The sequence below is a fragment of the Mesonia aestuariivivens genome, assembly GCF_019311235.1.
In the GTDB taxonomy this organism is placed as follows: domain Bacteria; phylum Bacteroidota; class Bacteroidia; order Flavobacteriales; family Flavobacteriaceae; genus Mesonia; species Mesonia aestuariivivens.
The window spans coordinates 1-57,671 of the sequence record NZ_JAHWDF010000007.1 but is presented as its reverse complement, the minus strand read 5'-3'; the positions used below and the strand labels follow the sequence as shown (position 1 = coordinate 57,671).

51 protein-coding genes (1 of these 51 running past the window's edge) are annotated in these 57,671 nt (G+C 31.7%); 23 read left to right on the top strand and 28 right to left on the bottom strand.

Annotation, left to right across the window (positions count from 1 at the left end):
- Positions 1-1,949: the 5' portion of an ATP-dependent zinc metalloprotease FtsH gene (gene ftsH / locus KW502_RS08035; RefSeq protein ID WP_219040034.1), read on the bottom strand. 94 nt of this gene lie to the left of the window's left edge; 1,949 of the gene's 2,043 nt are visible here — the first part of the coding sequence; it begins with the start codon at positions 1,947-1,949; the stop codon falls past the left edge of the window.
- Positions 1,950-1,972: 23 nt separating this feature from the next.
- The gene (gene rsfS, locus KW502_RS08030; protein ID WP_219040033.1) at positions 1,973-2,344 is read right to left on the bottom strand and encodes a ribosome silencing factor; all 372 of its coding nucleotides are present in this window, start codon (positions 2,342-2,344) and stop codon (positions 1,973-1,975) included.
- Between the two features lie 93 nt (positions 2,345-2,437).
- On the opposite strand from rsfS, the gene KW502_RS08025 reads away from it, so the two are divergent.
- Entirely contained in the window at positions 2,438-3,169 is a 732-nt protein-coding gene (locus tag KW502_RS08025) for a biotin--[acetyl-CoA-carboxylase] ligase (RefSeq protein WP_219040032.1), read from the top strand.
- On the opposite strand, the gene KW502_RS08020 is transcribed toward KW502_RS08025, so the two are convergent.
- Both KW502_RS08020 and pyrE read right to left on the bottom strand, forming a co-directional pair.
- Positions 3,166-3,558 carry an SRPBCC family protein gene (locus KW502_RS08020; protein ID WP_219040031.1) on the bottom strand — a complete coding sequence of 131 codons (393 nt, stop codon included), beginning with the start codon at positions 3,556-3,558 and terminating at the stop codon, positions 3,166-3,168. The genes KW502_RS08025 and KW502_RS08020 overlap by 4 nt on opposite strands.
- A 6-nt stretch (positions 3,559-3,564) precedes the next feature.
- Positions 3,565-4,209, bottom strand: coding sequence for an orotate phosphoribosyltransferase (gene pyrE / locus KW502_RS08015; RefSeq protein ID WP_219040030.1), 645 nt, complete (start codon positions 4,207-4,209; stop codon positions 3,565-3,567).
- 8 nt (positions 4,210-4,217) lie between these two features.
- On the opposite strand from pyrE, the gene KW502_RS08010 reads away from it, so the two are divergent.
- Entirely contained in the window at positions 4,218-4,841 is a 624-nt protein-coding gene (locus tag KW502_RS08010; RefSeq protein WP_219040029.1) for an NUDIX hydrolase, read from the top strand.
- Here the strand turns inward: KW502_RS08010 and KW502_RS08005 are convergent.
- The 8 genes from KW502_RS08005 to KW502_RS07970 all read right to left on the bottom strand — a co-directional run bounded on the left by KW502_RS08005 (position 4,809) and on the right by KW502_RS07970 (position 18,356).
- Positions 4,809-6,557 carry a M14 family metallopeptidase gene (locus KW502_RS08005; protein WP_219040028.1) on the bottom strand — a complete coding sequence of 583 codons (1,749 nt, stop codon included), beginning with the start codon at positions 6,555-6,557 and terminating at the stop codon, positions 4,809-4,811. The genes KW502_RS08010 and KW502_RS08005 overlap by 33 nt on opposite strands.
- 237 nt (positions 6,558-6,794) lie before the next feature.
- Complete coding sequence (locus KW502_RS08000) at positions 6,795-7,418, bottom strand: M48 family metalloprotease (protein ID WP_219040027.1); 624 nt, start codon at positions 7,416-7,418, stop codon at positions 6,795-6,797.
- A 129-nt stretch (positions 7,419-7,547) separates the two neighbouring features.
- The gene (locus tag KW502_RS07995) at positions 7,548-8,546 is read right to left on the bottom strand and encodes an SGBP N-terminal domain-containing protein (protein WP_219040026.1); all 999 of its coding nucleotides are present in this window, start codon (positions 8,544-8,546) and stop codon (positions 7,548-7,550) included.
- Between the two features lie 135 nt (positions 8,547-8,681).
- Positions 8,682-9,998 (bottom strand): RagB/SusD family nutrient uptake outer membrane protein, encoded by a 1,317-nt coding sequence (locus KW502_RS07990; RefSeq protein WP_219040025.1) that lies wholly within the window; start codon positions 9,996-9,998, stop codon positions 8,682-8,684.
- A 9-nt stretch (positions 9,999-10,007) separates the two neighbouring features.
- Entirely contained in the window at positions 10,008-13,304 is a 3,297-nt protein-coding gene (locus KW502_RS07985) for a SusC/RagA family TonB-linked outer membrane protein (protein WP_219040024.1), read from the bottom strand.
- Between the two features lie 5 nt (positions 13,305-13,309).
- Entirely contained in the window at positions 13,310-15,871 is a 2,562-nt protein-coding gene (locus tag KW502_RS07980; protein ID WP_219040023.1) for a zinc-dependent metalloprotease, read from the bottom strand.
- A gap of 96 nt (positions 15,872-15,967) precedes the next feature.
- Positions 15,968-17,575 (bottom strand): sensor histidine kinase, encoded by a 1,608-nt coding sequence (locus KW502_RS07975; protein WP_219040022.1) that lies wholly within the window; start codon positions 17,573-17,575, stop codon positions 15,968-15,970.
- A 1-nt stretch (position 17,576) separates the two neighbouring features.
- On the bottom strand, positions 17,577-18,356 hold the full coding sequence (locus KW502_RS07970) for a LytR/AlgR family response regulator transcription factor (protein ID WP_219040021.1): 780 nt from the start codon (positions 18,354-18,356) through the stop codon (positions 17,577-17,579).
- A 207-nt stretch (positions 18,357-18,563) separates the two neighbouring features.
- Between KW502_RS07970 and KW502_RS07965 the strand changes: the two genes are divergently transcribed.
- Positions 18,564-19,859 carry a PQQ-dependent sugar dehydrogenase gene (locus tag KW502_RS07965; RefSeq protein ID WP_439651396.1) on the top strand — a complete coding sequence of 432 codons (1,296 nt, stop codon included), beginning with the start codon at positions 18,564-18,566 and terminating at the stop codon, positions 19,857-19,859.
- 24 nt (positions 19,860-19,883) lie between these two features.
- A complete protein-coding gene (locus KW502_RS07960; RefSeq protein WP_219040019.1) occupies positions 19,884-21,980 on the top strand; it encodes a TonB-dependent receptor family protein in 2,097 nt (698 codons plus the stop codon).
- A 397-nt stretch (positions 21,981-22,377) separates the two neighbouring features.
- Here the strand turns inward: KW502_RS07960 and KW502_RS07955 are convergent, their stop codons facing one another.
- Positions 22,378-23,028, bottom strand: a complete 651-nt coding sequence (locus KW502_RS07955; protein ID WP_219040018.1) for a DUF2459 domain-containing protein — start codon at positions 23,026-23,028, stop codon at positions 22,378-22,380.
- 289 nt (positions 23,029-23,317) lie between these two features.
- Here KW502_RS07955 and KW502_RS07950 point away from each other — a divergent pair, with 289 nt between their 5' ends.
- The 3 genes from KW502_RS07950 to KW502_RS07940 all read left to right on the top strand — a co-directional run bounded on the left by KW502_RS07950 (position 23,318) and on the right by KW502_RS07940 (position 25,048).
- Positions 23,318-23,833, top strand: coding sequence for a hypothetical protein (locus tag KW502_RS07950; protein ID WP_219040017.1), 516 nt, complete (start codon positions 23,318-23,320; stop codon positions 23,831-23,833).
- A 68-nt stretch (positions 23,834-23,901) separates the two neighbouring features.
- The gene (locus KW502_RS07945) at positions 23,902-24,516 is read left to right on the top strand and encodes a hypothetical protein (protein WP_219040016.1); all 615 of its coding nucleotides are present in this window, start codon (positions 23,902-23,904) and stop codon (positions 24,514-24,516) included.
- Between the two features lie 13 nt (positions 24,517-24,529).
- Positions 24,530-25,048: a hypothetical protein gene (locus KW502_RS07940; RefSeq protein WP_219040015.1), complete on the top strand. Its 519-nt coding sequence runs from the start codon at positions 24,530-24,532 to the stop codon at positions 25,046-25,048.
- 221 nt (positions 25,049-25,269) lie between these two features.
- Here KW502_RS07940 and coaD read toward each other — a convergent pair whose 3' ends face one another.
- Both coaD and KW502_RS07930 read right to left on the bottom strand, forming a co-directional pair.
- Complete coding sequence (gene coaD / locus KW502_RS07935; RefSeq protein WP_219040014.1) at positions 25,270-25,722, bottom strand: pantetheine-phosphate adenylyltransferase; 453 nt, start codon at positions 25,720-25,722, stop codon at positions 25,270-25,272.
- 54 nt (positions 25,723-25,776) lie between these two features.
- Complete coding sequence (locus tag KW502_RS07930) at positions 25,777-26,754, bottom strand: D-alanine--D-alanine ligase (protein ID WP_219040013.1); 978 nt, start codon at positions 26,752-26,754, stop codon at positions 25,777-25,779.
- Positions 26,755-26,859: 105 nt separating this feature from the next.
- On the opposite strand from KW502_RS07930, the gene KW502_RS07925 reads away from it, so the two are divergent.
- From KW502_RS07925 to yaaA, 3 genes are all read left to right on the top strand, one after another.
- Positions 26,860-27,429 (top strand): PASTA domain-containing protein, encoded by a 570-nt coding sequence (locus tag KW502_RS07925; protein ID WP_219040012.1) that lies wholly within the window; start codon positions 26,860-26,862, stop codon positions 27,427-27,429.
- Between the two features lie 9 nt (positions 27,430-27,438).
- Entirely contained in the window at positions 27,439-28,485 is a 1,047-nt protein-coding gene (locus KW502_RS07920; RefSeq protein WP_219040134.1) for an RluA family pseudouridine synthase, read from the top strand.
- A gap of 154 nt (positions 28,486-28,639) precedes the next feature.
- Complete coding sequence (gene yaaA / locus KW502_RS07915; protein WP_219040011.1) at positions 28,640-29,401, top strand: peroxide stress protein YaaA; 762 nt, start codon at positions 28,640-28,642, stop codon at positions 29,399-29,401.
- Between the two features lie 74 nt (positions 29,402-29,475).
- Here yaaA and KW502_RS07910 read toward each other — a convergent pair whose 3' ends face one another.
- The gene (locus tag KW502_RS07910) at positions 29,476-31,119 is read right to left on the bottom strand and encodes an acyl-CoA carboxylase subunit beta (protein ID WP_219040010.1); all 1,644 of its coding nucleotides are present in this window, start codon (positions 31,117-31,119) and stop codon (positions 29,476-29,478) included.
- Positions 31,120-31,425: 306 nt separating this feature from the next.
- Here KW502_RS07910 and KW502_RS07905 point away from each other — a divergent pair, with 306 nt between their 5' ends.
- The 8 genes from KW502_RS07905 (at position 31,426) to KW502_RS07870 (ending at position 41,851) form a co-directional block, all read left to right on the top strand.
- Positions 31,426-31,602, top strand: coding sequence for a CAL67264 family membrane protein (locus KW502_RS07905; protein WP_219040009.1), 177 nt, complete (start codon positions 31,426-31,428; stop codon positions 31,600-31,602).
- A 45-nt stretch (positions 31,603-31,647) separates the two neighbouring features.
- Positions 31,648-32,109 (top strand): DinB family protein, encoded by a 462-nt coding sequence (locus KW502_RS07900; RefSeq protein WP_219040008.1) that lies wholly within the window; start codon positions 31,648-31,650, stop codon positions 32,107-32,109.
- Positions 32,110-32,259: 150 nt separating this feature from the next.
- Positions 32,260-33,951 carry an energy-dependent translational throttle protein EttA gene (gene ettA / locus KW502_RS07895; RefSeq protein WP_219040007.1) on the top strand — a complete coding sequence of 564 codons (1,692 nt, stop codon included), beginning with the start codon at positions 32,260-32,262 and terminating at the stop codon, positions 33,949-33,951.
- A 168-nt stretch (positions 33,952-34,119) separates the two neighbouring features.
- A complete protein-coding gene (locus KW502_RS07890; protein WP_219040006.1) occupies positions 34,120-36,051 on the top strand; it encodes a peptidylprolyl isomerase in 1,932 nt (643 codons plus the stop codon).
- Positions 36,044-36,904: a peptidyl-prolyl cis-trans isomerase gene (locus KW502_RS07885; protein WP_219040005.1), complete on the top strand. Its 861-nt coding sequence runs from the start codon at positions 36,044-36,046 to the stop codon at positions 36,902-36,904. Before KW502_RS07890 ends, KW502_RS07885 begins: the two co-directional genes overlap by 8 nt.
- Positions 36,888-38,330: a peptidylprolyl isomerase gene (locus KW502_RS07880; RefSeq protein WP_369412519.1), complete on the top strand. Its 1,443-nt coding sequence runs from the start codon at positions 36,888-36,890 to the stop codon at positions 38,328-38,330. Before KW502_RS07885 ends, KW502_RS07880 begins: the two co-directional genes overlap by 17 nt.
- A 16-nt stretch (positions 38,331-38,346) precedes the next feature.
- Positions 38,347-39,300: an AAA family ATPase gene (locus tag KW502_RS07875; protein WP_219040003.1), complete on the top strand. Its 954-nt coding sequence runs from the start codon at positions 38,347-38,349 to the stop codon at positions 39,298-39,300.
- 286 nt (positions 39,301-39,586) lie between these two features.
- Complete coding sequence (locus KW502_RS07870) at positions 39,587-41,851, top strand: aconitate hydratase (protein ID WP_219040002.1); 2,265 nt, start codon at positions 39,587-39,589, stop codon at positions 41,849-41,851.
- 53 nt (positions 41,852-41,904) lie between these two features.
- Here the strand turns inward: KW502_RS07870 and KW502_RS07865 are convergent, their stop codons facing one another.
- The 5 genes from KW502_RS07865 to KW502_RS07845 all read right to left on the bottom strand — a co-directional run bounded on the left by KW502_RS07865 (position 41,905) and on the right by KW502_RS07845 (position 45,220).
- The gene (locus tag KW502_RS07865) at positions 41,905-42,744 is read right to left on the bottom strand and encodes a hypothetical protein (RefSeq protein WP_219040001.1); all 840 of its coding nucleotides are present in this window, start codon (positions 42,742-42,744) and stop codon (positions 41,905-41,907) included.
- An 11-nt stretch (positions 42,745-42,755) separates the two neighbouring features.
- Positions 42,756-43,055 carry a hypothetical protein gene (locus KW502_RS07860; protein ID WP_219040000.1) on the bottom strand — a complete coding sequence of 100 codons (300 nt, stop codon included), beginning with the start codon at positions 43,053-43,055 and terminating at the stop codon, positions 42,756-42,758.
- Positions 43,056-43,061: 6 nt separating this feature from the next.
- Positions 43,062-43,199, bottom strand: coding sequence for a hypothetical protein (locus tag KW502_RS07855; RefSeq protein WP_219039999.1), 138 nt, complete (start codon positions 43,197-43,199; stop codon positions 43,062-43,064).
- Between the two features lie 81 nt (positions 43,200-43,280).
- A complete protein-coding gene (locus tag KW502_RS07850) occupies positions 43,281-44,546 on the bottom strand; it encodes a sensor histidine kinase (RefSeq protein ID WP_219039998.1) in 1,266 nt (421 codons plus the stop codon).
- Positions 44,543-45,220: a response regulator transcription factor gene (locus tag KW502_RS07845; RefSeq protein WP_219039997.1), complete on the bottom strand. Its 678-nt coding sequence runs from the start codon at positions 45,218-45,220 to the stop codon at positions 44,543-44,545. The genes KW502_RS07850 and KW502_RS07845 overlap by 4 nt, the downstream gene beginning before the upstream one ends.
- Before the next feature lie 130 nt (positions 45,221-45,350).
- On the opposite strand from KW502_RS07845, the gene KW502_RS07840 reads away from it, so the two are divergent.
- Entirely contained in the window at positions 45,351-45,785 is a 435-nt protein-coding gene (locus tag KW502_RS07840) for a PepSY-like domain-containing protein (protein ID WP_219039996.1), read from the top strand.
- A 58-nt stretch (positions 45,786-45,843) separates the two neighbouring features.
- Here the strand turns inward: KW502_RS07840 and KW502_RS07835 are convergent, their stop codons facing one another.
- A complete protein-coding gene (locus KW502_RS07835; protein WP_219039995.1) occupies positions 45,844-46,689 on the bottom strand; it encodes an aldo/keto reductase in 846 nt (281 codons plus the stop codon).
- A gap of 116 nt (positions 46,690-46,805) precedes the next feature.
- On the opposite strand from KW502_RS07835, the gene KW502_RS07830 reads away from it, so the two are divergent.
- Positions 46,806-47,366 carry a TlpA family protein disulfide reductase gene (locus KW502_RS07830; protein WP_219039994.1) on the top strand — a complete coding sequence of 187 codons (561 nt, stop codon included), beginning with the start codon at positions 46,806-46,808 and terminating at the stop codon, positions 47,364-47,366.
- On the opposite strand, the gene KW502_RS07825 is transcribed toward KW502_RS07830, so the two are convergent.
- The 5 genes from KW502_RS07825 to KW502_RS07805 form a co-directional block, all read right to left on the bottom strand.
- Entirely contained in the window at positions 47,367-48,509 is a 1,143-nt protein-coding gene (locus KW502_RS07825) for a lycopene cyclase family protein (protein ID WP_219039993.1), read from the bottom strand.
- Positions 48,510-48,615: 106 nt separating this feature from the next.
- Entirely contained in the window at positions 48,616-49,065 is a 450-nt protein-coding gene (locus tag KW502_RS07820; RefSeq protein ID WP_219039992.1) for a sterol desaturase family protein, read from the bottom strand.
- A 1-nt stretch (position 49,066) separates the two neighbouring features.
- A complete protein-coding gene (locus KW502_RS07815) occupies positions 49,067-49,906 on the bottom strand; it encodes a phytoene/squalene synthase family protein (protein ID WP_219039991.1) in 840 nt (279 codons plus the stop codon).
- Between the two features lie 4 nt (positions 49,907-49,910).
- Positions 49,911-51,368: a bifunctional phytoene desaturase/3,4-desaturase gene (crtID, locus tag KW502_RS07810; protein ID WP_219039990.1), complete on the bottom strand. Its 1,458-nt coding sequence runs from the start codon at positions 51,366-51,368 to the stop codon at positions 49,911-49,913.
- Complete coding sequence (locus KW502_RS07805; protein WP_219039989.1) at positions 51,369-52,259, bottom strand: MerR family transcriptional regulator; 891 nt, start codon at positions 52,257-52,259, stop codon at positions 51,369-51,371.
- 242 nt (positions 52,260-52,501) lie between these two features.
- On the opposite strand from KW502_RS07805, the gene KW502_RS07800 reads away from it, so the two are divergent.
- Positions 52,502-52,762: a hypothetical protein gene (locus tag KW502_RS07800; protein WP_219039988.1), complete on the top strand. Its 261-nt coding sequence runs from the start codon at positions 52,502-52,504 to the stop codon at positions 52,760-52,762.
- 241 nt (positions 52,763-53,003) lie between these two features.
- Here KW502_RS07800 and KW502_RS07795 read toward each other — a convergent pair whose 3' ends face one another.
- Complete coding sequence (locus KW502_RS07795) at positions 53,004-53,249, bottom strand: YqcI/YcgG family protein (RefSeq protein ID WP_219039987.1); 246 nt, start codon at positions 53,247-53,249, stop codon at positions 53,004-53,006.
- Between the two features lie 553 nt (positions 53,250-53,802).
- Between KW502_RS07795 and KW502_RS07785 the strand changes: the two genes are divergently transcribed.
- Both KW502_RS07785 and KW502_RS07780 read left to right on the top strand, forming a co-directional pair.
- The gene (locus tag KW502_RS07785; RefSeq protein WP_219039986.1) at positions 53,803-54,879 is read left to right on the top strand and encodes an AI-2E family transporter; all 1,077 of its coding nucleotides are present in this window, start codon (positions 53,803-53,805) and stop codon (positions 54,877-54,879) included.
- Between the two features lie 230 nt (positions 54,880-55,109).
- Complete coding sequence (locus KW502_RS07780; protein WP_219039985.1) at positions 55,110-57,254, top strand: catalase; 2,145 nt, start codon at positions 55,110-55,112, stop codon at positions 57,252-57,254.
- Positions 57,255-57,671: the final 417 nt, after the last annotated feature.

Below are 57,671 nucleotides of genomic sequence, written 5' to 3'. Positions count from 1 at the left end.
TCTGTTAATTTTTTTTCTGGAGCATTTCGATTAGCATAAGGGCGATCTCCAAAAATACGTTGTAAATCATCTTTAAAAATAACTTCCTTATCTAAAAGAATTTCTGCTAATTCTGTTAGCTTATCTTTATGCTTCGTAAGCAATTCTATAGCTCTTTGGTATTGAGCTTCAATAATGCTAGAGATTTCTTTATCTATTAGTTCTGCAGTAGATTCACTGTATGGTTTTGCAAAACTATATTCGTTTTGTCCGCTAGAATCATAATAGGTTATATTACCAATCTTCTCGTTAAGACCGTAAATGGTTACCATAGCTTTTGCTTGCTTGGTTACTTTTTCTAAATCACTTAAGGCTCCGGTAGAAATTTTATTAAAAATAATTTTTTCTGCTGCACGACCACCCATGGTTGCACACATTTCATCTAACATTTGTTCAGTGCGAACAATTAAGCGTTCTTCTGGTAAATACCAAGCCGCTCCTAAAGATTGCCCACGCGGTACGATGGTAACTTTTACTAATGGTGCTGCGTGTTCTAACATCCAGCTAACTGTAGCATGCCCAGCTTCGTGAAAAGCAATTGCTTTTTTCTCGTCTGGAGTAATAATTTTATTTTTCTTTTCAAGACCGCCTACAATTCTATCTACCGCATCTAAGAAATCTTGTTTTCCAACAGCTTTATTTCCTTTACGTGCAGCAATTAATGCAGCTTCGTTACATACATTAGCTATATCTGCTCCAGAGAAACCAGGAGTTTGTTTAGCTAGAAATTCAGTATCTAATTCTTCAGCAACTTTTTTAAGTGGACGTAAGTGTACTTCAAAAATTTCTTGACGTTCTCTAACATCAGGTAAATCTACGTAAATCTGACGGTCAAAACGTCCTGCACGCATTAGCGCTTTATCTAACACATCTGCACGGTTGGTAGCAGCTAATACAATTACGTTTGTATTTGTACCAAAACCATCCATTTCTGTTAGCAGTTGGTTTAATGTGTTTTCTCTTTCATCATTAGAACCAGACATATTGTTTTTGCCCCTTGCTCTACCAATAGCATCGATTTCATCAATAAAAATAATGGCAGGAGATTTTTCTTTAGCTTGTTTAAATAAGTCTCTTACACGAGAAGCACCAACACCTACAAACATCTCCACAAAATCTGAACCAGATAAAGAGAAAAAAGGCACTTTAGCTTCACCAGCAACAGCTTTCGCTAACAAGGTTTTACCTGTACCTGGAGGGCCTACTAGTAAGGCACCTTTTGGTATTTTACCACCTAGAGAAGTATATTTTTCTGGATGTTTTAAAAAGTCGACAATTTCCTGTACTTCTTCTTTAGCGCCTTCTAATCCTGCAACATCTTTAAATGATGTTTTTACATCGGTATTTTGATCGAATAGCTTTGCTTTAGATTTACCTATATTAAAAATCTGACCACCTGCGCCACCACCGGCACCGCCGCTCATTCTTTTCATAATGAAAATCCAGATTCCTAATAAAAGAATAAATGGAAGTAAAGTGAGTAAGATATCACTCCACATATTGGTGTGCGTTTCAAACTCTAAATTAGCGGCAAGATTATTCTCTTTTTTTATTTCTTTAAAATTGTTTTGAAAATTTTGAAGATCTCCAATTTCAAAACTATAATCAGGTTGGTCTCCTGAAGGAAGAAATTCTTTTTCTTGAGTTTTCTTATGTTCTTCTTTAGCTTCCGCAGCTTCAGTTAAATAAACATTGGCCGTTCTATCATTAATTACAATAACTTTTTTAACATCACCTTGTTTTAAGTATTGTTCAAATTCAGAAATGTTACTTTTAGAAGGTTCGTTGAAACCCATACCTCCAAAAAAGTTAAGTCCTAAAAATATAAGAACTATTCCAATATAAATCCAATATGAGTTAAACTTAGGTTTATTGCTACCCGGTTTTTTTTTGTTTTGCTCTTTAGCCATCTGTATACTTTCTAATAGAAATTTTAGTAATTGGTTTCAATAGTAGTGGTTTTTGCGTCTCCCCACAAACTTTCAATGTCATAATATTCCCTAATGTGCTTTTGGAAGACGTGAACTACTATATTTACGTAGTCTATAAGTACCCATTCAGAATTTTCGGTACCTTCAACGTGCCAAGGTTTATCTTTAATACCTTTGCTCACGATTTTTTGAACAGAATTTACAATAGCGTTTACTTGTGTGTTAGAGGTGCCATTACAAATTACAAAATAGTCACAAACCGTATTCTCTATTTCTCTCAAGTCTAAGATTTGAATGTCTTGTCCTTTAACCTCTTCAATCCCCTTCAGTATATATGTTATAAGCTGGTCTGCGTTATTTTCTTTTTTTATCATTAAATTTTAATTATTTTCCGCAAAGTTATTATTTTTTACGTTTTTTACGCTGTTAGTTAAACAATATTTTAAGCGGTCTTATTTTAAATTTATATGCGAAGTATCAAAGTCCTTGCCACCGATTCAACCAACTTGTTTTTAAGAGAACTTTTTAGAGAACAAACTTTAATAGAAAACTGCTATGTCGTTACCGAAGAGCAAACAAACGGGAAAGGACAAATGGGGGCAAAATGGGAAACCAAAAGAGGAGAAAATCTAACGTTTAGTGTGCTTTTAAATCATTTAAATTTACAGATTGATGAGCAGTTTAAGCTCAGTGCAATTGTAGCATGTAGTATTGTCGAGGTGCTTAAAAAACACCAAATACCTAAATTAAAAATTAAATGGCCAAACGACATTTTGGCAGATAGTTTTAAAGTTTGTGGAGTTTTAATTGAAAATATTCTAATAAATGGCAAGATTGGTAGTACTATTATTGGAGTGGGACTTAATGTTAACCAAACAGATTTTGGAAGTTTATGGCAAGCCTCTTCTTTAAAAAAACTTACAGGAATTCATTTTGATCTTAATCACTTGCTTGAACAGTTAGTTGAAACCATAGAAAAGAATATTTATCTAAAAAAAGAATGGAGTTTAGAGGTTATATTAAATGAATATTACGAGTACTTATTTAGAATAGAAAAACCCTCTACATTCGAGTTTCCTAATGGAGAAAGAAAAATAGGTATTATACAAAAAGTCTCCAAACAAGGACGATTAGTGGTCTTGTTTGAAGACAATGTTTTAAAAGAATTTGATATTAAAGAGGTGAAACTTTTATATTAAAGTTTTCCTAGGTTTTCGCTTAACGTATTAATGAATTTTTTTAGCGGAGATTTCACCATCATTGCCATCATTGCATTTAATTCTCCATCAAAAACTAACTGTACTTTACTGTTATTGGCGTCTACTTCTTGAATGTCTGCTTTTAACGTAAAAGGAAATTTGTCACTCATAGAACCTAAAACTACGGTTTGATAAGGTAATTTCTCTTGTATTTTTAGACCAATTACAGGCATACCTTTCAGTTGAAAAAGAAAACTTTCTTCACTTTTAATTTCAAATTTTTCAATGCTTTCAGGCATTATTTTTTCGTAATTGTTTACATCTGCTAAAAATTCAAAACTTTCTTGCTGACTTTTATTTACGATAGTTGTATCGCTTTCTAAATGCATAATTTTCTATTTAGGTGACCAATTAGCAGGATCTTGTCTCCAGCTTCTTAAAGTAGTTGCTTCTTCTTTGTTTAGATAATTAGTTTCAAGCGCCTGATCTATTAAATGCTCATAATTACTCAAAACGTTTAATTGAATATGTTCTGTCTTAAAATTTTCTTCGGCGACATTAAAACCATAAGAGAAAATAGCTATCATTCCTTTTACATTTACATGGGCTTCTTTTAAAGCTTTTACCGCATTTAAACTACTTTTTCCTGTACTAATTAAATCTTCAATTACCACTACATTTTGACCGCTTTCTAGGTGACCTTCAATTTGATTTTGTCGTCCATGCTTCTTGGCTTCTGGTCTTACATAAACAAATGGTAAGCCTAGAAATTCTGCAACAAGCATACCTATGCCAATAGCGCCAGTTGCAACACCGGCAATTACATCAGGTTTGCCATAAATTTCTTCTACTTGCTTGGCAATGTTTTCTCTAATGTAATTTCTAATAGGAGGGTAAGAGAGTACAATTCTGTTATCACAGTAAATTGGAGACTTCCATCCGCTTGCCCAAGTAAAAGGTTCTTGCGGGTTTAATTTAATTGCTTTAATTTGCAATAAAAGTTCGGCTGTTTTTTTGGCTGTTTCTTTTTCTAAAATCATACTTACAAATGTATAAAGTTTTTGTGAATGATGTGCCAATAATTCTTTCTACAAAAAAAGATATTGGAGCTCAATATACATCTATCCCCATTAAAAAGGTGAAGATAAAAAAGTTAATTAAAAAAGTAGCTAAAGGTGAATTACTTTATGTGAATTTATACCACAAGAAGGAAGAGAAGCTTTTAAAGCACTTAAAAAAGAAGCTAAAAACTATTGTTGCTGGCGGCGGCTTAGTTTACAATGCGAAAGGTGAAATTTTATTTATTTACCGTAACGATCGGTGGGATCTGCCTAAAGGAAAAGCAGAGAAAAACGAAACCATAGAAGAAACCTCTATTCGTGAGGTGGAAGAAGAAACGATGGTAGAAAATTTAAAAATCAATCAGTTTCTAAAAACCACTTATCATATTTTAAAAAGAAAAGGAAAATATAAGTTGAAGGAGACTTTTTGGTTTGAAATGACTACAGATTTTGACGGAGAGTTAATTCCGCAAGAAAAAGAAGGTATTACCCAAGTAGAGTGGAAAAATTTTGAAAAAAGTCAAGAAGCTTTAAAGCAGTCTTATGAAAATATAAAACTTTTGTTTCCTAAAGAATATTTAATTCAACATCCTGAAAATAGGGTATCTTAAATGTGATTTTTCATAATGCTTAGAATGTTTATGAATCCAATCTAATTGCGTGTACCAGTTTTTTCTAAATTGACGATCTTTTTGTTTTAAAGCATCAAATTCTTGCTTTAAAATTGAATCATTTTCTAAAATTTGAAGTGCTTTTTCTTCAAAAACGTAAGGAGAGAAATGTTCTTTTTGCTGAAGTACGGTATCAAAGAAATTCCAGTTAAAAAAAGAATCGTTAGCAATAGGCTCTAAGGTTTCTAATAAATACCGAATGCCATCTTGTTGAGTAGTAATTATATAATCGTCTTTTCTTAATTTAATTTTTTCTTGGTAAGCTTTTACTTTGGTATTAAAATGAGGATAATGACCTTCATAAGCTTCTTGGCGTGTTTTATAATCTTCAATATGATAAGCTTCTACTGTCATAAGGCTGTCTTTTTCGAGTTGCTTCATTTCAATATGATTTAGCTTTAATAAATTCACAACATTCCACCAACCTTGCGGAATAATATAGGCTTTCGGGATAGTTACCGTATCTTTAGGTTTAAAATAATTATAATAATTTACTTCTTTAGTATAAGGTTTTTTTCGATTATATCTTAAACGATCTAAGCCGGTTACTTTGCTTTTTATAATTGTATCTTCATATCCTTTAAATTGAAGTTTAGAAGTTTTAGAACTATCTACTTCATAATTAAGGTAATATTCTTCGGCTTTAACAAAATAAGAGTTGTTTTTAATTCTAGCTTCTTTAATTTTGATCGAATTTTTATCGATGATATTTAAAGTGGTGCGCATAAACTCATAAGTGCCTTTTACTCTTTGCGAATAAGGTTTTAACATATGTGTTTCTAGCATCATTCCTAATGTATTAAACATAGTTGTATACCCTGTAGAATATCTTGGAGAATCATTAAATTGAGCAAAGCCCACTTCTGGACTCTCATTAAAAACATTTACATAAGGAGTAATTGGCCAATCTTTTTTAGCTAAACTATCTGCTAATGCTGGCATAAATTCTTGATGAAGGTAGTTGCCAAGTTCTCCTCCTAATTTATTATGCTGAGTTAATAAATGAGTAAGCGTGTATTGATAATCAGCTCCGTTACTTACATGGTTATCAATAAAAACATCGGGTTTTAACTCATGAAAAATCTGGTAAAAGACCTTGGTGTTTTTCGTGTCTGCTTTTATAAAATCACGATTTAGGTCATAATTTCTGGCATTGCCTCTAAAACCGTAAGATTTAGGTCCGTTTTGGTTAGTTCTAGTTGAAGTATTTCTATTAAGAGCACCGCCAATATTGTAAATAGGAATTGTGGCAACGATTGTGTTTTTTGGTATTTGAATAGAGTCTTTTGCCAAATCTCTTAGCAAAAGCATGGTTGCATCTATGCCGTCACTTTCTCCAGGATGTATGCCATTATTAATGAGTAAAACTTGTTTTTCTTTTGATAAATTTTTTAAATCAAAAATTCCATCAGGATCAAAAACGGCAAGATGAAGAGGTTTCCCACTATCTGTTTTTCCATATTCAATAAAAGAAATAGTAGAAAAATTGTTATCTAAGTCTTGGTAAAACTTAATAACATCAGCGTAGGTGGCTGTTTCTTTTCCTTTAGATTTTTCGAAGATTGTAGGGAAATCATTCTTTTTGACAAGTTTGTACTTCGATAAATCACAACTAAAAAAAGTTAATATTAAAATACAAAAGAGTAAATACCTCATACAGGCTACAAGTTTTTTTTGAATTTCAAAAATACAAAGATTGTATAGTTTAATTGAAAATTAATTAAATGCTAAATTAAGCAAAAATTAGTAAGTGCATCTTATAGGTAACGGAACAGTCTTAAATAAAATTTATTCATAGAAATAGATAATTCAAAAAACCTCTTTACTTTCTGAATTAGTAATACTATAAAAAGATCAAAATATATTTGTTCTTAAAACATATTGAGTTTTCATTTAATTCATTGTCCAAATTTCTTTAAACCTATTTGAAAAAGATTTTTTTCTATTAGTAATATCAATACCGTCAATGTATTTTTTTAACGATTTAATTCTATTACTTCCAGATGGATGTGTAAAACTTCCATATCCCAAAAACTCATCTAAAGAATCTAAGTTTTTGTTTAATTGCCCATACACTTCAGTTAGTTTTTTTGAGATTAAATGAAAAGCAATTAAATCAGCTAAATATTCTGCTTTTTTGTAATCATTGGTTTGAGATCCTGAAGGTATTCCTCCTTTTAACTGCAATTCTTTAGCTTGTGGAATTGTTGCAATATGTGCGAGCTCATGAGCAAGAGCAAAGACCTGCATTGTTTTGTCTTCTAGTTCTACAAGACCTCTACTTACTTCAAGATAGCCGAAAGCTGCACCTGCATTTATACCAAGATCTTTTTCATCAATATGAATTTCATTTGGAAGATTTAAATTGTCATACTCATCAAATAGAGGAATTACTTTAGCGGTATATAACTGGTTTAGATATTCTTCTTTAGTTAGTGTTTCTTTGTTTTCTTCTGAAGTATTACTATTGCATGCATTAGCGATAATAATAAATAAAATTAAAAGTGTATTCTTCATTAATGAACAGTGATTTTTTAAGTTGAGTCTTTTGCTGAGTTGAAATTTTTTTTATATCACTAATAAAAAGAGGCTGTCTTAATTTATAGACAGCCTCATTGGCTTAAAATTTATAAAAGTATACTAAACTTATTCTGCGTAGTATGTAAAAGTTTTTTTGAAGGTAACAACTCCATCAGGGTCTGAATATGAGGATGATACAGGGTATTCGTCTAAATTATATTCATAGTTTACTTCTTCATTAGCTTCAGTTCTTGTTATTGGATTGTTTGTATTTACTTCGTCAATTCCTGAAACTCTAATTGCCGAAAAAGCTTCTGGGTAAATACCTTTAAATGGATTATTTTTATTATCGTAAGTAGCTTCTATAGTGTTAGACTGTGTAGTCCCTCTAGTGAATTCTATGATGTTTCCTTTATTATCATAGGTGTAGGTTCTAATATCATATAGAGAAGGTTCTTGTTCTTCGTAATCAGTTTGCTCTTCTTTTATTAGTAAATTATCTTCGTTATAGGTATAACTAGAGCTAAATGTTTTTTCACCATCTTCATATTCTTCAGCTGTAGTTATTTTACCATCTTCATAAATATAAACGGTTCTTTTTCCTTCGGATGTCTTTTCCGTAACTTGGTTTTTCTCATCGTAAACCAGTGTATATTCTGTGGTTTCTCCTTCTTCAGTTATCGAATATTTGTTTACAAAACCAGAGTTTTCATTATATTCATAATTAGTAGTTTTTTCTACCACAAAAAAATCATAATCTTCAATGTACGTGTAGCTCTTTAACTTAGAACCGCTACCTACTTCTCCACGAACGTTCACGGTTACCATATATTCTTGTGTAGAGCCGTCTTCAGCGGTTACAGTAAAAGTTTTAGCTTGCCCGTCTTCAAAAGTAATGGCTTCGCCTGATGCTGGAGAAACAGTTGCATTTTCTGACACGGTAATTGTTGGTATTACAGCAGTTAATGAAGTACCGTAAGGCACGCTTACTTCAATAGAATTTCCAAAATCATAATTAATATCATCTTCATTTAGTTCATCAAAATTGAGAGCGAAATCAGTGATTTCAGCAAGTGATGATAGAGTTATTGAATCATCATCACTAGAACATGAAACTGTAGTCATAGCAACTACTATTAGGCTTAAAATAAAATAATACGTTTTTTTCATACTTTTCATAAGGTAATAATTTATAGGGTTATGTTTATCTTTTTTATACAAAGACAGCCGCAAGATAGCAACGGCATGTCTAGTAAGTTTTTAGAGTTTTGGATTGTTTATTATAGCATCATTAGGAAGAGGAATTACATACCTTTCATCATTCTTTTCTAAGGTGAAGCTTTGTTCTTTATAAGTTTTGGTAATTTCTGGTTGATTGGTGCGTCTTAAATCGTACCAGCGATGTCCTTCTATAGCAAATTCTTTTCTACGTTCTTTTAAAATTTCTGCTAGTAAATCATCTGTATTTAATCCTGCGATTTTAAGGTTAAATTGTTCGAATCCTTCAGGAGTATACCTATTTATTGCCAATGCTAATAGAGATGTTTTAGCAGCTTCGCTTTGTTGTAATCTAGCAAAAGCTTCTGCTTTAATTAAAAACAATTCTGAAGTTCGATAACTTACTTTAAATTTGTTGTTTGCACTTTTTTTACTTTGAAATCTTCCTGCTGGAGTTTCCTTAAAATAGAGATTAAATCTTAAATCTGATGACTGATCGTATATTTCGATTAAATCATCTGAAATAGTAGCATTATTAGAAATATCAAATGAAGCGACTGTTGCCAAAGCTAAAATAGATTCTACTGAATTGTATTCTGAAGGCATGATGCTTGTATCTTCATTTAAATCTTGCAAGTCTGAATGAATAGCTAGTGCTGCATCTGCATTGTTAATCGCTTGCTGCCATTCATTTTTATACAAATAAACACGGGCTTTAAATGCTTTTACAGCCACTTTCGAAAATCTATAGTTAAGGCCTGTATTTTGCTGATTTAAAGTAATTAACTCTTCTGCGCTATCTAAATCATCAAGAATTAAGTCATAAACTTCTTGTAATGAGTTTGCAGGATAATCTACATTGGTTTGATAGCTGGTTACAATTGGTACTGCAGCATCTTCTCCAGCGGTAGTATTGCTATAAGGTTTGGCGTACAAATTAATTAAATCAAAATACTGTAATGCTCTTAGCGCATAAGCTTCACCCACCAACTCATTAATCTCATTGTCATCACCTTCCATATCGTTTTTATTATCGATAACATGGTTACAATAAAAAATGATATTGTAGAAAATGGCATAAGGATAACTTCTGGTTAATGGGCTCGGGTTTTCATCATTCCAGGTATAAACGTCTTCGTATTGTTCAATCCCTTGACTGCTTGGGTTTATTTGTAACTCATCGCTTCTATAAGAGGTTAAAACCTTACTAAGATTTGTTATACCATAAGCGCTAGTTAAGAAGCTTCTATAATCTTCAACAGTTGTTGGGATTACTTGTCCCACTGGTTTTATATCTAGATAATCGTCACAAGAGACACATAATAGCAGTGTTATAGATATGTATAGTAGTTTTTTCATAATAGCAAATTAAAATGTCAAATTAAATCCAGCAGAAATAACTTTAGGAATGGGTTGTGCATATAGACTTCCATAGGTTTCAGGATCAAAATACCCATCGTAATCTGTTCCGAATACCAACAGATTTCGACCTTCAATATTAAAATTGAGTCCTGATATATTTAATTTCTCTAATTTTTTATTAGGTACAGCATAGCTTAATCTTATACTGCTAATACGTATGTAAGAAATATCTTTTACCCAAATATCGAGATCGTCGTAAGTTCTTCCTGCATCAAACGAATTATACCAGCTGTAGACTAGATCTGTATTGAAGCCTGGCGAATTAGCTCCAATAAGTGCTGGTAAATTACCAGTACCTGCATCTAAAATCTCAGTACTATAATTATTACCAGGTTGTGCTAATGTAGGGTAGTAACTTGGTGCTGCTTGAACTGTTTGTTTGAAGATGAAACTGGTAAGCACTCTTAATCCAAATTGTTTGTATTGAAAGTTATTTCTAAAACCACCAGTAAATTTTGGGGTTCCGTCACCAACATAAGAGTACAAGTTTCTATGTTCTTGTCGGGTTAATTGTGTACCATCTGTACCTTCTTTTAAATTGTAAAATTCTACAGCTGAAACTTTTTTGTCATCTTTCCAAAATAAAGGAAGACCATTACTGTCTATGCCTGCAGTTTTAATGGCGAAAATAGCATTGACACTATGGCCTTTTAAAGATGGCTTAAAACTATTTTCTTTTATTTCTATATCTTCTACAATACTTTTGTTGTGCGAAAGATTTAAACCACTAGTCCATTTAAAATGGGAGCCGTTAATATTGGTAGTATTAATCGCTAGCTCATAACCTTTGTTACTAACCGTACCCCAATTGGTGTTTATAAAGTTGTAGCCACTCTCAAGAGGTACCGACTTTAATCCAATTAAATCGGTGCTTTTCCGATTATAGTAGTCTGCTGTAACATTAATTCTATTATTAAAAAGACCCAAATTAAGCCCTAGATTAGAAGTTGTGGTTTTTTCCCATCTTAAATCTGGATTAGGTGCGCCTAAAGCATTAATAGCTTCTTCATTCATTCCCGGTAGTATTGAAATATTATTATAGGTTCCCAATACAAAAGGGGAGGTGTTTTTATCAATGTTTCCTTGAATACCGTATGAAGCTCTCAATTTTAAATTGCTGATGAATTCGAGATCATCCATAAAATTTTCTTTATCTACATTCCATGACCCTGCGACAGACCAGATGGGGAGGTACCTATATTTTGGGTTAACACCAAATAAATTGGAACCATCGTACCTTAAACTAGAAAAAACAGTGTATCTACGATCATAAGTATAAGATGCAGTACCAAAAAATGAAGAAAATGAATTTTCAGAAATTTGCTTTTTATAGGGGGTAAATAATGAGTTTTTTAATGCTAATTCGTTGGTGATAGGAATTGTCGTAAGGGTATTGGGGTTAAACCCAAAGCCTTTTGTTTGTATTTGATTTGTTTTATTTCGTCTAAATTCTGTTCCTAACATTACATCCAATTCATGAATATTATTAAATGTAGTGTTATAATTTACCATGGTTTTCCAGTTATATTGAAAAACATCGGAAATCAAATCTTGTGTTATTCCACCTTCTGGCATATAATAGGCATATCCATTGGTAGTGGTATATTGTGATTTTTGCTCGTATTTACGCGTATAATAGCTGTTTTTATCACTGAATTTTTCAGTCTTATTAAAATCAAATTGTAAACCTAGCTGTGTAGAGAAATGAAGATCATCTAGTATGTCGTAATCTATATTGAAGATAGATTTTAATGAATTTGCGGTTAACTCGTGATTGGTGTTTTTACGCTCTTCTAGTACGTTATAATTTAAATTAAGATCAGAACGTTCAACTAAATCAGGATCATAAACATAATTTCCTTGATCGTCTGTTAGTGTAAGATAGGGATTAGCATTTCTCGCATAATTAGCAGGATTGGTATAAGCATCAGCTCCCGTAATGTAAGAAAAAGTCTTATTTTGACTACCAAATAAAGCTATGCCTACTTTAAGTTTATCGTTCAGGTTAAAATTATCTTTTACGGTAATGTTATAACGCTTTTGACCTGTGCCAATAGTTCCTCCTTTTTCATCAAAAATTCCTGCAGAGAAATAATAGTTATTTTTTTCGCCGCCACCAGAAATACTCAAGCTGTACTGCTGGTTTACTGCCATTTGATACAATTCATCTCCCCAATTGGTATGTGTGTTTTTTAGTTTATTAATAGCATTTTGTGCTTCAGTAGGAATTGCCGAAAACCCGCTATTTTGAAACGTATCGTAGGCATTATAACTATTTAAGATTCTAGCGACACTACCTCTGTTTTCTTGATAATTAAGATCTTCTCGACTTGCCAAATAAAGCTCAAAGTCAACTTTTTGGGAAGAATTCATTAGATTTAATTTACTATAGTTAGGTTTTTGGGTAATAAATGCATTGGCTGTTGCATTAATACGCATACTCCCTTTTTTACCTGACTTACTGGTAATAACGATTACACCATTTGCAGCACGTGCACCATAAATAGAAGTTGCTGCGGCATCTTTCAAGACAGTGATACTTTCAATGTCATCTGGGTTTAAGCCAGCTATTGGGTAAGACCCTAGGTTATCTATATTGTCTTTATCTCGGAAATCTTTAGGAATATCTTCTCCTTGAAGCGGTATACCATCTAAAACCCATAACGGATCTGAAGATCCATTTAAAGTGGCAGTACCTCTTATCGAAATTTTTGATGGAGCACCAGGCGCACCGCTTGTTGGCTGAACTTGCACTCCTGCTAGTTGCCCCGTAAGCATTTGATCTACTGTAGAAACTCCCGCTTGTTTAATTTCTGAAACATTAATTGAAGAGTATGCTGAGGTAGTTTTTCGTTTTTCTATTTCTTGGTAACCGGTAATTACAACTTCATCTAAATTTTCTGTATTTTCTTGTAGTACAATTGTTAAATTAGTGGCAGCCCCTGAAACATCTATCGTTTTTGTTTTAAATCCCATATAAGAAACCAATAAGGATTTAATATCTTCGGGAATGCTAAATTCAAAATGCCCATCAAAATCGGTAGTTGTACCTAGCATAGCGCTATCTAATACTCCTTCTTCTTTAGCTTTGCTCCCTATCATTGATGAAGAGACATAAACAGATGCGCCGGGTATAGGGATGTTCATAGCTGCGTCAGTAACTGTTCCGCTTACCAGTTTCTGCTTCTGTTGAGCTATCGAAAGAAACGGTAAGAAAAATAACAAATATATTAATTTCTTCATTTGCTCTAGTTATTTAAATTATATTCTATTCTCGAAATAAGATCTTGGTAATGTGCTTTGGTTGCGCGATTACCTTTATTTTTCTTCTTTTTTAATATTTTCAAAATATCTGTAAGTGCTGCTCTTTTATTCGTACCTGCGTCTGAAACTCTTGGTAAGTAAGAGAAATGGATATTCTTAAATTTTTTAGAAGTTTCAGATACCGTATTTTCTTTTGTTTTTTCTAGTAGTTTGTTTCGGTCTACTGTTAACACATCTACATAATTTTTTTGTGTTATCCTGTCAAACATATCTAAAGATTTTCCTTTTTTGGTTTTTTCAAAAATGGCATCAAATAATTGATCAAATAAATATTGTTCTGTAAAGACTTCACTATGGTTTTTTGCGAGTACTTGATTTTCAGTTATACGCATAATTCTGTCTGTATCTATTAATTTGTAGATTACATTGGTCTGGTAAATACGCAGCATAGAAACTGGAGAATAATAACGTTCTCCATCTGGAGCATCACGTACAGCGAAAACTTTATTGATAATTTCTGGAGTAAATAACCATTTTTGAGGTTTTATTGCGTTCTTTATTAGGTAGTCTAAAGCATCTTTTTGTAGTTCAGCTGGGACTGGTTGGTAAGTATCTTTACCATCGCCATAAATCGTATTGTTTAAATATACACCTCCGATATTTGCCATAACATGACTGTTGTAAAGTACCCATTGGTCAATAACTGCTTTATATAATTTTGAAGCTTTATAATAGTCTTCGCCCTCTTCATTAGTCCATTTAATAAGGTTAGGGATAATGCGTTTTAAGTTTTTCAATCCATATTCGCTAGCTTTCATAGAATTATCACCCAAATCTTCACTTTGTGATCTAGGGTCTATCACTTCGGCTTGTTGAGCACCGTAGAAATAAAGTGGGTCGTTTTCATGTTTTCTAATCCATTGATTTAGGATAGGAAGTTCTTCGTGAGCTGATTTATTTTGTATCCATCTATAACCCCAAGAAATCGCATATTTATCATAAACTCCTATTTCTGGAGTAATATCAACAACATCATCTTCGGGTTGTGCTACGTAATTGAATCTGGCATAGTCCATTATAGATGGTGCCGTGCCACCCATTCTTGAGGTGAAAGTTTTAGATCTTAAAGAATCTACGGGGTAACTATGAGAGGCTCCCATATTATGTTTTAGGCCAAAGGTGTGACCTACTTCATGAGAAGAAACAAAGCGAATGGCTTCTCCCATTAATTTAGTTGAAAGTTTATTGGTTCTCGCATCAGGATCAATAGGTCCGGTTTGAACTCGTATCCAAGAATGTAAGCCTTTCATTAGGTTGTGCCACCAAATAATGTCAGATTCTAAAATTTGTCCGCTTCTTGGGTCTACAACCGAAGGTCCCATAGCGTTTTGTTTTTCTGAAGCTGCATAGGTAATCACAGAATATCTTACATCATCTACATCAAAATCTTTGTCGTCTTTTGAGGGTATTTTAACTCTAACTGTATTTTTAAATCCAGCTTCTTCAAAGGCTTCATTCCATTCTAGTACACCTTTTTCTATATAAGGTACCCATTGAGGAGGAGTAGCAGGGTCTATGTAGTATACAATTGGTTCTTTGGGTTCTACTAATATTCCTTGATTATATTTTTCTATATCTTCTTTTTTAGGTTCTAGTTTCCAACGTGTAATTAATTCTCTAGTTTCTACCTCTTGCTGTGTGTCTGAGAAATAATCCATCGGTTTTCCAAAGTAACCTACACGTTTATCTGCAAATCTAGGTTTCATAACTTCGGTTGGTAATAGTACAATATTTGTAGTTACCCCAATTGATAGCGGTAATGCTGGACCTCCTCCTTCACTTACAGCAGTAGAAATAAGAGATTTCACTACAATATTTTCGGGAAAAGATTTTACTTCTTCTAGAATAGATAGATTGGTTTTAATGCTTCCGCCAAGACCTGTATTTGCAAGAACGTCACTAAAACTTTTCTCTTTTCCGTTGAAAATTTTATTTACTTTTATAAAAACTGAAGTTGAGTCTGTGTTTTGAGCTTTTATATCAAACTCTTCTATAATTGATTCTCCAAAATTGTCTTTTACCGATCTTGTAATGGCATCTGAGGTTGGAGATTGCACCCTAGGGTTAATTGTTTTTACCCAAACTTTATGAAGTATGGTATCTTTGTGAAATCTAATCAGTTTTGTTTCAAAAGCCATTCCTTTATTTAATCCATGGCCATTTAAAGCGTAAGGTACACTCGAAATTTTATTCACAACCAGTAGATCTCTTGTTATTAGAGAATCAGGAATTTCAAAATAATAATCGCCTTCTAAATTGTAAACATTAAATAAACCTTTTTTAACGTCCCCTTTTTTTAGAAATTGCTGATAAGATAATTCTTTATCTGCTTCGGCTAAAGAATCTATTACTTTCTTTATGTCTTCAGTTTTCTCCTTATCATTGCTTTTTTTTGTTTGTTGGCCGTAATGAATATTACTTATAAAAAATGTAAAAATAATGATAGTTCGGTGTGTTAAGCTGCGATTCCATAAAGTATTTCTCATAGATTTAGATTATTTTATTGCTAAATCTCCGTTATTTAAAAAGTTTAAAAAAAATAAATGGAGTGAACTCAATAATTTATGGAGTGAAATCGCATTTTAAGCTAATAAGGGTAGAAAACATATATAGTGGTTTTTTGATATTTCTGTCTTAAATCCTTCTAAATTGTAATATCTATAAGTGTTCTTTAAATAATTAAGCCCTATTTTATGACTATCTGCCTTTTTATTTTTGTGAGGTGTGTAATTATTTATAACCTCAATATGTTTTTGATGTATAGTAATTTCAATTTGTAGTGGGTTTTTTTTAGTGAATTCGTTGTGCTTAATGGCGTTTTCAACGACTGTTTCTAAAGCAAGAAAAGGAATTTTTTTATAATAGATAAACTCATCTTCACTCGCATTATTTATAGTTACTTTTAAACGATTGCTAAAGCGAATTTTATGAAGAAAAAAATACTGTTTTAAAAATGTGATCTCTTTTTTTAGAGTTATTAAATCTCCTTCTTTATTTTCAAGAAAATACCTATAAACATCAGCTAGTTTTAGGACAAATTCTTGAGATAATTTTGGTTTTGATTCTATGAGTATGTGCAAAGAATTTAAACTATTAAAAAGAAAATGAGGATTCATCTTCTTTTTTAACTGGTTGAGTTGTAATAGGGCGTTTTCTTTTTGATACTTTTCGTTTATAGTGATTAATTGCTCTTTTTCTTCAACTACTTTAAGGTTTTCTGTAAATTCTTTTTTAAGTTGATATCTAGAAACTAGTAGCAAAAGCATAAATATGGTAAATGCTAGTAGGCATATCCAAAGAAAATATTGATTGATTTGCTGCGTTTTTTCTTTTAAAATAATATCAAGAGGAAAACTTTCAATAATAATAAGTGAAGTGCTTCCTACTTTTATTTTTTCAAAATAACGACGGACATCTAATTTTAAGTATTCCGATGTAGCTTCATCTTTTAAAATTGCTGAATTAGTATCTTTGATCAATATGTCTTGAGGCGAAATGCTTGTAAAGTACGTGTCTAGCTTTTTTCCAATATATTTTATTTCTGGGTGTAATAAGCAAATCCCTTTTTCATTAGTCACTACCGTGTAGCCCATACGACCTACATTATTTTCTGAAATGTATTTCCAGAATGCTAATAAATCGATATCATACCCTACAATTAGTGTGGTGTCTTTATCCTGTTTATGTATATATGTTTTTCGATAATTTACGTTACCTTTTGCTGTTAAGATGGTATCGAGAAACTTTGATTTAGCTTGGGTTTTATATCTAAGCGGCAAGCTTTCTATATTAGATTTTTTTTCATTTTCATAGAGAGAATAAATATTTTTTAAGCCTGCTGAAGTACTTAAATAAATAAAGCTGTTTGAAATTAGACTTGATGATCGAGCTAAATCTGAAGTAAACTTTAATTTATCTTCTAGTTCTTGAAAAGAGATTTTATTAGAATCTTTAATTAAGTTTTTAGAATAAGTAAGAAAACTATTTAAATTATTAAACTCAAAAGCTATATTATTCTTTTTTGAATTAAGATTTTCTAAAATCACATTTTCTAGCAAATTTTCTGCTACAGATGTAATTTTTGGGATTATAAAAGAACTAACCACGAAAAAGAGAACGATGAGCGTTATGCTTGTATAGAAATACTTTTGACGTTTTTTAAAGTCTTGCAGAAAATTACCTGAGTCCATTCTAATTATTTAACCACTCCTTGAAGGATTGTATGTTTTTAGCGCTAATTAATATAGAAGCATTAAAATTAGGCGCAGGCTGAAGTTCTATCTTTAAACGACTTTGGCTGTATTTTATAATTGATTTAATAGCATTATGTCTCACTATAAATTTTCTATTTACTTTGAAGAAATCTTTAGGCGATAGCTTATTTTCTAGATTATAGAGGGTATCATCATATAGAAAAACCTCTCCTTTACGCGTAAAAAGAAATAGCGATTTATCTTCAGCCATGAAATAAGCAGTTTCTTCACTTTTAATAGATAGTAATTCTTCACCTTTAGAAATTAAAAATCGTGTTTGATAAGAACTCACTTCAGACATATTACTTAAACGACTAATTAAATTGTCTAAATTTTGTTGGTTAGGGTAAAACTGAATTTTATGCTTTTGAGTATTTATATATTTCTCTAAAGCTTTATTAAGTTTAATTTGATTATAGGGTTTTAATAAGTAATCTACGGCGTGAAATTGAAAAGATTGAATGGCATAATGATCAAAAGCCGTGGTAAAGATAATAGGTGTATCAATATTTAAAGCTTCAAAAATCTCAAAGCTTTCACCATCTCCTAGACTTACATCACTAAAGATAAGGTCACAATTATTTTGTTTAAACCATTCAATAGCCTCTGATACACTCTCTAATCTTTTTTTTATGTTAAGATTATAAGGTGTCTTCAATAATAATTTTTTTAGAGAATCAGCCGCAAGGTCTTCATCTTCAATTATGACTACCTCCATATTTTTATTAAGAATAGGTTATAAATTTAGAGAATTTATTGAATGTGAAATGCAAAAGTATAATTTAAAAAAATACGTACTATCTATTATTTCTAAAATTTAAACTGCTAAATTAAGCAAAAATTAGTAAGGATGTTAAAGATGTATTAATGTGATTTCTATATTTTATGATAACACTTAATTCGACTACATTAGGCAAAAATAATTATGATGAAAAATATCAACTTATTCAGTCTTAGTTTTATAGTGTGTTCTTTTTTACTCATATCTTGTAAAGGAGAGCGTAAATTATCTAATGAGACTAAAAATAAGATAGCAAAAGATAGCAGTTATACAACTGTAACTACGGCAATAGGAGCGTTAAGCCTGCCACCCGCATTTAATACAGAATCTGTGAGAATGCAAAGTAAAATTATAAATTGGAAAGAAGGAGAAACGCCTTCAGCACCAAAAGGTTTTACGGTAGAGCGTTTTGCTGACAGTTTAGAGCACCCTCGTTGGACTTATATTGCAGATAATGGTGATTATTTTGTTGTAGAAAGTAATGATGCCAAGAGAAGTGCTAACCGAATAACCTTATTTAGAGATGAAAATAAAAATGGTTTGCCAGATGAAAAATTCACTTTTTTAGAAAATTTAAATCAACCCTTCGGAATGTTGATTATCGATAGTTATTTCTATGTAGCTAATGTAGATGGTTTAGTGAGATTTCCCTACCAAGAAGGTCAAACTAAAATTATAGCTTCACCAGAAAAAGTAATAGATCTTCCAGCAGGTGGTTACAATCATCATTGGACGCGAAATATTATTACAAATAAAGACAAGTCTAAAATTTATATTACGGTAGGTTCTTCAAGTAATGTGGGAGAACACGGTATGGAGAAAGAAGAGCGTAGAGCCAATGTGTTAGAAATTAATTTAGATGGAAGTGGCGAGCGTGTGTATGCTGCAGGTTTAAGAAACCCTGTCGGGATAGATTGGAATCCAATTACTGGTGAACTTTGGGCAGCTGTAAATGAGAGAGATAAATTAGGAGATCATTTAGTTCCAGATTATGCTACGAGCGTTAAAGAAAATGGTTGGTATGGATGGCCTTATTCATATTATGGTCAAATTAAAGATCCGCGTTGGAAAGATGAACCTCATCAAGAATTAGTAAATCAAGCAATAATTCCCGACGTTCCATTAGGTTCACACACGGCTTCATTAGGACTTGAATTTTATACTTCTAATAAATTTCCAGAGAAATATAAAAACGGAGCTTTTATTGGTCAGCATGGTTCTTGGAATAGATCTAAGCTAGCGGGCTATAAAGTGGTTTTTATCCCTTTTGATGAAGAAGGAAGTCCAAAAACACCCGAAGATTTTTTAACAGGTTTTATAGCAAATGAAAATGGTACAGATGTGCATGGTAGACCAGTAGGAGTAACTCAAACTCCAGATGGCGCATTATTAGTTAATGATGATGATGCTGGTATTGTTTGGAGAGTTGCTTTTGAATAATAACTATATTGAAATTTCACCATTTTGAAATACCAAATAATTACTACATTTATAATAAGTTTGTGTTGTAATATTAGTTTAACGCAGGCTCAAGAAAAAAATCTTGAGCCTGTTTTAGATAGTACAGCTTTGCCACAGGTTTTATTAAAAGGAACAAGCATTAAATCTGAGCTAACGCATACACCCGCAGCGGTAAATCGACTCGACCATAGAGAACTTAACAGAAATTCTCCCACACTTTTAACCAGCTCTTTTAATCGAATTCCTGGGGTTTATACCCAAGCGGGAGCATTAAATACCAATAGAATAACCATTCGCGGTATAGGTGCACGTGCACAATACGGTACAACCCGTTTAAAAGCTTATTTTAATGAAATTCCCATTAGTACAGGAGATGGTCAAACTGTAATTAATGATATAGATTTAGAAGCTATTGAAAGTGTAGAAATTATTAAAGGTCCAAATTCAAGTTTGTATGGTTCTGGTTTGGGTGGAGTGTTACATCTGTTTGCTTATCAACCAAGAAATGAGCGTTCTTTTGCCAAAATTTCCAGTAGTTTTGGAAGTTATCAACTGCTGAAAAATACAGCAAGTGTAGGCTATTCCGATAAAAAGAAATCTCTTTTTGCTACCTATAACCATTTGCAAAATGAAGGCTATCGGGAAAATTCAGAGTATGATCGGAAGTCTTTCAATTTCAATGGAACCTTTTATTCTGGAGAAAATTCAGCAATTAGCTTTTTAGGTAATTTTACAAGACTCAAAGCCTACATTCCTAGTTCTATTGGTAAAACAGCGTATCGTGAAAATCCAGAAAGCGCAGCCTTTAAGTGGATTTCGGCAGAAGGTTATGAGTCTTACGATCGCTTTTTACTGGGAATTTCGTATAGACAGCATTTTACAGATAATTTAGAGAATACCACCAGCGTTTTTATAAATAGTAGAGACGCTTATGAACCTCGTCCTTTCGATATTTTAAAAGAAAATAGTTTTAGTATGGGAGCGAGAACGCGTTTTAATTACAAAACTGAATTATTTTCTTTGCCTGCGGAAGCAAGTTTGGGCGCAGAATTTTTAAATGAAAATTATTATGGAAGTAATTTTGAAAATCTTTATGAAGAATTTCCCAATCAAGGAAGTGTTCGCGGAAGTCAAATTGCCAATTTAGAACAAGACCGAAAGTATTACAACCTCTTTGCGCAATTAAATTTGCAAGTTTTTCCGAAATTAAAATTAGTGGGTGGCCTAAATGTGAACTTCACAGATTATGCATTAACCGATTTATTTGAAGAAGATGAAATCGACCAAACAGGAGATTATCAGTTCGAAACTATTTGGTCGCCAAGAATTGCGGCTTTGTATGAATTGAATTCAACTAAAAACATTTACCTAAATATTTCTAAAGGATTTTCTACCCCAACAGTAGATGAAACTTTAACACCTCAAGGTTTAATTAATACCAGTTTAAAACCTGAAATAGGGTGGGATTATGAAGTGGGTTTTAAAGGAAATTGGTTTGAAGATTTTTATACCGAAATTGCTTTGTACAGTATTCAGGTAAACGATTTATTAGTTGCAGAACGCATAGCGGAAGATCAATATGTGGGGGCCAATGCAGGTAAAACAGATCACAACGGAGTGGAACTTCTACTAAAGTACAATTGGAAAATTACTTCAGCAATAATTTTAAAACCCTATGCTTCTGCAAATTTTAATTTTTATAAGTTTGATGAGTTTATCGATGAAGGGCAAGATTTTAGTGGAAATGATTTAACGGGAGTTCCCGATCAAAAAATAAATATTGGCTTAGATCTAATTGCCGAAAACGGATTCAGTTTATTTAGCAATGTACTTTTTGTTTCAGAAATACCGCTGAATGATGAAAATTCGTTGGAGACTGATCGCTATCAATTAATCAATATAAAAGCTGGTTACGATTTTACGATATTCAATGATTTTCAAATCAATCTTAATGCTGGTGTTAATAATGTATTCGATGAGCATTATGCGGTAAGTACTTTACCTAATGCTGTAGGTTTTGGAAACAGCGAACCTCGTTATTATTATCCTGGGAACGATCGTAATTTTTATGGAGGTGTAGAGGTGAAATATTTGTTTTAGGTTTTATTGTGGTGTAATTTTACAACAAAAGGATGGCGATGGCAAGACAAAGTATTTCGTTAACAGAACCCAATGAAGTAGTTAAAGTTACAAGTGAAGAGTATACTAGCAAAAGTGAACGGGTTAATGATTTAATTAGGTAAGCTAAGATTGATTGGATTCAAGCTAAGCTTGAGCAAGCAGAAAAGAGCGGATTTACTTTAGAATCAAAAGAAGAAATTTTAAAACAAGCTCAATAATTTATCAGATATTAAATAAGACAGAAACCTGCAAGGACTTTAAGTTCCTTGTAGATTTTCCAGTGAACTCTAAATGATACCTGCAAGGTTTTCAAACCTTGCAGGTATCTCACTATCAAACGATTCCTATTTGAAAATTTTATAAAATTAATCGCTTTTCAATCAGAATACTTATCCATCAACCCAAAATCAAAAGGTGTCCACAAACAAGCTTTTAGGTTAGCTTTTTTAAAAGCTGAATTCACCCAAGTATTACAAGTGAAAAAGCAAGTGTAATTTCCGGTAGCTTTATAAAAATCGTCGTTGTAAGCATATCCTTTATTGGGTAAGATTACTTTTTTTGATTCAGTATCCTCGTAAAAGCTATTTTCTAGGTATTGATGTAGAGTTGAAAGTTGTTGCTGCGATAATTCAATTTTGATCCAAGAAGGGTTTACTTCAGCATATTTGGTTAGATGAATAAGGGTAGAACTTTTTAAAAAGAGTGCATTTATTGCATTTTTGAAAGTAAGGTCTTTCCATTGTAGAGTGTTTAAATAGAAATTTTCATCACCCCAACCAAAGGAAAAATATTGATCACTTTGAGTATATTTCAAATCTTTTAATAAGCTTTCTTCCATTTTTTCTTTAGGAAGAATAATGTCTAAATGAACACCATTCGTATTCAAATAAACAAAAGTTTCTTTCGGATGTTCTTTATTTTGATTTACGGTGATGGTAGTAAGAATCAATGCAATCAAGAAATGTAAAAGACGGATAGAAATTAATACCAATATAATTTTCCCGATTAATTTTAAGACTCGCTTCATTACTTCATTTAAAAATGAATCTTTCTAACTCCTAACCACTCCTAAACCCTCACCGCGTCAGGAACCAATAAGGTGTTATCTCCGTTATTTTGAATTACATCCCTAGCATTGGAATAAGAATATAAATTTTAATATTTTATTGAAAAATTTTATAAAATATATCATTTTTACGGTTATATTCGTAGCCGTAATCTTTTCGAAAAGAACATCTGTAATTAATTAGTAACTTATTTAAATTAAAAATGAAAATTAAAGTAATTTATTTTTTTCATTACTATTAGTAGTTAGTATGATTTCTTGTACTAATGATAGTAATGATATTGTTTCCTCGGGATCTAATGCTAAAATTAATCAATCACAAGCCTCAGTTGAAAGTACTATAGCACCAGGAGGTGGTGGATGGGGAGGTTCCATTAAGCTTAGAATAGGGAGAACATCAAAAAATTGTGGAGGTTTGGGAATTTGCCGTATTGATAAAATAAAAGTGAATACTCCTATTGGAGATCCAACATGGGTTAATGTGCCACCAGATCCGGCTGCTCCTAACCAAACTTCAACGCTTGAAACTAATTTCACTATTGAACATATAGAAGGTATTGATAAATTAGTTTTAGAAGTATCTCCAGAAATTTTAGATGATTTTATTAAAAAAGAAGGAGGAGAGTTTTTCATAATGGAAGAAGATTACATATTAGAAGACGAAGTCGCTGAAGAGATAGGTCTTAAAAGAGGCTTTACCTTAAAAAGAGGGAAATATCCTCTTGAGCGTTTTGAAGATGTAAATAGCTATTATGTGCGCTTTTAAAAAATAATTTAACCGTCTAAGTATATTTATTTTGTTATACTTAGACGGTTTCAATTTAAAATGATTAAATGAAAAAAATCACCTATTTATTTTATTTATTAACGCTTTCTGTTTTTTCTCAATCACAGTACGTTTATAATTTTAAAAATTCAGATTCTTTAGATAGTTATATTCAGAAAAACAATCTTGTATTCCATCCGGAAGATATTTATATTACTAAAGATTTTGAAAGTTTTAAAGCTCATACTCAAACTAGCTTTTTTGCTTCTCCAATAATTTTTGTGTTTAATAAGGAAGGAAAATATTTGGAAAGCATTGATAATATTAGTTCTGAAAGAAAGCTCAGCAATTTTAAAAGAATTAGAAAAAAAACTGATAAAGATCAACCAAGTTTAGAGTTTTTAACAGAAAAAATCGCTCACTATAATTCCGGTGAAGTTTTTGAAGATAAACATTTGTACACTTATACATTTGTGATTAATTGGATGCTTGTAAGTGGGGAGCAAAAGCCAATTATTATAAAATTACTAAATGAATGGTATGGCGTACTTTTACGCCAAAAAAGGGCAGGCGAAAATATTAAAATTATCTTGTTAAATATAGATGTGCAAGATCATTGGGGGTTGTCGCAAACTTGGCGAGGATATGTGTTGGAAAATCTAAATAGAAGTTCAGATAAATAAGGAATTATTAGTTATGAGGTGTTTTATTATTATTATTACTCTATTTACTTTTTATAATTCGATGATAGCTCAAAATGAAGCTTTTCAAACTCATGTAAATATTCTTCAATTGGATGAGTTGAAAAATAAGATTTTTGAAAGCCGGGAGCCATATAAGATTGTTTTCATTTTCAACCAATTTTGTTCTGCAAGTAGGGATGTTTTTCCAGAATTAGATGAGTTGTACAAAAAAGCTCATAAAGAAAATTTTGAATTATTTGTGGTAACAAATACCAAAGAAAAGAATAAGGAAGAACTAGAGGATCATCTTTTTTATTACGGGTATGGAGAACCTTTCTATATTTTAAAAGATAAACCGTTATTGGGATTCTTAAAAAAGACGATTCAAAGTATTTGTGAAAGTTGTAACGCAAATGAAATGGGGTATTCTAGCTTTATGGTATTTAATGAAAATAATGAAGTTTTAGAGCAAACTAATTACAACCAAACTAAAGAAGAGATTATTTCTACTTTAAAAAAGTATATTCAATAATTTTATATAGGTGTTAGTTGTTATAAAAACACACTGTCACCCTGAACTTGTTTCAGGTTCCCATTATCTTTTATAAATAGTTGTGATGCGATTGTTGAAATTGAAGATTCAAGGGAGTAAACAAGCCCTTCTGACGGACGGTCAGGCTCAGCAAGACAAATTGTGTGGTGAATTACAAAAATATACTTTATTTTACTAACCATTAACCACTAACTACTAAATTAAACCCTAACCGCATCAGGAACCAATAACGTGTAATCTCCATTATTTCTTATTACATCTCGAACAATAGAAGAGGAGATATAACTTTTTCCACTGGAAGTTAGTAAGAATACTGTTTCAATTTTCTGTAATTTACGATTGGTATGAGCAATGGCTTTTTCAAACTCAAAATCGGCAGGATTTCGTAGTCCTCGCAAAATAAAATCGGCATTTTCTTTTATACAGAAATCTACCGTTAAGCCTTCGTAGGTTTTTACTTTTATTTTGGGTTCATCTTTAAAAGCTTCTTTAATAAATTGCTGGCGCTGCTCTAAAGAAAACATATATTGCTTATCGGCATTTACGCCAATGGCTAAAATTATTTCATCAAAAAGTTTGAGTCCGCGTTCGATAATATCGTAATGTCCTAAAGTTAAAGGATCAAATGAACCAGGGAAAACCGCTCTTTTCATAAATAAAGCTTGAAATTTATATTATTCTAAAATCTTAGTGAAGATAAGCATTTCTTAAGAAAGAAGTGAAGCTTCAATCACATTGGTAAATAGATCGCTTAAGCTTATACCGGCAGCTTTAGCTTGTTGGGGTAAAATACTGGCTTCGCTCAACCCAGGATTGGTATTTACTTCTATAAAATGTGGTTCGCCTTCGTGAAAAATAAATTCGGCACGCGTGAGGCCTTTTAATTTTAATACCTGAAAAATACGCTTGGCTTGGTTTTGAACTTTTATGCGATCTTCTTCAGAAATATTGGCGGGTGTAATTTCTTTCGACATTCCTAAATATTTTGCTTCGTAATCGAAAAATTCATTTTCAGAAATAATTTCGGTTACTGGTAGCGGTAAAACTTCACCTTCATATTGAATCACACCTACAGAAACTTCGGTACCATCTAAGAAAGATTCGATAATTACTTCTTCATCTTCTTCAAAAGAAAACTCAATAGCTTTTTTTAATTCTTCTTTCTTTTTTACTTTAGAAATTCCGAAGCTACTTCCAGCCTTATTCGCTTTTACAAAACACGGTAAACCTACACGTTCTAAAATTTCTTCTTCGTCAAAATTGTCACCTTTATTTAGAAAGAAATTTTTAGCAGTTTTTATTCCGTAAGCCCGAAGAATGCTAATGCAATCTCTTTTGTTAAAGGTAAGTGCAGCTTGGTAATAATCGCAGGCGGTTTGCGGGATATTAAGCATTTCTAGGTAACCTTGAAAAATACCATCTTCACCAGGAGATCCGTGAATAGTATTGAAAACACTATCGAAAGTAATTTTCTCGTTATTGATTTCCGTAGAAAAATCGGCTTTATTAATCACGTATTTTTCGCCATTGTCAAGTACTACAAACCACCCATTTTCTAAAATATGTACTCTATAGGGTTCAAATAAATCTAGGTTGGTATATTTGTAAACTAATTCGCCACTGTTTAGAGAAATCTTATATTCACTGGAATAACCGCCCATGGCGATGGCAATTTTTTTCTTCATTATAAACTTTTTATTCGCTATTTACGTTTGTAAAATAAGCCTTGTATTATTTATTACAAAAATACAGGTGTTTTTATATCTTTGTGCAATAATTTATTAATAATAATGAGCTTTTTCAAATTCATTTTCAGCAAGACATTTTTAATTCAAATTGTTATTGCTATTATCGCAATAGTTGTTTTGGTATTTGTTGCCATGCATTGGCTAGATGATACCACAAATCACGATCAGCGTATAGAAGTACCAGATTTATCAAGACTATCTTTAGATATTGTAGATAAAAAGCTAGAAGAAATGGATTTACGAAAAGTGATCTTAGATTCTGCTAACTACAATCCAGATTTTCCTAGGTATTCTGTCATCGAGCAAACTCCAGAAGCAGGGAAATATGTAAAAGAAAATAGAAAGATTTATATTAAATTAAATCCTTCAGATTATCCTAAGCTAGAAATCCCTAAATTTAAAAGAATCACTAAACGCCAAGTTACCTCTAAACTTTTATCACTTGGTTTTGAAATAGGCGATATTTCTTATAAACCAGATTTTGCCGAAAATGCAGTTTTAGAACTCACCTATAAGGGGAAACCCCTAAAAGCAGGAGATAAAGTGAGAAAAACAGCTAAAATTGATATGGTTTTAGGAGATGGAACTCAAAATTACAATAGTGTAAATTAAGTTGAAGTGATGAACGAAGAAGGACAAATAGAAGAAAATAGCGGAAGCGACGATTTATACGAGCATTATAGTTTTACTGCATCTAAAGGGCAAGAACCTTTACGTGTAGATAAATTTTTAATGAATTTTGTTGAAAATGCAACCCGTAATAAAGTACAGCAATCTGCTAAAAATGGAAATGTATTTGTAAATGGCATTGCAGTAAAACAAAATTACAGGGTTAAGGCTGGTGATGAAGTAAAAGTTTTGTTTGAACACCCGCCTTATGAAAATTTATTAACACCGGAGAATATTCCGTTAGAGGTGGTTTATGAAGATGAAGCATTATTGGTGGTTAATAAATCTGCAGGAATGGTGGTACATCCAGGCCATGGTAATTATTCCGGCACTTTGATTAATGCCCTAATCTATCATTTTGATAATTTACCAAATAATAGTAGTGAACGTCCAGGGTTAGTACACCGTATAGATAAAGATACCAGCGGATTGCTTGTGGTGGCCAAAACTGAAAATGCAATGGCTTACCTTACACAGCAATTTTTTCATAAAACGAGTGAACGTGAATATGTAGCCTTAGTTTGGGGAAATGTAGAGGATGATGAAGGAACTATTGAGGGTAATATTGGTAGAAACCCTAAAAATCGTTTACAAAATATGGTTTACGAAGGCGATGAAGCCGAAAACGGAAAACCTGCGGTTACTCATTATAAAGTCTTAGAACGTTTTGGTTATGTGACCTTGGTTTCTTGTAAATTAGAAACCGGAAGAACGCATCAAATTCGGGTGCATATGAAGTATATTGGCCACACGCTTTTTAATGACGAACGCTATGGTGGCGAGCGCATTCTAAAAGGAACTTCGTTTACAAAATACAAACAGTTTGTAGATAATTGTTTTAAAGTTTTACCTCGTCAAGCATTGCATGCTAAAACTTTAGGTTTTGAGCATCCTATTACTAAAAAATGGATGAGCTTTAATACCGATATTCCTGAAGATATGCAGAAGTGTATCGAAAAATGGAGAAGCTATGCTAAGAATCAAAAAGAGGTATTATAGACAAATAATTCGATGTTTAACTTATCATTTTAGTCTATACTTAGATTACTAAGAAATTATAAATTATTTCTTTTTAACTAAAGATAAGCCCTATTTTTGTGTGGAATCGTATTGCTAAAAGATATTTTTTGGCAATAGTCTGAAAATAATAACAATGAAAATAGTCGTTTCTCCTGCAAAATCTTTAGATCAAGAAAGTGAATTACCTACCAATCGCGGTACACAACCTAAGTTTGTTGATCAGGCAGTTAAAATTAACCGTAAGTTGGCTAGAATGTCTAAAAATGAAATTGCTGATTTGATGGGGATTAGCGATAAGTTAGCCGATTTGAATTACACGCGTTACCAAGAATTTCAAGAAACACATACGCAAAAAAATTCACGACCTGCAGCTTACTTGTTTGCTGGAGATGTATACACTGGTTTAGATGCTTATACGATAGAAAAACATAATGTAGATTTATTGCAAGATATGTTGAGAATTTTATCGGGAATGTATGGTATTTTGCGTCCGTTAGATTTAATTCAGCCTTATCGATTAGAAATGGGAACCAAACTTCCTATAGAATCGCATCAAAATCTTTATGAAGTTTGGCGAGAGAAAGTCACACAATCTTTAAATGATGAATTAGCAGAAGGTGAGCTTTTTATAAATCTTGCTAGTAATGAATACTTTAAAGCAGTAGATGCTAAAAAAATAAAGGCAAAAATAATTTCACCTGTTTTTAAGGATTTTAAAAATGGAAAGCTTAAAATTATTAGTTTTTATGCAAAAAAAGCGAGAGGATCTATGGCTCGATACATTATAGATACTAATGCAAAAACCTTAGACGATTTAAAAGGATTTGACTACGAAGATTATAAGTTTAGTGAAGAATATACCGAAAAAGAAAGCGAGCCTGTATTTGTGAGGTAGTTTTTCTTTCGATTCAAAAGCAAAAAAAAGCCGTTTCTTAAAAACGGCTTTTTTTTGTTTCAATTTATCTTTTACTAGGTTTGAATAACCCCTAAATTAAAATCTTTGGTGATAGGTGCATGATTAGCAGCTTCAATTCCTGTAGAAATCCATTTTCTGGTGTCTAACGGATTGATTACTGCATCTGTCCAAATTCTTGAAGCTGCGTAATATGGACTTACTTGACGGTCGTAATCTGCTTTAATTTTATCGTAAAGCTCTCTTTCTTTTTCTTCAGTAATCTCTTCGCCTTTTTTCTTTAGAGAGGCAGTTTCAATTTGTAAAAGTACTTTAGCTGCAGAATTTCCGCTCATTACGGCTAACTCAGCACTTGGCCAGGCTACAATTAAACGAGGATCATAGGCTTTCCCACACATTGCATAATTTCCTGCACCATAAGAATTTCCGATAATTACCGTAAACTTAGGAACCACAGAGTTACTTACAGCGTTTACCATTTTAGCACCATCTTTAATAATGCCGCCGTGTTCACTTTTACTACCTACCATAAATCCAGTAACATCTTGTAAAAATACTAACGGAATTTTCTTTTGATTACAGTTAGCAATAAAGCGAGTGGCTTTATCAGCAGAATCTGAGTAAATTACACCACCAAATTGCATCTCTTTAGGTTTAGTTTTGGCAGCAGTAGTCTTAACTATTTTACGTTGATTAGCAACGATCCCGACTGCCCAACCGTCGATTCTTGCATAACCTGTTATTATGGTTTGCCCGTAGCCAGCTTTATATTCTTCAAAATTTGAGTCATCAATCAAACGGTTAATGATTTCCATCATATCGTATTGATCACTTCGTTTTGCGGGTAAATGACCAAATATTTCTTGCGGATCTAATTTTGGTTTTATAGCTTTCTTTCGGTTAAAACCAGCATTTTCAGCATCACCAATTTTATCCATGATATTTTTAATCTTGGTGAGCGCATCTTTATCATCTTTCGCTTTATAATCGGTAACTCCGCTTACTTCACAATGAGTGGTAGCACCACCTAAAGATTCATTATCAACACTTTCTCCAATTGCAGCTTTCACCAAATAACTTCCGGCTAAGAAAATGCTAGCTGTTTTTTCTACGATGATAGCTTCATCACTCATAATAGGTAAATATGCGCCTCCTGCAACGCAGCTCCCCATAACCGCAGCAATTTGGGTAATTCCCATACTGCTCATTACAGCATTGTTTCTAAAAATTCTTCCGAAATGTTCTTTATCAGGAAAGATTTCATCTTGCATGGGTAAATAAACTCCTGCACTATCTACTAAATAAATGATAGGTAATTTATTTTCAATAGATATTTCTTGGGCACGAAGGTTTTTCTTTCCGGTAATAGGAAACCAAGCGCCTGCTTTTACGGTAGCATCGTTAGCAACCACAATAACTTGTTTTCCAGAAACTTTACCAATTTTTACCACCACACCACCACTGGGGCAACCACCGTGTTCTTTATACATCTCATCACCAGCAAATGCAGCAATCTCAATAGCCTCTTCTGCGTTATCGAGTAAAAAATTAATACGTTCACGAGCTGTCATTTTGCCTTTTGCATGATGCTTTTCAATACGTTTTTCGCCACCGCCTAATTTTACTTTTGCAAGTTTGCTACGTAAATCTGAAAGTAATAATTTATTATGATCTTCGTTTTTATTGAATTTTAAATCCATTCACCTTTATTTTTAAAGCGTGTCCCTATCGGGTCGGACTTTTGCTACTCGCTTTTTTATTTTTAACAAAATAAAAAGAGCTCAAACATAACGCTCAATCCCTCACGCTTTTCTATTTTTGGTAACGAAAATACAAAAAGCTTATCATTTTTATAACTAAATTTTAAAGCAAAAAGTGAGATATTTATAAAATACATTAAGAAATAAGAGTTTTAATTTTAATTTATTAATATAAAAGTAAATTATTGATAACATTATAATTTGAATTTGCTTTTTGAAGCCCTAAATAATTAGATAGATATGAGTATGAATAAAAATACAGTGTTGGCTTGGGCCACATTTATTATGATTTTAGTAGGCCTAGGTTTACTAAGTTTAGCAGCATTTAAATATAGAGAAATTGCGGGTTATGGTTTTGGAGCAGTAGGTGTAGGTTTTCTTGCGGTTGCCTGGGTTTTTAACGCCTTGAAGGGTAGAGTTTAAAAGGTCTAAGAAACTATTTATTCATTATTTAAAATATAATTTCATATGATAAGAAAACAGCTTATTAAACATTTAGAGGGAGGGGAAGCATTTACCCCTTTAGATGAAGTTGTAGAAGAGATTAATATTAAACAATTAGGAGTTAGACCAGAAGGACTTCCATACTCTTTTTATGAGTTATTTTACCATATTGTTTTTGCACAACAAGATATTCTTAACTACATATTGGACGAAAATTATCTAGCTCCACAATGGCCCGATGGTTATTGGTCTAAAGTACAAACACCAAAAAATAAACAGGCTTGGGAAGATTTAAAGCAACAGTTTTTTAAACAAAGAAAAGAGCTAATTGCTATTGTTGAAGATGAAGATTTAGATTTAAATTCACTTATTAAAAATAGTAAAGAGCATACCTTGTTTAGGCAATTAATGCTTATTGTAGAGCATAATGCCTACCATACCGGACAGTTGTTGGTAGTGCTTAGACTACTCGATTTACATTCTTAAAATATAAAATCAATCATTCTAAATTTGTACTTTTGCGTTAGCGATAGCAGCGACATCCTTTTTTTGCTTTAATAAGTGGCAAAAAAAGATATAGCGTATAGCGCGGTGCTTAGCAAACGCCCATTTAACTTTAAATAATTAATTAAAAATATGTCAGACGATAAGAAAGTAATTTTCTCTATGTCGGGAGTGACAAAATCGTATAAAAACGCAAATACTCCTGTGTTAAAGAATATTTATTTAAGCTTCTTTTACGGAGCTAAAATTGGAATTTTAGGTCTCAACGGTTCAGGTAAATCAACTTTATTAAGAATTATCGCCGGTGAAGAAAAAAATTATCAAGGTGATGTCGTTTTTTCTCAAGGATACTCTATAGGTTATTTAGAACAAGAGCCTAAACTCGATGAAGAAAAAACAGTATTAGAAGTAGTAAAAGAAGGTGTATCTGAAACAATGGCTATTCTAGATGAGTATAATGCTATTAATGATCAGTTTGGACTTCCAGAAGTTTATGAAGATGCAGATAAAATGCAGAAGTTAATGGATCGTCAAGCAAAATTGCAAGATGAAATAGATGCTTCTAATGCTTGGGAGATAGATACCAAACTAGAAATTGCCATGGATGCGTTAAGAACACCTGAAGCCGATAAGAAAATTGGTGTTTTGTCTGGTGGTGAACGACGTCGTGTAGCACTTTGTAGGTTATTATTGCAAGAACCAGATATTTTATTATTAGATGAACCAACCAACCACTTAGATGCAGAATCTGTACATTGGTTAGAGCACCATTTGCAACAGTATAAAGGCACAGTGATAGCAGTAACACACGACCGTTATTTCTTAGATAATGTTGCGGGTTGGATTTTAGAATTAGATCGAGGAGAAGGAATCCCTTGGAAAGGAAATTATTCTTCTTGGTTAGACCAGAAATCTAAACGTATGGCACAAGAACAGAAAACTGCTTCTAAGCGTCAAAAAACTTTAGAACGAGAGCTAGAATGGGTGAAAATGGCGCCAAAAGGGAGGCAAGCTAAGCAAAAAGCACGTTTGAAAAATTACGATAAATTAGCAAGTCAAGATCAAAAGCAGATGGATGACAAGCTGGAAATTTTTATCCCTAATGGTCCACGTTTAGGTACAAACGTCATTGAGGCGAATGGTGTGAGTAAAGCTTTTGGTGATAAATTATTATATGAAGACTTAAACTTTAAACTTCCACAAGCAGGAATTGTTGGTATTATTGGTCCAAACGGTGCTGGAAAAACTACTATCTTTAAAATGATTATGGATGAAGAAAAACCAGATCAAGGAGATTTTAAAGTAGGAGAAACGGCTAATATCGCTTATGTAGATCAAAGTCACTCAAATATTGATCCTGAAAAAACCATATGGCAAAACTTTAGCGACGAGCAAGAATTAATTATGATGGGCGGTCGCGAAGTTAATTCTAGAGCTTATTTAAGTAGATTTAACTTTAGTGGTAGCGAACAAAATAAAAAAGTAAATATGCTTTCTGGTGGAGAGCGAAACCGTCTTCATTTAGCGATGACTTTAAAAGAAGAAGGAAACGTTTTGTTACTCGATGAGCCTACTAACGATTTAGATGTAAATACACTTAGAGCTTTAGAAGAAGGTTTAGAAAACTTTGCTGGCTGTGCAGTTGTAATTTCTCACGACCGTTGGTTTTTAGATCGTATTTGTACACATATTTTAGCGTTTGAAGGAGATTCTCAAGTTTACTTTTTTGAAGGTAGTTTTTCTGATTACGAAGAAAACAAAAAGAAACGCCTAGGGGGTGATATTATGCCTACACGTATTAAGTATAAAAAACTTACTCGATAAGCTTGAATAAAATTTAATAATCCCAGTCAATCGGCTGGGATTATTATTTGCTAAAAAATATCAATATTGAATAATATTTTTTAGTTACTTAAGTTATAATACACCTGTTATTATTTGCTTGTAAAACCTTTATAATTTGTTATTTTTGAATTTTTTAAGATTTATCAAATGAGAAAACAAATTCTGTTTTTGTTTAGTTTTTTATTGGGGCTTAGTCTTTTTGCACAGCAATCAGAAGAAGTTTTACTCACTATTGATGGCAATCCCGTTTATGCAGATGAATTTAGTAGAGTTTTTTCTAAAAATCTTTCGCTTATAGAAAATGAAGAAGATCGTGATGTAAATGAATACTTAGATCTATTTATAAATTATAAATTAAAAGTTCTAGAAGCAGAAGATCTAAAACTCGATACACTAGCTAGTTTTAATAAAGAATACAATCTTTATAAAAAGCAATTAGCAAGAAAGTATATCAATCAGAGTGAGGTTTCAGAGCAATTGCTACAAGAGGCCTACGTGCGTCTTCAAAATGAGGTTAATGCCTCTCATATTTTATTTAACTTAAGAGCCGATGCTTCTCCAAAAGATACGTTAGAAGTTTACAAAAAGGCAATTTCTGTAAGAGAGAAGATTTTAAAATCAAAAGAAACGTTTGCAAGTTTAGCGAAACAATATAGCGAAGATCCTTCAGCTAAAATTAACGGAGGAAATTTAGGGTGGTTTGGCGTTTTTAGTATGGTTTATCCTTTTGAGACTGGAGCTTACCAAACAGAAATAGGAGCGGTTTCAATGCCTGTTAGAACTAAATTTGGTTATCATCTTATAAAAGTAAATGATAAGCGAATAAATGAGGGTGAAGTTACTGTGGCTCATATCATGATTGAAGAAACAAAAGATCCTGAAGCAGACAAAGCTAAAGCCGAAAAACTGTATAAGGAATTGCAAGAAGGTGCAAATTTTGCAGATTTAGCTAAACAATATAGCGATGATAAGAATACAGCCATTCACGGTGGGAAATTATCCAGCTTTAAAAAGGGAAAACTAAATTCAGAAAAATTTGAAAATGTAGCGTTTAACTTAAATGAAATAGCAGGTTTTTCTAAACCAATAAAAACTAAATATGGTTGGCATATTATTCAACTTTTAGCTAAAGATACTGTAGGTAGTTTTGATGAGGAAAAATTTACGTTAGAACGAAATATAAAAAAAGATAGTAGGGCACAATTAATTGCTTCAGAAGTTTTAGAAAATATTAAAAAGTTGTATCAATTAAAAGAAGACGATCCTAACCTGTCTTATTTTAATAAAAACATAAAGGTAAATGTTTCTACCAACACTTTAGAGTCTTCTTCGTTAACCGATATTCCGCAGAAAAATTTAATAACTTTAGGTGAAGAAGGAGAAACTTATAAAGATTTTGCTGAATATATAACCGCTAATCAAAAGAAAGCTTCTTCCTTAAAAACAACACCTCAGGCTTTAGCAGTTTTGTATGAAGAATTTAAAAATGATTTTTTAAAAGAGTACCACAGTAATCATTTAGAAAATATAGATGAAGATTATGCTCATGTGATAGAAGAATACAGAAACGGGCTTCTTTTATTTGACTTAATGGAGAAAAAAATATGGAATGCAGCTAAAAAAGATACCACTGCGCTTCAGCAATATTACAACAAGCACAAAAATGAATTTGTAACACCAGCATCATTTAAAGGAATAATAGCTTCATCATCTTCTAAAAAAATGATGAAAAAATTAAAGCGAGAATTGAAAAAAGAATCTTTTGAAAAGGTAAAAGAAAATTTTAAAGATATAATTTTTAATTCTAATACTTTTGAATTGAATGATCCTTCATTACCGAAAAAGTTAAAAATAAAAAAAGGCATTAGCGGTCCTTACCAGCATAATGGCACGTTTGTGGTTATTAAAATTAATGCAATTGAAAAGCCTAAAATAATTCCTTTTGAAAATGCTCAGGGGCAAGTTATTTCAGCCTATCAAAAACAACTCGAAGAAAGTTGGTTAGCTTCTTTAAGAGCTAAGCATAACGTGAAAGTAAATCAATCTTCATTAGCTAAATTAAAGAAAAAATTTGAGTAAATTTTTTAACTACATAGTTGCCCTATTTGCTTTACTCTTTTGTTTGAGTTGTTCTTATTTTCAAACTAAAGAAAAGAAAGAAGTTTTGGCGCGAGTAAATCAAACTTTCCTTTATAAAGAAGATTTAGTCCAGTTTTTGCCTAAAGATATTACTTCAGAAGATAGTGCGTTGTATGTGACTAATTACATAAAAAATTGGGCTACAGAACAACTTTTATTAGATCAGGCAATAATTAATTTACCAAACTCAAAACTACAAGAATTTGATAAATTAGTCAAAGATTACCGTACAGAGTTATATACAGAATCTTATAAAGATTTAATTCTTTCAAAAAAAATTGACACCCTTATTAAGGAAGAAACTTTAGTGAATTATTTTGAAGAAAATAGAAAAAACTTTAAACTGAACGACGATCTGGTAAAGTATAGATATATCTACCTTAATGCTAAATTTCCTAAATTAGATGTAATAAAAAAGCAATTTATTCGCTTTAATAAAGAAGATAGAAAAAAATTAGAACGTCAATCTTTAAAATTTAAATCCTATTCATTTAATGATTCTATTTGGGTAAGTGAAAGAAATTTTTATCAAAAACTAGAAATTCTAGACCAAGAGAATAGTGAAGAATTTTTAAAAGATAACAACTTTTTGCAACAAGCAGATTCTTTAGGCGTATATTTGATAAAAATTGAAAAAGTTTTATTTAGAAATGAAAATGCACCTTTCGAATATGCTAAGCCTACTGTAAAGCAAATTCTTCTAAACAGAAGAAAAATTAAATTGACGAAAGATTTTGAAAAAGAGATTACCAAAGATGCACTTAAAAACAATAAATTTGAAATTTACAATTAAACAATACCTTTCAGCATGTATGTTACTAGCTTTAGTAAGCGTAAATGCACAAAACAATTCCCAAGATTCAACTTTAGTGATCACCGATAGCGATAATATTACTAGAGAGAATTTAACAAAAAAAGATACGGTAGAAAAATTTACACGTAGAAAAGCAGACGGTATTGCAGCAGTAATTGGAGACTATTTAATATTAGATAGTGATATTACTAAAATGCGTGAAGATGCAGAAACTCAAGGAGTATCTTCAGGAGAAATCACCAACTGTCAGTTGGCTGGGCGTTTAATGGAAAATAAACTTTATGCGCATCACGCCTTACAAGATACTACTGTTATTGTTAGTGATCAAGAAATTACAGGAATGACAGATCAACAAATCTCTAGAATGGTGAGCCAAATAGGAAGTATGGAGAAACTGCTAGATTTTTACCGTAAAGAAGATGAGCAAGGGTTGCGAGATGAACTCTTTAAAATTAACAAAGAGCGAAGACTTTCTAGTATCATGCAAGATAAAATTATAGAAGGCGTAGAAATTACTCCAGAAGAAGTAAGAAGTTTTTTTAACAGAATACCAGAAGAAGATAGACCTAAGTTTGGAGATGAAGTTGAAATTGCTCAGCTTATAATTAAACCAGAAGTGCCTAAAGAAGAAGAAGATAAAGTAGTAGACCGTTTGAATGAAATGCGAGATGAAATTTTAGACGGATCTAGTTTTTCAACTAAGGCAGTATTGTATTCTGAAGACGCAACCAGCGCCCGTGGTGGACAAATGACAATCACTAGAGAAGATGCATTAGATAAAGATTTTAAACAAGTAGCCTTCAGTTTAAGAGAAGGAGAGGTGAGTAAGCCTTTTAAATCTCAATTTGGTTATCACATTATTCAATTAGATAAAGTTAGAGGTCAAAAACTAGATATTCGTCATATTATTTTAATCCCTAAAGTAACAGAAGAAACGGTTAAAGCTGCTAAAGATAAAATTGAAGATATTCGTAAAGAAATTGTTGAAGGCGAAATAAGCTTCGATGAAGCAGCTCGTAAATATTCAGATGAAAAAGAAACTCGAGGAGATGGAGGACAACTTATTAATCCAAAATCTGGTGATACTAGATTTGAGCTTACCGATATTGATCCTATGATTTATGAGAAAGTAAATAACTTAGAAAAAGATGAAGTTTCTCTTGTGTTGATGGATCAAAACAGAACAGGACAAAAGTTTTTTAAGATCATTACATTAACCCAACGTTATCCAGAGCATATTGCAGATTACGCTAAAGATTATACTAAAATTAAAGAATTAGCTTTACGTGAAAAGCAATTTGAAGCTATTGAAAAATGGCAAAATGAAAAAATTAGTGAGACTTACATTAAAATTAACGGAGCGTATAAAGATTGCGACTATAATAGTAACTGGTTAAAAAACTAAACTTAAAAATTTTTGTATGTCAGACGTTAAAGCAGTAGAGCAGTTAGTGAAAAAATACGCTGATCTTAAAAAAGAAATTTCAAAGCAAATTATTGGTCAAGATAAAGTTGTAAACGAGATTTTGTTATCTGTATTTGCAGGAGGTCATGCATTATTAATTGGTGTTCCTGGTTTGGCAAAAACATTAATGGTTAATACCATTTCACAAGCTTTAGGCTTAAATTTTAAGCGTATACAATTTACTCCAGATTTAATGCCAAGTGATATTTTAGGCTCAGAAATTTTAGATGAAAATAGAAACTTTAAGTTTATTAAAGGTCCTGTTTTTTCTAATATAATTTTAGCAGATGAGATTAACCGTACACCTCCTAAAACTCAAGCTGCTTTGTTAGAAGCCATGCAAGAAAAATCGGTAACCGTAGCTGGAACTAATTATCAATTAAAAAAACCTTATTTTGTTTTAGCAACACAAAACCCAATTGAGCAAGAAGGAACTTACCCTTTGCCTGAGGCACAATTAGACCGTTTTATGTTTTCAATATTTTTACAATATCCTACATTTCAAGAAGAAATAGAGGTTGTAAAAAGTACTACAACAGATAAAAAAGTAACAATTAACCCTTTATTTACAGCTCAAGAAATAGTAGATTATCAACAATTAATTCGAAAAATTCCGGTAGCAGATAATGTTGTTGAATATGCAGTTAAATTAGTAGCGAAAACTCGACCTCACGGAGAATTTGCTACAGAAATTGTAAAAGAATTTATAGACTGGGGTGCGGGACCTAGAGCTTCACAGAATTTAATTTTAGCAGCTAAAGCTAATGCAGCTACCAAAGGTAAATTTTCTCCAGATATAGAAGATGTTCAAGCAGTAGCAGAAGGTATTTTAAGACACCGTATTATTAAAAATTACAAAGCTGAAGCAGAAGGTATTACTGAAGAGAAAATCATCTCTAAACTTCTTTAAGTTTATTTAGACTGAAATCAAATTATATTAAATATCTATAACGTTATAGATATTGGTTTCCAATTATTTAAAACCTAATTAATTATTTTTATGAAATTGATAATTTAAATATATTAAATTATCAATTTCATAAAAATAATAGCATTTGTAGTTGATTTTTTGACTATAATTTATGATTTTAATTTTTGACTAATTTTTTTTAGGGCTTTGTTGCTAAAACCTGATAATTTTCAAAATTCATTAAAAATCTGTATTTTCGCAGACGTTCAAAAAATTAATAAGACCTATGGCATACGATATTGATATGATCAAAAAGGTTTATACTCAAATGGCAGAACGTGTAGAAAAAGCACGTGAAGTTGTTGGTAAACCTTTAACCCTTTCAGAAAAAATTCTTTATACTCACCTTTGGGATGTTGAAGCGGAAAAAGCTTACGAGCGTGGTAAAGACTACGTAAACTTCTCTCCAGACAGAATTGCTTGTCAAGATGCTACTGCACAAATGGCATTACTTCAATTTATGCAAGCAGGAAAACCAAAAGTAGAAGTTCCAACAACAGTACATTGTGATCACTTGATCCAAGCTAAGCAAGGAGCTGCTAAAGATTTAAAAAGAGCTAACGAAACCAGTAACGAGGTTTTCGATTTTCTAGGTTCTGTTTCTAATAAATATGGTATTGGTTTCTGGAAACCAGGAGCTGGTATTATTCACCAGGTGGTGTTAGAAAATTATGCTTTCCCTGGGGGAATGATGATTGGTACCGATTCTCATACAGTAAATGCTGGTGGTTTAGGTATGGTTGCAGTAGGTGTTGGTGGTGCAGATGCCGTAGATGTAATGGCAGGAATGCCTTGGGAATTAAAATTTCCTAAATTAATAGGTGTAAAATTAACAGGTAAACTTAACGGTTGGACGGCTGCAAAAGATGTAATTTTAAAAGTAGCAGGAATTTTAACTGTAAAAGGTGGTACCGGAGCAATTATAGAATATTTTGGAGAAGGAGCAAGATCTATGTCTTGTACTGGTAAAGGAACCATTTGTAATATGGGAGCTGAAGTTGGTGCAACCACTTCAACTTTTGGTTATGATGATTCTATGGAGCGTTTCTTAAGAGCAACAGATCGTAATGATGTAGCAGATGCTGCAAATAATGTACGTGAACACTTAACAGGAGACGACGAGGTTTATGCTAACCCAGAGCAATTTTTTGATGAAGTAATTGAAATTAATCTTTCAGAATTGCGTCCTCACTTAAACGGACCTTTTACTCCAGATTTAGCTACACCAATTTCAGAAATGAAAGAAAAAGCTAAAAAGAACGATTGGCCAATTAAAGTAGATTGGGGATTAATTGGTTCTTGTACCAACTCTTCTTACGAAGATTTAACAAGAGCAGCTTCTATTGCACAACAGGCCTTAGACAAAAAATTAAAGCCAAAATCAGACTTTGGTATTAACCCAGGTTCTGAGCAAATTCGTTTCACGGCAAAACGTGACGGTTTATTAAAGATTTTTGAAGATCTTGATGCTACTGTATTTACAAATGCTTGTGGACCTTGTATTGGTCAATGGGATCGTAGTGACCGTAAAGGTGAAGAGAAAAATACAATTGTACACTCGTTTAACCGTAACTTCTCTAAGCGTGCCGATGGTAACCCAAATACACATGCCTTTGTAGGTTCCCCAGAAATGGTAGCTGCAATCGCAATTTCAGGTCGTTTAGATTTTGATCCTACTCGTGATAAGTTAATGAACGAAGATGGAGAAGAAGTAATGTTAGATGAACCTAAAGGGATTGAATTACCAACAAACGGTTTTGAAGTTGAAGATGCAGGTTATGTAGCTCCTTATGAAGACGGTAGTGGTGTAACTATAAAAGTAGCAGAAGATAGTGAGCGTTTAGAATTATTAACTCCTTTTGAACCTTGGAATGGTGATAATTTATTAGGAGCTAAATTATTGATTAAAGCTCATGGTAAATGTACAACAGATCATATTTCTATGGCTGGCCCTTGGTTACGATACAGAGGTCACTTAGATAATATTTCTAATAACTGTTTAATTGGAGCTGTGAATGCTTTCAATATGAAAACTAACTTTGTAAAAAGTCAGTTAACAGGAGAATATGGAGGTGTACCAGATACTCAAAGAGAATACAAAGCCAAAGATATTCCAACAGTGGTAGTGGGAGATCATAATTACGGTGAAGGTTCTTCTCGTGAGCATGCTGCAATGGAGCCAAGACATTTAGGTGTAAAGGTTGTTATTGTAAAATCTTTCGCTCGTATTCATGAAACTAACTTGAAAAAACAAGGGATGTTAGGAGTTACTTTTGATAATGAAAGTGACTACGATTTGATACAAGAAGATGATACGTTCAACTTTATTGATTTAGAAAACTTTGCAGAAGGAAAACAACTTACTGTAGAAATTGTTCATGCCGATGGAACTAAAGATGTGATCAAAACAAATCACACCTACAATTCTAATCAAATTGAATGGTATAAAGAAGGTTCTGCACTTAACTTAATTAAAAAGTTAAACGCTTAATTTTCGATAAATATAAAATAAAAACTCCTGCTGAAAAGCAGGAGTTTTTTGTTTTAATAAAATTCAACTTCAAGAATATTTGGCTTCGATTTTTTTCCTTCGTTTGATATAAAAATTCGACCGTCCTTCGTTAAAGTAATTCCTTCAGGTTGATGAAATTCTTCTTCGTCTAAGTGATATAATTTCTTTGTGTTTCCTTTTTTATCTGAAATTAAAAATTTCGGTTGAGCTCCATCTAAAAAATAAATTTCTTTACCGTTATTAGTAATTGTTAATGCAGAAGGACGCATTCGTTTATGGACTTTCTTTTTTCCTGTAGCTTCAAAAATATTTTCTTTCAGATTAATTTTATAGATAGGTAAAAACTGAAATCTATTTGTTACTAAACTAAACGAATAAACTCCTTTAAACCCTTTTTCTTTGTGTTTTTCGTCTTTTACTGCCAGCAATAGTTTACTTTTAGTTTCGTCTAAGCTAAGACCTTCTACGTTTCTAGTAGCATCGTTAAAAGTGCTGTGTTCTTTAACAGACGGATTTTTTAAGTAATTTTTTATTTCAAAGATAACTCCGTCACTTCTCAATACATACGCATCTTCATTTAATACAACAATATCTTCGTAATCACCTTTATCTGCAAAATCTATTTGCTTTTCGATGTTTTTATTTTTAAGGTTATAAATAAAAATAATTCCATCTTCATCTTGTATGCAAGCAATTTTATCATTGCCTATCCAATCAATACCAGAGATCTCTTGTAAAACTGAAGGTAACTCCCATTTATGAATGATTTTATAGTTATTGTTTTTTGTTTTTAATTGTTTTTGGTTGAAGGCAAATACCGTTAAACCAATTAAAGTAAAGATTCCTAAAATAATTTTAAATACAGTTTTCATAGTTTTTGTTTTTAATCCCAAAAAGAGATGGTGTTTATTAAATCTCCGTCTTCGTTAAATAGCTTTTTTAATTCTGTGCACGATTGTACTATTGCTAGTTGGTAATATTTTTTCTTCTTAATATGAATTTGCTCAATTTCATCTATTTGTTGCAATTCAATTTTTTCATTTATAACTTGCTTTAGATTATTGGGGATTTTTGAATAGCGGAGCTTTTTTTTATATTTTAAAAGCTCACCTTTTTTAGTGAAAAGCGCTACATGGTCTATAGAAGCCAGTTCAAACTCTGCTTCAAAATTTTCACCTACCACTTGCCATTATAATTCTTTCGTATTTTGAAAGTTAGATTGAAAAGTACTTGCCACTATCGATGGTACAGTAGCAAAAGAATGATCATCTTCTTCTTTGCAAGCTACTAGCAGTAGAGGTATACTTAAGAAATGGAATAATTTCATCGTTTCTGTTTTTAAATCTGGTGCTAAATTCAGAAACGATTCTGGAAAGAATTTGGAAAGTAATAAGGTGGTTGTAAATTTTTACTGAAAATTTACTATGAATATATGGTAACGATCGTAAATGTAAATAAGCTCTAACTCGTATTTATCTGCTATTGCTTTTGAAATAGCCAGTCCTAATCCTGTTGAGCTTTTATGAGGATTAACTTTATAAAATCTAGAAAATAATTGTTGATCGTCTAATTTGCTGGTTTCAGATTCATTTTCAATACTCACTTTTTGGTTGTGAATTTTAATAGTTATAATTGAATTTAAAGAGGTATGAATTATCGCATTCTTGATTAGGTTGGTGAATAAAATAATTGCCAAATCTTTATTCATATATTTTTGAATAGTATCGTCTGAGGAAATACTAATTTCAATATTTTTATGATTGGCGAAATCTGAAAAATCATTGGCAATTTGGGTGACAAGTTGTACAATGTTTAAATTTTCTTCTTCGACAAATTGTTTATTATCAATTTTAGAAAGTAAGAGAAGGGCGTGATTAAGCCTTGTCATTCGTTCTAAGTTTTCTAGAACTGAAGCTAACAAGGTCATATTATTTGAAGAAAGCTCTTCTTTTTCTGCAAGTAATTCTAATTTATTAATGCTAATCGCAAGCGGAGTTTGCAATTCGTGAGAAGCATTTTCTATAAATTGTTTTTGAGCTTTAAAACTATCGATAGATTTTTGAAGCAATTTTTCTACCTGAAGATTTAGTAATTTAAATTCTTCAATATTAGTATTTTCTAATTCAATACTTTGCTCTTTTTCAATGTTAAAGTTTTTTAAATTATTTAATAATGAATAAAATGGTCTCCATAGACGTTTTAAAACCCAATTGTTCAAAAAAAGTACACCAGCAACCAACCCAATATAAAGCCATAAAATAGAATAGAGAAGATCTTCAATTAAATCATCTTCTTCTACCATCGAAGTGATTACTTTTAATTTGTAATACTTACCATCTTGCCTAAATGCGCTTTCTAAAAGCCTAACTGGCTCATAATCTTTTTCATTAAGCATATACATTAATGTATCTCGATAAGAGTCTTTTACATTTTTAATTTCAGAATAGGTGGTTGGATGTATGGTGTAATATCCATCTTTAAAACTAGTTTTATTAAAAACAGATGGATCTTTCTTGGCTCTATTAATTACAAGTATTTTTTGATTTTCGAGTCCATCGTCCAAACTATCATAAATTTCATCTAGCATCTGAAAGTAGAAAATTACGGTAAATAGGAGGAGAGCGAATAACAAAATCGCAGCAAAATATTTGGTTGTGTAATTAAGTAACTTCATAAACTTACTAACTTATAACCTATACCATAAATAGCTTTTACCTCTACTTGTACATTGTGATCTTTCAATTTTTTTCTTAAATTTTTAATTTGAGAATAAATAAAATCAAAACTATCGGTTTGGTCAATATGATCACCCCAAACATGTTCTGCTAAAGCCGTTTTGTTAACCAGCCTATTTTTATTAGAAGCAAGGTAAAATAGAATATCAAACTCTTTTCGGTTCAATAATAATGCTTCATCTTCTATGAGAGCAATTCTGTTTTCTATGTCTATGTTTAGATTTTCAATTTTTATAAGAGTATCGCCTTTTAAATTTCTTCTTCTAAAAATAGCTTTAATTCTTGCATTTAATTCTGCCATATGAAAGGGTTTAGGTAAATAATCATCGGCGCCCAGATGAAGACCTTCCAATTTATCGTCTAAAGAATTTTTGGCAGAAACGATAATTACTCCGTCTGAAACTTCTCTTTTTTTAAGCTCCTTTAAAATCTCTAGTCCGCTTTTGCCAGGTAGCGAAATATCTAATAAGATACAGTCATAATCATAAACACCAATTTTTAAAAAAGCCGAATCATAATCGGTGGCAGTTTCTACCAGATAATCTTCTTTTTCTAAAGTTTGCTTCATATTTTGAAGCATTTCTTGTTCGTCTTCTATAATTAAAACTTTCATAGAAATTTAATTTTAGGCAAAGATACTTTCAAAACTGGAAAGATATGGGAAAAGGGAATCGATAAAATTATTCCTAATTTATTTCAGATTCATGTTTTTTATTTGACATCTAATTAAAAAATAAAATACTATGAAAATTTTAAAAAGTTTATTCGTTTTACTATTTGTTGGCCTTACTGTAAATGCACAAGACATATCTTCTTCAGAAGTGCCAACTACTATCCAATCTCAATTTAAGCAAGCTTATAAAAACGCTACAGATATTGAATGGGAAAAAGAAATGAATAATTATAAGGTAGAATTTGAAATTAACCGTATGGATTATGAAGTTTGGTATAGCGAAACTGGAGAACAGGTGAAATTTGAAAAAGAAATACAACCCAATGAATTGCCCACAGCTGTAACAACTGCGATTAAAACTAATTATAGCGATTACAGTATTGATGATTGCGAAATGCGCAAGGTAGAAGGGAGAACCACATATATGATAGAACTAGAAAAATGGTTTAATGAAATCGATGTGGTTTATAATAAAAAAGGAAAACTCTTAAGAGAAACAAAATAATAAGCTTAAAAATACCTCACCAGCAAACTATGTTCGTGAGGTATTTTTATTTGCGGTATTAATTCACTTTGTCTGGCCAGTGATTTGGCAGTTCTCCGCTAAATCCCATTTTTGGTAAATTATCAATAATTTTTATGTCTTCTGGTGAAAGTTGAAAATCAAAAATATCATAATTATCTTCAATACGTTTTGGTGTAGAAGACTTCGGTATTACTAAAGCATCGTGTTCTAAAATCCAACGTAAGCAAATTTGCGCTACAGATTTATCGTATTTTTTTGCGATAGCTTTAATTTCTTCATTCTCAAAAACTTTTCCTCGAGCTAGTGGAGACCAAGCTTCTACCAAAATATCATGCTTTTTACAATATTGAGCGACTTCTGGTTGCCAATAACCAGGATGAAATTCAATTTGATTAATTACTGGTTTTATTTTCGCAGCTTTTAATAAAGGTTCTAAATGCTCTGGCCAAAAATTACTAACTCCTATGTTTCTTATCTTTCCTTCTTCTACTAATTCTTCCATCGCTCGCCAACTTTCATTATTGGCTTCTTGCCAATTGTTATAATTTTTAGCATTAGCGGGCCAATGAATAAGGTATAAATCAATATATTCTAAGTCAAGCTTTTTTAAGGAACTTGCAAAAGCTTTTTTGGTGCTTTCGTAACCTAAATTTTCACGCCAAAGTTTGGTAGTAACTATAATTTCTTCGCGCTTAATTTTACTTTCTTTAATACCTTTTCCAACCGCTTCTTCATTTTCATATTTTGCCGCGGTATCTATTAATCGATAACCGGTATGTAATGCTTTTTTTACAGAAGTAATCCCTTCTTTCTCATTGGTTTTGTAAGTGCCAAAACCTATAGATGGAATTTTATTTCCGTTATTAAGAGTGTATTCTTTCATAATAAATTTATTTGAACTTAATATTAAGAATAATTTTTTGGATGAAGTAAAATTACCTTCATACTTAATAAACAATTAAGAGTTGAATTTATTTTAACTTTACTTACTTTGCGGTTATGAAGTTTATTAGAAAATATTGGAGTAATCTAGCTATCGTTTTAATTATTGTCATACTTACCATTCCTCAGGCGAGAAGGGAAATTCAGGTGTTTTTAAATCAGCTTTTAGCTTCTACTCCCACAAAAGTTTTGGAAGAAGATCAAAAACAGCTTAGTAATTATCATTTACAATTAGAAGATATTTACGGAAGAAGAAAAAATTTAAATGAGTCAAAAAACAGAGTTGTTTTTATAAACTATTGGGCTACTTGGTGTCCGCCTTGTATTGCCGAAATGCCCGATTTAGAAGAGCTTTTTCAAAAATATCATGAGCAAATAGATTTTTACTTTATCACCAATGATGAGCCTGATAAAATACTTAAATTTATGCAAGAGAATACGTACAGTTTTCCAGTTTATTTCTCACAAACTAAGTTGCCCTCAGTTTTATACTCTAACGCTTTACCAACCTCTTATGTAATTGCTAAAGATGGTAAAATTGTGTTTGATAAAGCGGGTGCGGCTAATTGGACAAGCGACAGGTTTACCAAAGACTTAGAACAATTAATTGCAGAATAATTATAAAGTTCTAAAAAATGCTTTTATAAAGGCTGAAGAAAATAAACTCCCCATAATTTTTAAATCTTCTGAAAATAAGGTTTCTTCATCTAAATATTGAAATACATGATGAATTGAATTTTTAGCATAAAAATTTTCAAAAACCCATTCTCCCTTTTCATTTTCTTGCTCTAAGACTTTTAAGAATATTTTGTCGTAATATAGAAATTTAGGGTTTATTAAATCTTTGTGAGGTGTGTGATTTTGGTTTAAATTCTGTATAATTTTTTCAATTTTTTTATCAGAATTTTTGAAAGAATAGCCTGTAGATGCTTTTATCCAACCTCCAGCAGTTCCTATTTTAGTGATTTTCTGCGAATGATATTGATGAAAAGGAAAATTGGTCATAGGGATAGTTCCCAGTTCTGTTTCTGTAACCTTATAGTTTTTTAGTTGGAGGTATTTTTCGATATAAGTCTTGAGCTGATCATCGTATACTTTTTCTTCAGTAGTGAAAGGCGTAAAAAAAGTATATTCTATAAAAGTTTTGGTCGGAGTAATGGGTAAGACGTAGGTAAAACTAGTAGAGTTTTTCCATTTTAGTCTAAAATCCATCATCGTGAATTTATTAGCATCAAAAATAGGTTGCTCTGTTTCTATCATCCAACCTTTAAAATGCTGATAGATGTTAATGTATTTTTCTTTATCGTTAAAATACTCTTGCGGAATTCGACTATCAAAAATGTGCTGAGCTTGGTAAGAATTTTTAGTTGTATTAACAGTAACAAAGCTTTCTTTCTCTTCAGCAGATATAACTTCTTCTTGAATAAATTGAACTTGAGATTTTTTTTTAATTTCAGCAAACGCATCATTATAAAAATCTATCGATCTAATCATGTTGTATTGATAGGGTGCTAATTGAAATGGAATATTTTTGTTAGCTGTAATCACCTCTCCAGCTGACCAAGATTTATAAATAAGGTGATTCCATTTACTTTTTCCCTGTTGCCAAAAACACCATGTTTTATCGTTTTCGCTCTTAGGTATTTTATCAATAACTGCAATTTTCTTTTGCTGAAGGTGTATATCATTAATTAGCGCTAACGTCAATTTTAAGCCTGCTAAACCACTGCCAATAACAATATAGTCGAAAGTTTTATTCATTAACTTAAAGGTAGTTCAAATAGCATAACTGAATTTATTAAAGAAGTGATTTTTTAAACATTTCACGCATTAACTTAAAATGAAGGTAAATATTGATACTTGAAAATTATTTTTTAAAATATTTAAAAGGAACAATTAACATCCCAAAGTTTTCACTTTCTTCTTTGCCTAAATGCTTGTGGTGAATTTTATGAGCTCTTCTAATACCACGTGCATACCAATTGTTGGCATTTCTAAATAGTTTAAAACGTTGGTGTATAAAAATATCATGAACGGTAAAATAGGCAATTCCGTATGCTAAAATACCTAAGCCAATAGGTAAGGTAAACCAAACGTCTTCGTAACGCCATAGTAAGAAACAAGTTATACTTACTAAGGCATAAAAAACAAAAAAAAGATCGTTTCGTTCCCACCAACTACCGTGATCTTTTTGGTGATGATCTTTGTGTAATTTCCACAAAAATCCGTGCATAATGTACTTGTGAGTAAACCATGCCATAAATTCCATAAAAAAGAATGTTCCTAAGAAGATGAGTATCCAAAATACTGTCTGCATACTAAATAAGTTTTAAACGATAAGACACATAACATTTGGCTAAAAGTCCTGCTTTTTGATAATTTGAGACTCTTATGCGCTTGTTTCTGATTTCTAACGAAGGTACGGCTTTTAGCTTTCTTAGCAATTTAGAAAAGTAAACATATGCTGTGTAAACACCTAATTTTGCTTCTACCGGAAGTTTTGCAATACCACGTAAAGCTTGCTCAAAATCGTCTTCTATTTCTTTTATGATTCTCTGTTTAGAGGCTTCATCTAATTCTTCTAAATTGGTATTAGGGAAATAACTACGGCTTAAATCTTCAAAATCTGCTTTTAGATCTCTTAAAAAGTTAACTTTTTGAAAAGCCGAACCTAACTTCATTGCATCAGGTTTTAGCTCGTCATATTTTTCTTGGTCTCCATTCACAAAGACTTTTAAGCACATAAGTCCAACAACATCGGCACTTCCGTAAATATATTTTTCATATTCTTCAGTCGTGAGATAGGTAGACTTATGTAAATCCATACGCATACTTTCCATAAAAGCTTCGTAGAGTTCTGCTGGGATATTATATTGGTGAACAGTTTCTTGAAATGCATTTAAAATAGGATTTAAGCTAATCTTATTTTCTATAGCTTTATACATTTCATTTTCAAAATCATTAAAAAGTATTTCTTTTTCATATTTATGAAAGGTGTCTACAATTTCATCTGCAAAGCGTACAAAACCATAAATATTGTAAATGTCTTGTCTTATTGTTGGCGCTAGTAGTTTTGTAGCTACCGAGAACGAGGTACTGTAAGAATTGGTGACAACTTGACTGCATTGCCTTGAAACGGAATCAAAAATAGATTTCATAGAATTATTCATATTTTTTAATAAGGTCCGACACTAATTTTCCTGAAATTAAAGCAGGAGGTACGCCCGGTCCTGGTACAGTTAACTGCCCTGTAAAATAGAGTCCGTTAACATTTTTACTTTTTAATTTTGGTCTTAAAAAAGCGGTTTGTAAAAGCGTGTTTGCTAACCCGTAAGCATTTCCTTTATAGGAGTTGTATTCTTTTATGAAATCTTTTACACAGAAGCTTTCTTTAAAGATAATATTTTTTTTAACTTCTTGCTGTGTAATCGTTTCAAAACGGGTAATTATTTTTTCAAAATATTGCTCTCTAAGTGCTTCTTCATCGTTAATGCCAGGTGCAAGCGGTATTAAGAATATGCCTGCTTCTTGATCTTCAGGAGCTATATTATGATCTGTTTTTGAAGGGAAACTTGCATAAAATAAGGGGTCTTCAGGCCATTTGTTCGCATCATAAATGGCGTGGGCATGTTTTTCAAAATCTACATCAAAAAACAAGGTATGATGTTCTACGGTTTTTAATTTTTTATCGAACCCAACATAAAAGAGTAGGGCAGAAGGAGCAAAGGTTTTTTTATTCCAAAAGTTTTCAGAATACTGTCTGTATTGTAAATCTAATAAAGTTTCTGAATGATGATAATCTGCACCGCTTAAAATAACATCAGCTTGATGTTGTTTACCATTTGCAATTATTCCTTTAGCTGTTTTATTTTCAACAATAATTTTTTCAACATTTTGCTGCGTATTAAATTTTACACCTAGTGATTCTGCTAACTTCTGAATACCTAGAATAACTTGGTACATTCCTCCTTTTGGATGCCAAGTACCTAAGCCAAAATCGGCAAAATTCATGAAATTATAAAATGCTGGCGTATTGCTAGGTTTTGCTCCTAAAAATAATACTGGAAATTCTAATACTTGTACTAGTTTAATATTTTTAAACTCTTTTCTAACTTCTTTAGAGATGGTGCTAAAAAACTGGCCAAGTTTTTTCATCGTTTCTGTGGTTATCAGCTCTAGCGGCGATTCTCCAGGACGGTAAACTAGGTCTTTAATAGCAATATTGTAATTGTCTTTTGCTTTATGAATAAGTTTTTTTAATTGTTTAGAACTGCCGGGTTCTATACGATCAAATTCGGTATATATTTTTTCTAAAGTATCACCAATAGTAATTTTTTCTTCTTTACCAAAGAAAACTTGATAAGCGGGACTTAGTTTTAACAGGTCATAATAATCACTAGGTTTTTTATTAAAATCTGCAAAAAAACGTTCAAAAACATCGGGCATCCAGTACCAAGTGGGGCCAATGTCAAAGGTGAAACCATCTTTTTTAAATTGTCTGGCTCTTCCGCCAATAGTATCGTTTTTTTCAAAAATCTCTACTTCGTAGCCTTGTTGAGCTAAGTAGCATGAAGATGCTAACGAAGAGAAACCTGAACCGATGATAATTATTTTTTTCATTTATAATTTTCTAACTAATTCTTCTATTGTTTTCATCACCTTTATTTTTTTTGAAGGTGGCATATTAATTTCTGATGAGCGTGGACCCAGCACCCAAAATTCGCAATCTATTTGAGAGATAATTTTTAACTGAAACTCTTCTAAATAAGCAGTTTCATGATCTGGAGCTACGGTGAAATAACTCACAAATCTAATGTTTTGATAAATCTTCCCTAAAAAAATTAAATCTTCCATAGGTAAATTATTACCTAAATATGTAACGGGATAACCATGAAGAAGTATTTCATAATTGGTGTATAAAATACCTAAATCGTGAACTTCATTTTCTGGTAAAAAAAGAACAAAATGACTATCTGTTTTCTGTGGTTTTTGTTGTTGAAGTTTTTCTATATTTAAGATTAACTTTCGTTTGATAAGATTAGTTAGAAAATGTTCATGTATAGGATGTATAGAATTGATTTGCCATAACATACCAATATTTTTTAATAGCGGAATGAATGTTTCTTGAAATATTTCTCTAAAAGTTTTCGTTTTTAAAAGGCTATTGTAAGTATCAAAAAATAAATTTTGATCAAAATTATACATCGATAATGTAAAAGATTTTAGAGCCTTATCTTTATTATTTGTGGTAGAAGAGATGCTTTTGACTAAACTTTCTATCTCTTTATTATCTAATTTAGAAATACGAGAAATTTTATAACCATTCTCATTTAAAAAAGAAATATTTAGTAATTTTTGAAGATCTTTTAAACCATAGGATCTAATGTTAGTTTCCGTTCTTTGGGGAGAAAGAATTTCATATCTTTTTTCCCACATTCTTAGAGTATGTGCTTTAATCCCGCTGAGTATTTCTAAATCTTTTATGCTAAATTGTTTCTTTGCGTAAGACATACTTGTTTTTGTAGCTTCAAACCTAGGCTAAAAATAATTATTTTGTTTAAAAATTAAGTTAAAAGGTTAAACAAAAATTTACGGGTTTGTTTAAAAGTTTGACTATGATGGGTTTTAACTTTAAAAATTATATATTAACGTTATCATTTTTTTTTTAATATAAATATATATCAATTCACATAAAATAAGATTTTTTGTGAATATAACTATCTATTTTTGAGTAACCAATAAAACTTATGACCATGGAAGAGCATTTTTATTACTTAAACAGAGAACCATATGGAGATGGGGTAAGATATATTCATACTTTTAAATGTAAATTAAAACCACAACCGCTTTTTTTAGTGAAATTAGGATTTTTTAAAGATCCGCGGCGTGCACTTGTCGAAGGTCTACATTATTTTTCTAATATAGGCCTATGTAAAGAATGTTGTAAAATTAATGATAAGGTTTTAACTCATGAGTATTTATACAGAAGAAATAAATCTCAAGAAATTCTTTAGGAAAAGGATGCTCACAGCATCTTTTTTGGTTTACAATACAATTTATAATTAATGAAATCTTATAAAGAGCGTATATTGTTTGGTGGTGTTTTAGCCACATTGATTACTTCTGTAGGCATGCTAGTTTTAGGACATATTTTTGGTTTAAAAGCCAAAGACCTTATAGATAATTCATTGCCAAGAATGAATACTTTCTTTAATACAGTCGTGTTAGCCTCTTGTACTATACTTACTTTATTACTTAATCTCTTTCTCTAATTTTTGTTCTTATAAAATCATATTTCCCCATTTCTCTTAATTTTTCACACTGCCAATTTAGATTAAAAACCAAAGCTATATATGGGCTTTTTCTTGCTATTCTACTACTTTTAGGATGCATCCCTACAATGTAAAAAGATTTCCCAAATAGACTATAGCTGAAATTTTTATGATTAGGACTGGCGTTAATTGTTTGATCCCATTTATGGGTGTCTAATTCTGAAAGCATTTTTAATTGCTACCATAATAACTTTTCAAAACTTTCTTCTGAAGAAATATCTTCTTTAGAGAATACAGCTATAAAACTTTTAAAATTCTTAGAAACAAAATTATAATTTTCTAAATAAGGCTCTAAATCGTTTAATAATCTTTAGAAATTAATTTTTCGTAATCATTTATAACGCAATGATTTAAATTAAAGACACTTTGTGCCATTAAACAAGGATGATCATTTTGAAGAATAAAATCATTAATTTTTTTTTGATAGTAGAAGTTTTCATAAAGTTTTTTACTGTCAAATATCGTACTGTAAGAGGTAAATTATTAATGATAATCCTTCAATTATTAACCGTATTGATTGGCTAAACATAAATATATGTTAATTAGAAATACAGATTAAATAATGTTAAGGTTGGTTTAATTAGTCTAACAATTTATAAGCATTTGTGCTTTTCATCTGTAGAAAGTGAAAATAATATTAAAAATTCTCATACCAAGGTTTACTTTAATACATTTAAGAAAAACTAATTCTCATATCTTTTTATGAAAATATAGATTAATTTATGGAAAACAAATCACTTTATCGTTATATTACCATCACAGCAGCTCTTATCGTAGGAGCTTATTTTTTAATTTTAGGGCTGGTTGAAGCTCGCGCTTTTTTAGCACCATTAGTAATTGCTACCGTTTTAAGTTTATTAATATATCCGTTATGCAAGAAGATTGAAAAAAAATTATCAAGATCTGTTTCATGTTTGCTATCAGTATTTATATTATTTATATTGTCACTTGGGATAGTGTTTTTGGTTTCTTATCAAATTCACGGGTTTGTAGAAGAATGGCCTTCTATTAAAGAAAATATGGCCCCTAAAGTTGAAAATTTAAAGAATTTTTTAGTTCAAAATACACCTATATCTTCAGAAGATGTGAAAGGTCAAAATTTTGATAAAATTAGTTCTAAAATTAAAGAGCCTGGAAGCAAAGCTTTAGGGTTTATATCTGGAACTACTTCATTTTTAACTAATTATTTTTTAGTTTTTATTTATATTTTTTTTATTCTGTGTTACAGAAAACGCTTTTTTAATTTTTTGATTAAATTATTTTCAAAAGAGCATACCCATGAAGTTGAAAAAACTTCAGGAGAACTAACCGATGTAGTTTCTCAGTATTTAATAGGTAAATTATTACTTATGGGAGCGCTTGCCGTTTCTTACAGTATCGGGTTAGGAATTTCAGGGGTCGAAAATTTTATATTAATTAGTTTAATTGCCGCTTTGCTTACCCTCATACCGTATATAGGAAATATGATTGGCTTTGGTTTGGCGTTTAGTTTTGGATATTTAGTTTCAGGAGAAATAGGCGTGCTCATTGGTGTTATCATTACTTTTGTAGTTTCCCAATTTTTAGAAAGCTATGTATTGCAACCCTATGTTATAGGAGAGCGTGTTAACCTTCATCCTTTTTTAGTGATATTAATGGTTATTTTTTGGGGTTCTATTTGGGGAATTTCAGGAATGATATTAGCGGTACCTCTAACAGCAATTCTTACAACTATAATGCTTCATATTCCTAAACTAAAAATTATAGGGGAGCTATTTCAAAATGAGCCAATTAATGAAAAAAGTAAAAAGTCGGATTAGGAAGTAAGTTATTAACCCACTTTTTACAAGTAAAGCACTAATCATAAGTTTTAACCTTTTTTAGAATAATACAACTATTTAAGGTTTTTTAGAATTGAAATTATTTGGAAGAATTAATAAAATTTCTCCAAATATGATTAGAAATAGTTTCTTTTTAACAAACTTCAAACATTTAATTAAGAGTGTTTTGGGATGTACTTGTGTAATTTAAAAGCCTAAAAAAACCAACTATGAGCAATTCTAAAAAATCCAAAAAACAACCTACTTCTCCTAAAGATCAAAATCTTGAACAATTTCGAGAAGAAGGGAGAAATAAAACGATGACCACCAATCAAGGGGTTAAAGTTAACGACACAAACAATTCTTTAAAGGCTGGAGAGCGCGGAGGCACGCTTCTTGAAGATTTTATTTTAAGAGAAAAAATCACTCATTTTGATCATGAACGCATTCCAGAAAGAATTGTCCATGCTCGTGGTAGTGGTGCACATGGTTATTTTGAGTTGTATGAGAATCAATCAAACTATACTAAAGCCAGAATTTTTACCGATACCAATCGCAAAACTCCTGTTTTTGTACGTTTTTCTACCGTAGCAGGAAGTAAAGGTTCTGCAGATTTAGCAAGAGACGTACGTGGTTTTTCGACAAAATTCTATACGGAAGAAGGTATTTTTGACTTAGTAGGAAATAACATGCCTATTTTCTTTATTCAAGACGCTATGAAGTTTCCAGACCTTATTCATGCGGTAAAGCCAGAACCAGATCGAGAAATTCCACAAGCAGCATCAGCACACGACACCTTTTATGATTTTGTATCGTTAACTACAGAAACATTACATAATCATATTTGGGTGATGAGTGACCGTGCCATTCCTAGAAGTTTGCGTATGATGGAAGGTTTTGGTATTCATACTTTTCGTTTAATAAATGAAGAAGGAAAATCACATTTTGTAAAATTTCATTGGAAACCGTTATTAGGTGTGCATTCTGTAACTTGGGATGAAGCTGTTAAAATTCACGGAGCAGATACAGATTTTCATAGAAGAGATTTATGGGAAGCTATTGAAGCTGGCCATTACCCAGAATGGGAGCTCGGTTTTCAAATTGTTCCTGAAGAAGATGAACATAAATTTGATTTCGATTTACTTGATCCTACAAAATTAATTCCAGAAGAAATGGTTCCTGTTCAGCGAATAGGAAAAATGACGTTGAATAGAAATCCAGATAATTTCTTTGCAGAAACAGAGCAAGTAGCATTTCATCCAGGACATTTAGTACCAGGATTAGATTTTACCAACGATCCTTTATTGCAGGGACGTTTATTTTCTTATACAGATACTCAACTTTCTCGCTTAGGAAGTCCTAATTTTCATGAACTTCCTATCAACCGTCCGATAAATGAAGTTCATAATAATCAACGAGATGCTCATATGAGAACTACGGTAAATAAAGGAAAAACAGCCTATTTCCCAAACTCAATTGGCGGCGGATGTCCACATTTAGCAAAAATGGCAGAAGGTGGCTTTACTTCTTATGAAGAACGCATAGACGCTTCAAAAATACGAGAACGCAGCGAAAGTTTTAATGATCATTTTAGTCAGCCTGCTTTGTTTTATAGAAGCTTAGAAGAATGGGAGAAAAATCACGTCGCTGCTGCATATACTTTTGAAATTGGAAAATGTACTTATGATCATATCAAAAAAAGAATGCTTTATGTAATAGCTCAAATTGATAATGAATTAGCAAAAAAAGTAGCTAAAGGAATTGGGATGGAAATACCTAAAGAAATAGATAACCCCATAAATCAAGCAATTGGTGCCGATGCAGATGTACAGAAATACCAGCCAGGTAAAAAGAAAAATTACCTAGACAAATCTAAGGCATTAAGTCAAACACATTTAAAAAGCGATAGTATTATCAGTAGAAAAATTGCCTTTCTTGTAAGCGATGGTTTTGACGGTGATGATATGATGAAAGTGAAAAAAGAATTAGAAGAAAAAGGAGCAGTTCCACAACTTATAGCTACCCATGGCGGAACAGTTAAATGTGACAAAGGAGATGAGCACAAAGTTGATGCTGCACTTCTCACTACAGAGAGTGTTCTATTTGATGCTATTTTTGTACCTGGTGGTGAAAAAAGTTTAGAAGCTCTTCTAAAAGAAGCTAAAGCGAAGAAATTTATTAATGAAGCTCTAAAACATTGTAAGGCAATTGCAGTAAATAAAGAAGGAGAGAAATTATTAGATGAGACCTATGGAAAAAATTTTAAAGATGATGCGAGTGTCTACATCAATGATAGCGTAACTAATTTTATTAAGGGTATCGCCAATCACCGAAATTGGAAGCGTGAAGAAAAAGCTCAAGATATACCAGCTTAATTATATTTTGTTGTATTTAAAAAGCAAGAGCTATGTGATATCACATAGCTCTTGCTTTTTAAATTTTTATAACTTAGAATGAATTAAGATATAATATTCATTAACATTCTAAGTTTACTTCACTAAATAGATAGAAGTGAAAACTGTAATTTTTTTGTAGTCGAAAAAGTTTATATTGAAAACGATAAAAAGAAGTTTAAGCATAAAAGCGGATCAATCTCAAAAGTTGGGTCTAAATTGAAAAATAACTTTCTTTGCGTTTTAAATTCCATTGATGAATAAAAGCACTGAGTTTTCCTTGTTAAGTTTAATATTACCAGAAGGAATATTAGAGTATTTTGATATTGTTGGATTCGATAAGAAGCCTATAAAGCATGTTTTGTACGAGAACCGTCTAACGATATATTTAGAGGAGAA

Coding starts and splice junctions, on each gene's coding strand:
- rsfS (WP_219040033.1), bottom strand. CDS start 2,344: ATGATAAAAAAAGAAAATAACGCAGACCAGCTTATAACATATATACTG.
- KW502_RS08025 (WP_219040032.1), top strand. CDS start 2,438: ATGCGAAGTATCAAAGTCCTTGCCACCGATTCAACCAACTTGTTTTTA.
- KW502_RS08020 (WP_219040031.1), bottom strand. CDS start 3,558: ATGCATTTAGAAAGCGATACAACTATCGTAAATAAAAGTCAGCAAGAA.
- pyrE (WP_219040030.1), bottom strand. CDS start 4,209: ATGATTTTAGAAAAAGAAACAGCCAAAAAAACAGCCGAACTTTTATTG.
- KW502_RS08010 (WP_219040029.1), top strand. CDS start 4,218: ATGTATAAAGTTTTTGTGAATGATGTGCCAATAATTCTTTCTACAAAA.
- KW502_RS08005 (WP_219040028.1), bottom strand. CDS start 6,557: ATGAGGTATTTACTCTTTTGTATTTTAATATTAACTTTTTTTAGTTGT.
- KW502_RS08000 (WP_219040027.1), bottom strand. CDS start 7,418: ATGAAGAATACACTTTTAATTTTATTTATTATTATCGCTAATGCATGC.
- KW502_RS07995 (WP_219040026.1), bottom strand. CDS start 8,546: ATGACTACAGTTTCATGTTCTAGTGATGATGATTCAATAACTCTATCA.
- KW502_RS07990 (WP_219040025.1), bottom strand. CDS start 9,998: ATGAAAAAACTACTATACATATCTATAACACTGCTATTATGTGTCTCT.
- KW502_RS07985 (WP_219040024.1), bottom strand. CDS start 13,304: ATGAAGAAATTAATATATTTGTTATTTTTCTTACCGTTTCTTTCGATA.
- KW502_RS07980 (WP_219040023.1), bottom strand. CDS start 15,871: ATGAGAAATACTTTATGGAATCGCAGCTTAACACACCGAACTATCATT.
- KW502_RS07975 (WP_219040022.1), bottom strand. CDS start 17,575: ATGGACTCAGGTAATTTTCTGCAAGACTTTAAAAAACGTCAAAAGTAT.
- KW502_RS07970 (WP_219040021.1), bottom strand. CDS start 18,356: ATGGAGGTAGTCATAATTGAAGATGAAGACCTTGCGGCTGATTCTCTA.
- KW502_RS07965 (WP_439651396.1), top strand. CDS start 18,564: ATGATGAAAAATATCAACTTATTCAGTCTTAGTTTTATAGTGTGTTCT.
- KW502_RS07955 (WP_219040018.1), bottom strand. CDS start 23,028: ATGAAGCGAGTCTTAAAATTAATCGGGAAAATTATATTGGTATTAATT.
- KW502_RS07950 (WP_219040017.1), top strand. CDS start 23,318: ATGATTTCTTGTACTAATGATAGTAATGATATTGTTTCCTCGGGATCT.
- KW502_RS07945 (WP_219040016.1), top strand. CDS start 23,902: ATGAAAAAAATCACCTATTTATTTTATTTATTAACGCTTTCTGTTTTT.
- KW502_RS07940 (WP_219040015.1), top strand. CDS start 24,530: ATGAGGTGTTTTATTATTATTATTACTCTATTTACTTTTTATAATTCG.
- coaD (WP_219040014.1), bottom strand. CDS start 25,722: ATGAAAAGAGCGGTTTTCCCTGGTTCATTTGATCCTTTAACTTTAGGA.
- KW502_RS07930 (WP_219040013.1), bottom strand. CDS start 26,754: ATGAAGAAAAAAATTGCCATCGCCATGGGCGGTTATTCCAGTGAATAT.
- KW502_RS07925 (WP_219040012.1), top strand. CDS start 26,860: ATGAGCTTTTTCAAATTCATTTTCAGCAAGACATTTTTAATTCAAATT.
- KW502_RS07920 (WP_219040134.1), top strand. CDS start 27,439: ATGAACGAAGAAGGACAAATAGAAGAAAATAGCGGAAGCGACGATTTA.
- yaaA (WP_219040011.1), top strand. CDS start 28,640: ATGAAAATAGTCGTTTCTCCTGCAAAATCTTTAGATCAAGAAAGTGAA.
- KW502_RS07910 (WP_219040010.1), bottom strand. CDS start 31,119: ATGGATTTAAAATTCAATAAAAACGAAGATCATAATAAATTATTACTT.
- KW502_RS07905 (WP_219040009.1), top strand. CDS start 31,426: ATGAATAAAAATACAGTGTTGGCTTGGGCCACATTTATTATGATTTTA.
- KW502_RS07900 (WP_219040008.1), top strand. CDS start 31,648: ATGATAAGAAAACAGCTTATTAAACATTTAGAGGGAGGGGAAGCATTT.
- ettA (WP_219040007.1), top strand. CDS start 32,260: ATGTCAGACGATAAGAAAGTAATTTTCTCTATGTCGGGAGTGACAAAA.
- KW502_RS07890 (WP_219040006.1), top strand. CDS start 34,120: ATGAGAAAACAAATTCTGTTTTTGTTTAGTTTTTTATTGGGGCTTAGT.
- KW502_RS07875 (WP_219040003.1), top strand. CDS start 38,347: ATGTCAGACGTTAAAGCAGTAGAGCAGTTAGTGAAAAAATACGCTGAT.
- KW502_RS07870 (WP_219040002.1), top strand. CDS start 39,587: ATGGCATACGATATTGATATGATCAAAAAGGTTTATACTCAAATGGCA.
- KW502_RS07865 (WP_219040001.1), bottom strand. CDS start 42,744: ATGAAAACTGTATTTAAAATTATTTTAGGAATCTTTACTTTAATTGGT.
- KW502_RS07855 (WP_219039999.1), bottom strand. CDS start 43,199: ATGAAATTATTCCATTTCTTAAGTATACCTCTACTGCTAGTAGCTTGC.
- KW502_RS07850 (WP_219039998.1), bottom strand. CDS start 44,546: ATGAAGTTACTTAATTACACAACCAAATATTTTGCTGCGATTTTGTTA.
- KW502_RS07845 (WP_219039997.1), bottom strand. CDS start 45,220: ATGAAAGTTTTAATTATAGAAGACGAACAAGAAATGCTTCAAAATATG.
- KW502_RS07840 (WP_219039996.1), top strand. CDS start 45,351: ATGAAAATTTTAAAAAGTTTATTCGTTTTACTATTTGTTGGCCTTACT.
- KW502_RS07835 (WP_219039995.1), bottom strand. CDS start 46,689: ATGAAAGAATACACTCTTAATAACGGAAATAAAATTCCATCTATAGGT.
- KW502_RS07830 (WP_219039994.1), top strand. CDS start 46,806: ATGAAGTTTATTAGAAAATATTGGAGTAATCTAGCTATCGTTTTAATT.
- KW502_RS07825 (WP_219039993.1), bottom strand. CDS start 48,509: ATGAATAAAACTTTCGACTATATTGTTATTGGCAGTGGTTTAGCAGGC.
- KW502_RS07820 (WP_219039992.1), bottom strand. CDS start 49,065: ATGCAGACAGTATTTTGGATACTCATCTTCTTAGGAACATTCTTTTTT.
- KW502_RS07815 (WP_219039991.1), bottom strand. CDS start 49,906: ATGAAATCTATTTTTGATTCCGTTTCAAGGCAATGCAGTCAAGTTGTC.
- crtID (WP_219039990.1), bottom strand. CDS start 51,368: ATGAAAAAAATAATTATCATCGGTTCAGGTTTCTCTTCGTTAGCATCT.
- KW502_RS07805 (WP_219039989.1), bottom strand. CDS start 52,259: ATGTCTTACGCAAAGAAACAATTTAGCATAAAAGATTTAGAAATACTC.
- KW502_RS07800 (WP_219039988.1), top strand. CDS start 52,502: ATGGAAGAGCATTTTTATTACTTAAACAGAGAACCATATGGAGATGGG.
- KW502_RS07795 (WP_219039987.1), bottom strand. CDS start 53,249: ATGCTTTCAGAATTAGACACCCATAAATGGGATCAAACAATTAACGCC.
- KW502_RS07785 (WP_219039986.1), top strand. CDS start 53,803: ATGGAAAACAAATCACTTTATCGTTATATTACCATCACAGCAGCTCTT.
- KW502_RS07780 (WP_219039985.1), top strand. CDS start 55,110: ATGAGCAATTCTAAAAAATCCAAAAAACAACCTACTTCTCCTAAAGAT.